The 57,671-nt window shown below is 39.9% G+C and carries 46 protein-coding genes (1 of these 46 running past the window's edge); 19 read left to right on the plus strand and 27 right to left on the minus strand.

All coding sequences use genetic code 11. The features are described 5' to 3' along the window. The first annotated feature begins 269 nt into the window (after positions 1-269). On the plus strand, positions 270-1,202 hold the full coding sequence (locus tag H5157_RS15075) for a ChaN family lipoprotein (RefSeq protein WP_182720231.1): 933 nt from the start codon (positions 270-272) through the stop codon (positions 1,200-1,202). Between the two features lie 66 nt (positions 1,203-1,268). Here the strand turns inward: H5157_RS15075 and H5157_RS15080 are convergent, their stop codons facing one another. Genes H5157_RS15080 through H5157_RS15095 form a run of 4 tightly spaced genes read right to left on the minus strand, consistent with a single transcriptional unit; the run spans position 1,269 to position 4,628 of the window. Beyond that, positions 1,269-1,988: a HugZ family protein gene (locus H5157_RS15080; RefSeq protein WP_182692940.1), complete on the minus strand. Its 720-nt coding sequence runs from the start codon at positions 1,986-1,988 to the stop codon at positions 1,269-1,271. After that, positions 1,985-2,773 carry a heme ABC transporter ATP-binding protein gene (locus tag H5157_RS15085; RefSeq protein ID WP_182720232.1) on the minus strand — a complete coding sequence of 263 codons (789 nt, stop codon included), beginning with the start codon at positions 2,771-2,773 and terminating at the stop codon, positions 1,985-1,987. The genes H5157_RS15080 and H5157_RS15085 overlap by 4 nt, the downstream gene beginning before the upstream one ends. Continuing rightward, the gene (locus H5157_RS15090; protein ID WP_182720233.1) at positions 2,770-3,822 is read right to left on the minus strand and encodes an iron ABC transporter permease; all 1,053 of its coding nucleotides are present in this window, start codon (positions 3,820-3,822) and stop codon (positions 2,770-2,772) included. The genes H5157_RS15085 and H5157_RS15090 overlap by 4 nt, the downstream gene beginning before the upstream one ends. Next, complete coding sequence (locus H5157_RS15095) at positions 3,819-4,628, minus strand: hemin ABC transporter substrate-binding protein (protein ID WP_182724994.1); 810 nt, start codon at positions 4,626-4,628, stop codon at positions 3,819-3,821. The genes H5157_RS15090 and H5157_RS15095 overlap by 4 nt, the downstream gene beginning before the upstream one ends. Before the next feature lie 139 nt (positions 4,629-4,767). Between H5157_RS15095 and H5157_RS15100 the strand changes: the two genes are divergently transcribed. Further along, positions 4,768-6,849 carry a TonB-dependent hemoglobin/transferrin/lactoferrin family receptor gene (locus tag H5157_RS15100; RefSeq protein WP_182724995.1) on the plus strand — a complete coding sequence of 694 codons (2,082 nt, stop codon included), beginning with the start codon at positions 4,768-4,770 and terminating at the stop codon, positions 6,847-6,849. A 261-nt stretch (positions 6,850-7,110) separates the two neighbouring features. Here the strand turns inward: H5157_RS15100 and H5157_RS15105 are convergent, their stop codons facing one another. Then, positions 7,111-7,782 (minus strand): hypothetical protein, encoded by a 672-nt coding sequence (locus H5157_RS15105; RefSeq protein ID WP_182724996.1) that lies wholly within the window; start codon positions 7,780-7,782, stop codon positions 7,111-7,113. A gap of 108 nt (positions 7,783-7,890) precedes the next feature. Between H5157_RS15105 and H5157_RS15110 the strand changes: the two genes are divergently transcribed. Next, positions 7,891-8,766, plus strand: coding sequence for a LysR family transcriptional regulator (locus H5157_RS15110; RefSeq protein ID WP_182724997.1), 876 nt, complete (start codon positions 7,891-7,893; stop codon positions 8,764-8,766). Positions 8,767-9,029: 263 nt separating this feature from the next. Here H5157_RS15110 and H5157_RS15120 read toward each other — a convergent pair whose 3' ends face one another. After that, on the minus strand, positions 9,030-13,052 hold the full coding sequence (locus H5157_RS15120) for a rhombosortase-dependent M36 family metallopeptidase (RefSeq protein WP_182724998.1): 4,023 nt from the start codon (positions 13,050-13,052) through the stop codon (positions 9,030-9,032). Between the two features lie 149 nt (positions 13,053-13,201). Here H5157_RS15120 and H5157_RS15125 point away from each other — a divergent pair, with 149 nt between their 5' ends. Then, complete coding sequence (locus H5157_RS15125; protein WP_182724999.1) at positions 13,202-13,726, plus strand: hypothetical protein; 525 nt, start codon at positions 13,202-13,204, stop codon at positions 13,724-13,726. Here H5157_RS15125 and H5157_RS15130 read toward each other — a convergent pair. Then, complete coding sequence (locus H5157_RS15130) at positions 13,723-15,240, minus strand: sensor domain-containing diguanylate cyclase (protein ID WP_220496871.1); 1,518 nt, start codon at positions 15,238-15,240, stop codon at positions 13,723-13,725. The two genes, H5157_RS15125 and H5157_RS15130, sit on opposite strands and share 4 nt — an antisense overlap. Positions 15,241-15,611: 371 nt before the next feature. Here H5157_RS15130 and H5157_RS15135 point away from each other — a divergent pair, with 371 nt between their 5' ends. The 3 genes from H5157_RS15135 to H5157_RS15145 all read left to right on the plus strand — a co-directional run bounded on the left by H5157_RS15135 (position 15,612) and on the right by H5157_RS15145 (position 20,332). Next, on the plus strand, positions 15,612-17,423 hold the full coding sequence (locus tag H5157_RS15135) for a glycoside hydrolase family 3 protein (RefSeq protein ID WP_182711974.1): 1,812 nt from the start codon (positions 15,612-15,614) through the stop codon (positions 17,421-17,423). Position 17,424: 1 nt separating this feature from the next. Next, positions 17,425-18,159 (plus strand): 5-oxoprolinase subunit PxpA, encoded by a 735-nt coding sequence (locus H5157_RS15140; RefSeq protein ID WP_182711973.1) that lies wholly within the window; start codon positions 17,425-17,427, stop codon positions 18,157-18,159. Between the two features lie 154 nt (positions 18,160-18,313). Further along, entirely contained in the window at positions 18,314-20,332 is a 2,019-nt protein-coding gene (locus H5157_RS15145; protein WP_182711972.1) for a S9 family peptidase, read from the plus strand. A gap of 819 nt (positions 20,333-21,151) precedes the next feature. On the opposite strand, the gene H5157_RS15150 is transcribed toward H5157_RS15145, so the two are convergent. After that, complete coding sequence (locus tag H5157_RS15150; RefSeq protein ID WP_182711971.1) at positions 21,152-22,753, minus strand: isocitrate lyase; 1,602 nt, start codon at positions 22,751-22,753, stop codon at positions 21,152-21,154. Between the two features lie 239 nt (positions 22,754-22,992). Between H5157_RS15150 and H5157_RS15155 the strand changes: the two genes are divergently transcribed. Beyond that, the gene (locus H5157_RS15155) at positions 22,993-25,182 is read left to right on the plus strand and encodes a malate synthase G (RefSeq protein ID WP_182711970.1); all 2,190 of its coding nucleotides are present in this window, start codon (positions 22,993-22,995) and stop codon (positions 25,180-25,182) included. Between the two features lie 210 nt (positions 25,183-25,392). On the opposite strand, the gene H5157_RS15160 is transcribed toward H5157_RS15155, so the two are convergent. The 4 genes from H5157_RS15160 to H5157_RS15175 all read right to left on the minus strand — a co-directional run bounded on the left by H5157_RS15160 (position 25,393) and on the right by H5157_RS15175 (position 30,144). Beyond that, positions 25,393-26,118 (minus strand): YebC/PmpR family DNA-binding transcriptional regulator, encoded by a 726-nt coding sequence (locus tag H5157_RS15160; RefSeq protein ID WP_002959197.1) that lies wholly within the window; start codon positions 26,116-26,118, stop codon positions 25,393-25,395. Between the two features lie 145 nt (positions 26,119-26,263). After that, positions 26,264-26,881: an HAD family hydrolase gene (locus H5157_RS15165; protein WP_165723788.1), complete on the minus strand. Its 618-nt coding sequence runs from the start codon at positions 26,879-26,881 to the stop codon at positions 26,264-26,266. Between the two features lie 321 nt (positions 26,882-27,202). Next, on the minus strand, positions 27,203-27,697 hold the full coding sequence (locus H5157_RS15170; protein WP_165723789.1) for a DUF6702 family protein: 495 nt from the start codon (positions 27,695-27,697) through the stop codon (positions 27,203-27,205). Further along, the gene (locus H5157_RS15175; RefSeq protein ID WP_182725001.1) at positions 27,697-30,144 is read right to left on the minus strand and encodes a M1 family metallopeptidase; all 2,448 of its coding nucleotides are present in this window, start codon (positions 30,142-30,144) and stop codon (positions 27,697-27,699) included. The genes H5157_RS15170 and H5157_RS15175 overlap by 1 nt, the downstream gene beginning before the upstream one ends. A 579-nt stretch (positions 30,145-30,723) precedes the next feature. Here H5157_RS15175 and H5157_RS15180 point away from each other — a divergent pair. From H5157_RS15180 to H5157_RS15195, 4 genes are all read left to right on the plus strand, one after another. Further along, positions 30,724-30,960, plus strand: a complete 237-nt coding sequence (locus tag H5157_RS15180; RefSeq protein ID WP_002959190.1) for a hypothetical protein — start codon at positions 30,724-30,726, stop codon at positions 30,958-30,960. 78 nt (positions 30,961-31,038) lie between these two features. Then, positions 31,039-32,286: an exonuclease SbcCD subunit D C-terminal domain-containing protein gene (locus H5157_RS15185; protein ID WP_182725002.1), complete on the plus strand. Its 1,248-nt coding sequence runs from the start codon at positions 31,039-31,041 to the stop codon at positions 32,284-32,286. Beyond that, entirely contained in the window at positions 32,283-35,933 is a 3,651-nt protein-coding gene (locus tag H5157_RS15190; protein ID WP_182725003.1) for an AAA family ATPase, read from the plus strand. The genes H5157_RS15185 and H5157_RS15190 overlap by 4 nt, the downstream gene beginning before the upstream one ends. 28 nt (positions 35,934-35,961) lie before the next feature. After that, complete coding sequence (locus tag H5157_RS15195; RefSeq protein WP_024596051.1) at positions 35,962-36,618, plus strand: class I SAM-dependent methyltransferase; 657 nt, start codon at positions 35,962-35,964, stop codon at positions 36,616-36,618. Between the two features lie 182 nt (positions 36,619-36,800). On the opposite strand, the gene H5157_RS15200 is transcribed toward H5157_RS15195, so the two are convergent. Genes H5157_RS15200 through H5157_RS15210 form a run of 3 tightly spaced genes read right to left on the minus strand, consistent with a single transcriptional unit; the run spans position 36,801 to position 38,233 of the window. Further along, entirely contained in the window at positions 36,801-37,193 is a 393-nt protein-coding gene (locus H5157_RS15200) for an ACT domain-containing protein (protein ID WP_024596052.1), read from the minus strand. Positions 37,194-37,212: 19 nt separating this feature from the next. Next, on the minus strand, positions 37,213-37,776 hold the full coding sequence (locus H5157_RS15205) for a DUF6942 family protein (protein WP_182715944.1): 564 nt from the start codon (positions 37,774-37,776) through the stop codon (positions 37,213-37,215). Position 37,777: 1 nt separating this feature from the next. Beyond that, positions 37,778-38,233 carry a YaiI/YqxD family protein gene (locus H5157_RS15210; protein ID WP_002959175.1) on the minus strand — a complete coding sequence of 152 codons (456 nt, stop codon included), beginning with the start codon at positions 38,231-38,233 and terminating at the stop codon, positions 37,778-37,780. 130 nt (positions 38,234-38,363) lie between these two features. Between H5157_RS15210 and H5157_RS15215 the strand changes: the two genes are divergently transcribed. Continuing rightward, a complete protein-coding gene (locus H5157_RS15215; RefSeq protein ID WP_182696560.1) occupies positions 38,364-38,894 on the plus strand; it encodes a lipocalin family protein in 531 nt (176 codons plus the stop codon). A 222-nt stretch (positions 38,895-39,116) separates the two neighbouring features. Here H5157_RS15215 and H5157_RS15220 read toward each other — a convergent pair whose 3' ends face one another. The 3 genes from H5157_RS15220 to H5157_RS15230 are packed head-to-tail and all read right to left on the minus strand — an operon-like array spanning position 39,117 to position 41,388. After that, on the minus strand, positions 39,117-39,452 hold the full coding sequence (locus H5157_RS15220) for a DUF3325 domain-containing protein (protein WP_182725004.1): 336 nt from the start codon (positions 39,450-39,452) through the stop codon (positions 39,117-39,119). Beyond that, complete coding sequence (locus H5157_RS15225; RefSeq protein ID WP_182725005.1) at positions 39,449-41,050, minus strand: PepSY domain-containing protein; 1,602 nt, start codon at positions 41,048-41,050, stop codon at positions 39,449-39,451. Before H5157_RS15225 ends, H5157_RS15220 begins: the two co-directional genes overlap by 4 nt. Then, positions 41,047-41,388 carry a hypothetical protein gene (locus H5157_RS15230; RefSeq protein ID WP_002959167.1) on the minus strand — a complete coding sequence of 114 codons (342 nt, stop codon included), beginning with the start codon at positions 41,386-41,388 and terminating at the stop codon, positions 41,047-41,049. Before H5157_RS15230 ends, H5157_RS15225 begins: the two co-directional genes overlap by 4 nt. Positions 41,389-41,615: 227 nt before the next feature. Between H5157_RS15230 and H5157_RS15235 the strand changes: the two genes are divergently transcribed. From H5157_RS15235 to H5157_RS15245, 3 genes are all read left to right on the plus strand, one after another. Next, positions 41,616-41,972, plus strand: coding sequence for a VOC family protein (locus H5157_RS15235; protein WP_024605214.1), 357 nt, complete (start codon positions 41,616-41,618; stop codon positions 41,970-41,972). Positions 41,973-42,122: 150 nt separating this feature from the next. Continuing rightward, a complete protein-coding gene (locus tag H5157_RS15240; RefSeq protein ID WP_024605213.1) occupies positions 42,123-42,704 on the plus strand; it encodes a uracil-DNA glycosylase family protein in 582 nt (193 codons plus the stop codon). A gap of 86 nt (positions 42,705-42,790) precedes the next feature. After that, positions 42,791-43,669 carry a bile acid:sodium symporter family protein gene (locus H5157_RS15245; RefSeq protein WP_182725006.1) on the plus strand — a complete coding sequence of 293 codons (879 nt, stop codon included), beginning with the start codon at positions 42,791-42,793 and terminating at the stop codon, positions 43,667-43,669. Between the two features lie 318 nt (positions 43,670-43,987). On the opposite strand, the gene H5157_RS15250 is transcribed toward H5157_RS15245, so the two are convergent. Both H5157_RS15250 and dgt read right to left on the minus strand, forming a co-directional pair. Continuing rightward, positions 43,988-45,637 carry a cell surface protein gene (locus tag H5157_RS15250; RefSeq protein WP_182725007.1) on the minus strand — a complete coding sequence of 550 codons (1,650 nt, stop codon included), beginning with the start codon at positions 45,635-45,637 and terminating at the stop codon, positions 43,988-43,990. Positions 45,638-45,709: 72 nt separating this feature from the next. Further along, positions 45,710-47,176: a dGTPase gene (dgt, locus tag H5157_RS15255; RefSeq protein ID WP_182725008.1), complete on the minus strand. Its 1,467-nt coding sequence runs from the start codon at positions 47,174-47,176 to the stop codon at positions 45,710-45,712. Positions 47,177-47,338: 162 nt separating this feature from the next. On the opposite strand from dgt, the gene H5157_RS15260 reads away from it, so the two are divergent. Next, positions 47,339-48,559: an alkaline phosphatase family protein gene (locus tag H5157_RS15260; protein WP_182725009.1), complete on the plus strand. Its 1,221-nt coding sequence runs from the start codon at positions 47,339-47,341 to the stop codon at positions 48,557-48,559. 90 nt (positions 48,560-48,649) lie between these two features. On the opposite strand, the gene H5157_RS15265 is transcribed toward H5157_RS15260, so the two are convergent. Continuing rightward, complete coding sequence (locus tag H5157_RS15265; protein ID WP_002959157.1) at positions 48,650-49,393, minus strand: zinc-dependent metalloprotease family protein; 744 nt, start codon at positions 49,391-49,393, stop codon at positions 48,650-48,652. Positions 49,394-49,513: 120 nt separating this feature from the next. After that, positions 49,514-50,218 carry a hypothetical protein gene (locus H5157_RS15270; RefSeq protein WP_024595853.1) on the minus strand — a complete coding sequence of 235 codons (705 nt, stop codon included), beginning with the start codon at positions 50,216-50,218 and terminating at the stop codon, positions 49,514-49,516. Positions 50,219-50,596: 378 nt separating this feature from the next. Between H5157_RS15270 and H5157_RS15275 the strand changes: the two genes are divergently transcribed. Beyond that, on the plus strand, positions 50,597-51,754 hold the full coding sequence (locus H5157_RS15275) for a benzoate/H(+) symporter BenE family transporter (RefSeq protein WP_165723811.1): 1,158 nt from the start codon (positions 50,597-50,599) through the stop codon (positions 51,752-51,754). A gap of 113 nt (positions 51,755-51,867) precedes the next feature. Here the strand turns inward: H5157_RS15275 and H5157_RS15280 are convergent, their stop codons facing one another. The 5 genes from H5157_RS15280 to H5157_RS15300 all read right to left on the minus strand — a co-directional run bounded on the left by H5157_RS15280 (position 51,868) and on the right by H5157_RS15300 (position 56,102). Continuing rightward, a complete protein-coding gene (locus tag H5157_RS15280) occupies positions 51,868-52,917 on the minus strand; it encodes a DUF2955 domain-containing protein (RefSeq protein ID WP_024595851.1) in 1,050 nt (349 codons plus the stop codon). A 10-nt stretch (positions 52,918-52,927) separates the two neighbouring features. After that, the gene (locus tag H5157_RS15285) at positions 52,928-53,992 is read right to left on the minus strand and encodes an HlyD family secretion protein (protein ID WP_165723799.1); all 1,065 of its coding nucleotides are present in this window, start codon (positions 53,990-53,992) and stop codon (positions 52,928-52,930) included. Between the two features lie 8 nt (positions 53,993-54,000). Then, positions 54,001-54,468 (minus strand): MarR family transcriptional regulator, encoded by a 468-nt coding sequence (locus tag H5157_RS15290; RefSeq protein ID WP_024595849.1) that lies wholly within the window; start codon positions 54,466-54,468, stop codon positions 54,001-54,003. A gap of 133 nt (positions 54,469-54,601) precedes the next feature. Continuing rightward, positions 54,602-55,486, minus strand: coding sequence for a spermidine synthase (locus tag H5157_RS15295; protein WP_182725010.1), 885 nt, complete (start codon positions 55,484-55,486; stop codon positions 54,602-54,604). Then, a complete protein-coding gene (locus tag H5157_RS15300; protein ID WP_182725011.1) occupies positions 55,479-56,102 on the minus strand; it encodes a fused MFS/spermidine synthase in 624 nt (207 codons plus the stop codon). The genes H5157_RS15295 and H5157_RS15300 overlap by 8 nt, the downstream gene beginning before the upstream one ends. A 168-nt stretch (positions 56,103-56,270) precedes the next feature. Between H5157_RS15300 and H5157_RS15305 the strand changes: the two genes are divergently transcribed. Next, positions 56,271-57,671 carry the 5' portion of a TonB-dependent siderophore receptor gene (locus H5157_RS15305; RefSeq protein ID WP_182725012.1) on the plus strand. 681 nt of this gene lie beyond the right edge of the window, so only the first 1,401 of its 2,082 coding nucleotides appear in the window; its start codon is at positions 56,271-56,273; its stop codon lies beyond the right edge, outside the window.

Consider the following 57,671-nt stretch of genomic DNA (forward strand, 5'->3'; position numbering starts at 1 on the left):
GAAAACTATTTGTAGCTATAAATATTATTCTTTCTGTGGCATATATAAACATGTAAAAAAGAGGAACGTTTCCTCTTATTCTGACTAAGTTAATGACGACTCACCTGACTGACCGCTTATCGCTCATAACTGCCTATCAATTGCACTCTACAATGTCTTATTTGATCTTCTTTGCTTATTTATTTTTTTACTGTTTTTGGCTGGCTTAATAGGTTTTATAAATATATGATATTGATAATTATTTGCATTAAAAGGTTTTGAAGGTGTGTGTGAAAAAGTCTATCTTAACTCTGGCGTTAGTTACGGGTTTGAGTGGTTGTAGCACAACAACTGTGCCGCCTGATAAAAGCTCATCATTATATTACTCAGCACTTTACAATGCACAAGCAAAGCCTGTTAGCTCTGTATTATTAGAGCCCACGCTATTAAATGTCGATGTGGTTTTAGTGGGTGAATGGCATACGCACCCGGGTGTGCATTTATTTCAGGCTGAGTTATTTGAGCAATTAAGCAAAAGTAATAAACGCACTGCCCTGTCGCTTGAACAATTTAGCCGCGCCGATCAGCTTACTTTAAACCAGTATGTTAAAGGTGAAATTGGTGAGCAATACTTAATTGACAACACCCAAGCGTGGCCTAACTACAAAAGTGATTACCGTGCGCTGGTAGAGCTGGCAAAAACGAACAATAGCGATGTAATCGCTGCAAATGCCCCTAAAAATATAGTCACCTGTATTGGCAGGCAAGGCATAAGTTACCTAAATAAGCTTGATGAAACTCAGCAAAGCTATATTGCGAGTACTATTGATACTTCACTAAGCGATTATAAACAACGCTTTATGGCATCAATGCACCATGGTACTTCAAGTCAAAACGAAAACTATTATGCAGCGCAAGTTACGTGGGATGAAACCATGGGGGAGTCTATCGTTAACTATTTAAATAATCATAAAGATGCGCAAGTAATGCATATAGCGGGCGATTTTCATGTAAAAAATGGCGAAGGTATAGCGCGCGTTATTAAGCGTTTAGCGCCAGAGCTAAATGTTGTGTGGATATCGCCGGTAACGAATGTGCAAGCTAATCAAAGTGGGTATCAGTTGCAGGTTAACCCTTTGCCAACCCGTTATGTACAAAAAGAACATCAGCAAGCCGCTTTTAAAGCGTTAGGCAAGCGAGGCGAGCAAACAGCTTGCTTATAAAATAACGACATAGTTAGTGAATCTCTTAACCAGGGCGCAGGTTAACTATGTCGTCATGTATTTAGTTTAGTTATTTCGGGCTTGGTTGGTTAGCTCAACCAGCGCTTTACGTACCTCTAACGGGCTGTTGCACTGGGTTTTAAAATTAATAAAGTAATTACGCTTTTGGCTTTGTATATAAAAACCAGTGGGTAATAGGCCGCTCATTATAGGGGTGTTATCGGCTACGCCGTAGTGCTGCATTAATATGAGCGACATAGCATCTTGGTGATCTTCATTCATATGGTTAATCATGCTTTGCTGTTGGCTTTCATCCCAGTTTTTTGCCTCGCCCTGCCACTCGATTTGTTCAAGCCAAAATATTTTGCCAAAGCCGCCAATGTAACGCACTCGCACTACGTCTAATTGCCATAATTGAAAGTCGTGCGCGTTGCGATAGCTAGCGGCTTCGGGGTATAGGGAAATATAGTTATCAAGTAAAGTGTGTGCTTGCTCACTTGGCACAATAGAGCCATCGCCTACAAGCGTTACGCGGCCGTGCTCGTTTTGATCGCCACTGTCGGTGGCATCAAACACAGTTAGGCTCATACGTGAGTCGTGCTTTAGATTTTTAGTGTGCTGGGCTATATCGCTAATAAAAAAGTAAACGCGGCCTTGTTCGTCGCACATATAGGGGGTTACTGAGCCAAACGGGTAACCGCGTAAATTATTAGAAATGGTCGACATAACACCGGCATTGGTTTTGTAAACCAATGTGCGTGCATCGTTTAACGCTTGCTCTCTCATAAAAACTCCTGACGTTGAGAAAAAACCATGGGTGCATCGTTATAAGGATGAGGGTTTACGTGCAGTTTCATGGCGTACATTTGTTGTAAGTTTTGTTCAGTTAATACGGTGTTTATAGGCCCACTTTGCAGCACTTTTTTGTTGTGCAGTAAAATAGCATCGGTTGCATAAAGGCTGGCCAAGTTTAGATCGTGTATTGCAATAATGGCGCTGTTACCCTGCTCTACAAATGCTTTAACGCAGCTGAGCAAAGCATGTTGATGGCGCATATCAAGTGCTGATGTAGGCTCGTCGAGCAGCATTAGTTTTGGCTCGGCCGATTGTGTAAAAGCGTTTAGCTGCGCTAAAGTACGCGCCATATGTACGCGTTGTTGCTCCCCGCCCGAAAGCGCACTTACGCGGCGAGTTAAATAATGGCTTAAATCCATAATAGCGGCGTATTTATTTACTTTTTCGCTTTGCATTTTTAATGACTCTACATACGGGTAGCGGCCCATTGCAATAAGCTCAAATACAGTAAAATCAAACCCTATGTGGTTTGCTTGCATCATCACTGCGCGCTGTGTGGCTAGGCGTTTTTTAGCATGAGCGGCCAGCGGCTTAGCATTAAAAAGTACACTGCCTGTAAAGGAGTGCATACCTGCTAAGGTATGCAGCAAGGTAGATTTACCTGCGCCATTTTCACCAAGTAGTGCTACAAGTTGCCCTTGTTTAGCGCTGCCATTAATAGCGTTTAAAACGCTGTGATTATCAAAGCCAACGCTTAGATTGTTAAACGTGATCATGACCAACCTCGCTTATTTTTCACTATTAAATAAATAAACAATGGCGCACCCAATAATGCAGTAATAATTCCAATGGGTAGCTCTGATGGCATTATGGCAATGCGTGCTAGCCAGTCAGAAAGTAGCAATACCACTACGCCAATTAGCATACAAAGCGGCAGCATATTACGTAAATGCGGCCCCACCATTAATCGGGCAATATGCGGGACTACTAAACCAACAAACCCTATTAAGCCGGTAAGTGCCACAACCGCCCCTACTCCTAGTGCAACAAGTATAATTACATATAGTTTGAGCTTGTTGGTGTCTACCCCTAGGTACTGAGCTTGTGACTCGCCAATAAGGAGTAAGTTCATGGGCTCTTTTAACCGCCACAGGCCAATTAGGCTGATAAACAGTAACGGCGCAGCTTGAATAATCGTGCTCCAGCTTGCTCCGCCTAATGAGCCCATGGTCCAGTAATTTATTAATCGTAGCGCGCTATCGTCGGCAAAAAAGCTCAGTAGCCCAATAACCGCAAATGCTAACGCGTTAATAGCCACCCCCACTAATATAAGTGTGGTGATATTAATTTGCCCTTGCTGCTTGGCAATAAAATATACCAGCGAGGTAACACCAAGCGCCCCTAAAAAAGAGGCATAAGGTAAATACAACTGCGCGTTAAAATTAAACTGCGCGCTAAGTGCTATAAACGCCACAGCAACCATAGCCGCACCCGCACTAATGCCAATAATAGATGGATCGGCCAATGGGTTGCGGCACAGCGCTTGCGTTGACGCACCTGTTTGGGCAAGCACCAACCCTACAAGCACTGCAAGCACAAAGCGTGGCAAACGTATTTGCATTACGACATTTATTTGCAGCGCATCAAACTGATTAAAGCGCTCGGGTGCAAGCCAAGCAATGGCTAAACGCCAATCCCACCCTGCTGGCCCATACCCTATGCTAAGTAGCGCCAAAGAAAAAATACACACAGAGGCTAATAGCATCCATTTATGGGTTTGGCTAAGTGTTACAGGGTTAAAACGGCTCAATGTTAGGGTGTTCATAAGTGGGCTTTGTACTCGTTAAGCTCATTAATTGCTGTGGCTATACGCGGCGACATGCCAAGCGAAAGTAGGCTATCCATTACAAGTAAGTTACAGGTTTGCGCCGCTTTTAATAAGTGTAGTGTAGGTTGCTCACAAAAAGCCTGCTTACCGCCAAGGCTTTGTACAACATGGGCTGGGGCTACTAAAAAGTCGGGCTGATTTACAGCCAGTACTTCACTATTTATTGCTTTAAAGCCTGAATGCGTAGCGCCTATATTGGTAATGCCTGCATAGCTAAATAATAAATTAGGGACGGTTTCTTGCCCGGCGGCAACAAGCCCGCGCTCATTAGCTGAGAGTAAAAATAGCGCGCTGTGTGTTTGCGCTTTTGCTTTTTCAGGTAACGATTTTGTAATGTGTGTAATAAGTGTTTGTGCTTTTTGCTTGGCGTTTAAATCGTCACCTAAGCGTTTTATTAGCTCAAGTAGCTCGTTAACTGAGGTCGGCTTTTTATAATGAATGAGCTTAACCCCTGTTGCCTCAATTTGCTTAAGTGCTTGGCTTCGCCCTGCGCCTTCAAGCGCTAACAAGGTGGTTGGACGCATTGAAAGTACGCCTTCTGCCGCTAATTCACGGTAATAACCCACCTGTGGTAATTGCGTAGCTTGCTGTGGGTACATACTAGATTGATCAACAGCTACAAGGGTATTTTGTTTGCCTAGCGCATAAATTATTTCAGTAAGGGTGCCGCCAGCGCTAATAACGCGCTCTTGTGCAAGTGCAGATTGGGCCATTAAAGCAAACAATATAAATAGGTATTTCATTACACACTCCGGTTTTATTTTTTGGCTATTATAACCAGTTAAATCTAAATGAAAATGATTATCATAATTAATTGATCTTAATTTGACTTAGTTGTAACATCTCCGCCATAAATAATAACTATTATCATTTGGAGTTAAAATGAATCCCTCTGCGTTTAGATTTACTGCTATTGCAACCTTACTACTCGGCTCGGGCACTGCCATTGCCGAAAACATAATTGACGATCATATTGTTGTAAGTGGCTCGCGCTTTGAGCAAAAGCTTAAAGATGTTACAGGCTCAGTTACTGTTATTACCGAGCAAGACATAGAGCGTCAGCTAGCTGTAGATTTACAAACCATGTTTAAGTACGACCCAAGCATTGCAACGACAGGCAGTGGCGCAGGCGCGCAAACACTTACAGTACGTGGTGTTGGTGGTAACCGGGTTGTATTTATAAAAGATGGCCGACGCACCAACGATGGTTATGCAGGTGGAGGGGGCTATTTAGTTGGCCGTAATTATTTTGACGTAGCAGGTGTAAAACAAGTAGAAGTAGCCAAAGGTGCTGCATCGTCATTATATGGCTCTGATGCACTTGGTGGCATTGTGGTTATAACCACTAAAGATCCTAGTGATTATTTAAAAAATAACAGCAGCTTTGTAAAAATGGCGCTTGGGTATCAAGGTCAAAGTAATCAAGTAGCCGCCGATATTACTGCTGCAAAAGACTTAGGCGACTTTGCAGTAAGCGCCGTGTATAGCCACCGCGACAGCGAAGAAGTACAAAACTATGACGAAAACTTACCCGGTTATGATGCTAAGTCGGATGCTTTATTAGTTAAATTTGAGCAACAGCTTGATGAAAAACGCACACTTAAATACACCCTTGATTACTTTAATCAAACAATTGAGCAAGAAATAACTCCCGCCATTCAAGAAACCGAAGAAGACGACACGAGTTGGTCACTGGCGCTAGATTACCATTCTGAGGTAGCAACAGCCGCGTTCGATAAGTGGTATGGGCAAGTGTCTTATAGTAGTTACGAGCAGCAAAGCGATCAAATTAGTGGCGCAAGCACCTACACCGATTATAACGACTATCGCTTTGAGCAAAATATTTTAGGTTTAAAAGCGATATTTAATAAAGAGCTTAAAGGAGAAACCACCGATCACGAAGTGGTATACGGAGTTGATATCGACTTATACGACACCACTCGCCCACGTTTAAAAACACGTGTTTTAGCTGATGGCACGGTTGATTTTACAGACCAAAAACAAAAAGCATTCCCGGGGGCTGACACCTCTTTAATTGGCGCTTATGTACAAGACAGTATTTCGTTTAAAAACAGTGCCTGGTCGGTTATTGCAGGCGTGCGATATGATTACTACATCCTAGAAGCTAAAAGTGATGAGCTTTACGCTGATGCGCAGCTTGATGATATTACCGAATCTGCTTTCTCGCCTAAGCTAGGTGTTATATACCAAGTGGATGATAACTTATCGTGGTACGGGCAATACGTACGAGGCTTTAAAATACCACCACACGACCAAGCCTATCAAAGCCACGGCGTTGAGCCGTTTTATCAAATATTACCAAACGCCGATTTAGACCCAGAAAGCAGTGACTCGTTTGAGCTTGGACTAAGATACGCCAGCAGCGATATTAGTGTAAATTTAAGTGCTTTTTATGCAGCATACGATGACTTTATAGAAACCGCCGTAGTGGGTGTTGAGCCAACGTACATTCCTGGCGTAAACAAAACGCTGTATCAGTACCAAAATATTAGCGAAACACAAATAAGCGGTGTGGAAGCCGGAATTGCCATGTATGTAGCTGAAAATATACTACTAGAGGCAAACGTGGCTTACGTTGATGGTGAAAATAAAGAAACCGATCAGCCACTTACCAGCATTAGCCCGTTAAATGGCTCAGTATTGTTAAGTACAGAACAGGGTAATATTAACTGGACCGCCGCGTTGCGTTTGGCTAAATCGCAATCGGATGTAGTACTTGATACAAACGGTAATAAAACTACGCAAGGACATGGCTACGGCGTTGTTGATTTATACGCAAACTACGAATGGCAAGCGTGGCAGCTAAATGTAGGTGTACTTAACTTGCTCGATAAAGAATATGTACCTTTTGAGTTGATTGCAGGTCAATCACAAGGTGCTGATTTTAGCCAATACACCCAACCTGGGCGTAACTTTTCAGCCAAAATAAGCTATGAGTTTTAATTAGCTCCTAGAAAATTAAATAGCAACAAACGCTGCATGAAGCTGCAGCGTTTGTTGAGTTTATTTTTATGATGACACCCAACCTAATTTTTTATTTATTGATTCCTAGATTCTAATTGGAAGTGCACCACCTAATTCATTATGGCTAAAGTACAAAATTAACGGTGGGTGTCATCTCAAAATTTAATCTTAAAATTTACTAAAAACAAAGTAACACTTTATAAGCCAGCGATTTAAAGCCAAAATCACTGGTTTTATAAATTAATTAACTGCAAAGTCTTTTGTTTCTAAATAGCTTGGTACGGTTTTAAAACATGCCTCTAGTTTGCTTTTAAGCGCAGTGCTTATCGAAGCATCACACTTCAATTTCCCGTTATATTTACTCATAGTAAGCGGTACTAAGCTTAACGAGTCATAGCTTGGCTTGCTTTGTATTTTATGAATTACTAAACCTTGCTGCTCTGTTAGCTTTATTAATGCAAACACATTTTTTTGTGCTTGATTAGTCGTTATTTTTTCAACATATAGCGGGTTTTTAAAGGTTAGCTTTGTAGTAAAAAGTGCGTTGCCACCGCGTTCACAATGGCCGTTAAATACAGTTACATTTAAGGTGGGTGTCTTTTTATTTATTAATAAATTTAGGTCAAATTTGGTTGGTAAAATAGTGATCTTTTCTTGCTCGTCTGCTGCTTTATTTAAAATATTTTTGATTGTTTTTAAGTGGGTGTCACTTGTAGTTACTTCATACACTATTTGGTAGTTGTGTGGAGGGGCGTATAAAGGCATGTGGCTGGCAAGTACTTTATCGCCGGCTAAAATAAGCGCCATACCATGGAAGCCATTATAGCTTTGGGTTATGTGTGAATTGTGTTGAGGTGTATTTGCGTGCGCTGCACTCGATAATAAAATAAAAAATAGCAGTATGTGTTTCATGTTAGTGCTCAAAAAATATATATAGCGCCACTATAAGCTGATTTTTATATACAAATAATCGATAATAAGTGATTAGTTGTTTCCTTTTAGTTAATACGGTTTGGCGCTATGCATTTAGATGACATTGAAAAAGTAATTCATATGGCGGGTTCGCAAAATCTGCATACAACCGCTAAGCACTTTAATATTACCCCAGGTGCGCTGTCTAAAACGCTAAAAAAGGTTGAGGCAAATTTAGCCACGGAGCTGTTTAACCGTGTAGGTAAAACCTTAGTACTCAATGATAAAGGCAAAGAGTTTGTTAAGCACAGTAGCGATTTAGTTCATAATTACCAGCAGCTTACTAGCCGTTTTAAAAGCGATAATCATAAATTTAATGCGGTTATTGCAGGCCCTGCCATTTTACTCAAAAGTGGCGTTAAAAAGCTGCTTACACCCCTTAGTAACCTGCCTTGCTCGGTGCGTATTAATAATGTATTTGAAGGTGAAGCCATAAGCCAAGTTGCATCAGGTTCGGCGCATATTGCGCTAGTTACTCGCGAGGCATTAAACAACAGCTCACATACTAATTTAGTGGCGGTTGACGTATTTAATACTGAGTTTAGTGTAGCTGCGTCTCCTTCACATCAGCTAGTACAAAAAGGCTTTTTAACACTCAATAAAAACCAATTACTACAGTTGTCTTTTGCATGCCCGTTGTTTTCACCACTGTGCGGCCTTGAACAAGGTATTGGCTCCGACGGTTGGCAAGATGAAATAGCCCCGCGCAATATTGTATTTAGATGTAGCGATTACAGTGCATTAATAGAGGTGATACAAAGTGGCTTGGCGTTGGCATATTTACCAAATTTCGTGATTGATGATTTAGGGCTTAAAAAATTAACTGTAAAGGGGGTTAACAGTCGCTACAACGAAGACATAGTAATGATTTACAAACCATCAAAAGCTGATGGCTGGCTTAATAAACTCATGCACTCTTTGTAGAGAATTTATCAATTTAAGTTCAATGTAAAGTATTACTTAGCTAAGCAGTGGTTAGCTAATATCAGCAACAATGCACTGATTACGGCCATGTTCTTTTGCATGGTAAAGTGCTTTGTCAGCACATTTGTAAACTTGGTCTATGTCGTTACTGTGCTCAGGACTAAAAAAATCAAACTAAGTGCATAAAAAAGGCCAGATGCAAACGCTACTGGCCTTTCATTAAAACCGTCATGTATTTAGAGATGACGGGATGTTATTTAAACTTATTTACTTACGTTTTTACGGCGTCTATTAAACCATACTAATGGAGTAAGTAATAAAGCTATAAAGCCAAAACTACCACCACCGCTAGATTTTGATTCAGTTACAGGCACTGTTGCTACCGCTTCATTTTTTACCATTACAGTACTTTGTTGAGTCACAGTTGTTACACCATCACTTACGGCAACTTCAAAAACAAGCTCTTCATCTGCAGTAATAGCTGCAGGTGTAAAGCTTAAAGTTTCAGTGTCAGTACCAGTGAGCGTAGCAGCACTACCGCTAACCTGAGTCCAAGCATAAGTTAGTGTTTGACCATTGCGATCTGTAGCTGTTGCTGTAATTGTTCCTGTAGCAGATTCAGTAATTTCCGCCGATGCACTTTCGACTAAAACAAGTGGGGCTGCGTTATCACATGCTAGTGAATCACCCGCTACAAGCTCTGAAAATACAGGAGATAAAACGTTAGACATAGTTAGGTTATCAATCCACCAACCTAAATCATCAACTGCGCCATCTGATGAGATTCTAAAGCGCACTTTTACTAAGTTGCCGTTTAGAGCATCACCAAAGTTGATAGTTTCATAATTACCATACGCGCCACTATCTTGTACGTTATTACCTGTAAAAGTTTCACGTTCTTGAAGTTCTTGCGAATCATTTTCGATTAGAACAGCGTCATAGCCAACATCAAATGTGCCGCCAATTTCAGTAGCATCAACCCAGTCACCGCCATTAACACTAACTTCTACAACACCACCATCCCAGTTTTGCTCAATACTATAGAAATGCCAAAATGAGATTTCAAAGTCGCCTGAGTAACCAACTTCGAATGGCTTACTCTCTATTGCTACATCTGATTGGAAGCCATTATTTACAAGGCGCATTGCCTGTGTGCCTAGCTCAAACCCACCTTGTTCAAAGAAGGCAATATTACCACTATTATCCATAACCTGAGTGCCAACAGCTAAGTCACCGCCAAACATTACGTTTTCTTTTAAATCTAATAGTGATGAACTTGCTACTTCCATATCATCTGAAACTACAGCTCCAACAGGCATTTCTGACTTAAAGCCCATATTTACTTCAAACGTAAGTGTTTGATCAAGTGCTTCAACGATATCATCGTCCGTTTCAATTTCAGGGAATGTGACTTCAATTTCTAGTGTTTCAGCTGTACCCGCTTCGTTCAAAGTAACTTTAATATCGTTACTAGTTATTGCTTCGTACGGTTGAACTTCACCAAAAGTAAGTAAACCATCATTTTCAAATGTTACATCATGATCGCTTATAACAGTCAGTTGTGCTGTTGTACCACTAAGTACTTCACTACCACGGTTAGTAATTGTTACGCTAACCGTACTCGTTTCGCCTTTATCTAAAATATTGTCGTTAGTACAAAAACCAAGCTCTGTACCATTGTACATGTTGTTTAAGTCAGCACTTGCAAATGCATAGCTAGAAAGCTGTGTTTTATCTGATTCAACCACACCAGTAAGGTCATTACTGAAACGATCTGGCGATACTGCGCCAAGACCCATACCACGTTTAGCAAATGCACCTACCATTAATTTGTAATCAGCAGGGTCTACTGCATAGGCAGCAGCTAAAATAGCATCACGTGCTTCAGTGTAGGTTGGTGCTATAGGTGTTAACTTGTAACCTGCAACTAAGTAATCAGCCATTCGAGTTTGTGCTTCATTAAAGCCATGCTCGTTAATAAGCGCTACGTAGTTTTCCCATAATACAGTTGCCCAAATTTCGCCGGCAGCATGAGGAGAGGCTACGCTTGTTGGTGAAATACCAATATCAGCGCCAGCATTTTCAGTAATATGGCGGAACGACAATGCATTTACATCTGTATCAGTTGAATAAGGAAGACGACGAATACCGAAGTAGAAGTCTTCTACAAATGTGCCGCTACCATATGCTTTTTGGAACTTATCGTTACCTGTAATATTTATATCGCTTTCTTTAGCGATAAACATTAATGAGTGGAAATCGCCCCAGCCTTCGCCCATTGCGCGGCCTTGGAAGTTAATAAGGCCTGATGAATTACCGACTAAGCGGTTACTAATATAGTGACCCCATTCATGAGCAATAATACCATTATCAAACGTACCATCTTTTAATGTTGCTTTTGTAAACATGTTTACAGTAACAACTTCACGAACATCAATTAGGTCATACATTGCATGACCATCAGCGTAATTTAAACCCATATTTGGAATGGTTACAGTATCGTCTTCACCGCCCATTGGTGACGGTTCTGCCGTATCTGGGTCATTATTAACAACGATAGTTGCTATTGCGCCTGCATCTTGTGCATTTTTTACTTTAACTGTAAAAGCACATGAACCACGGTCTACAATTGCAATTTTTCCTGCTAGTTCAGCTGCATTTATAGCAGGCTCACAACCATCATTTACACTTGTTGAATCTACTGTATTTCCATCATCTAAACGAACAACTTCTGCAGCCACGTCACTGAATTGGTATTTACCAAAGCCCGATTCTTTTGTTGAAGCTAAAAGACCTAAAGAATCATGTGAAGTTACTGTAATACCAAAATCTACACCAACAGTGGCATCTTTACTGTTGTACAAGTACATTTGCATACGTGGACTAGCACCATCAGCTGGCGTAGACATATTTGCGTTATTACGACCTGAGTTATCTTGAGCCTGTGCTTCAATCGGGTCACCTTCTACGCCGCCACGACCAAAGTTAGATACCTGCGCTACATTTGACGTTTCATCAAAGCCATGGTCATAGAAAAAATCATGTAAAAAGTTATTCATGTAAAACAAGTTAACAATAGCCGCTTTACGGTTTGCGTAGCTATTTGCGACTTCATCTACTTGATAAGGGTAGTCAAATGTGAAGTCTGCTGTTGTTTCAGCAGTAAAGTCACCTTCACTAAAGTCTTGAGGTGCAACCACATCGGCGTATGCGAATACGTTATTACCCGAAGTTGTCGTTGCATCATCAGCTAACCATGGGTCCATTGTGCTTAGTTTGCTGTAGTAAGATAGAGATACCATTGGCGCGTCTAAAATCTCAGTCTCGTCTACTTGTCCTGGGCCATCTGCAGGAATTACGTCACCGTGCGGACTTTCCATTGGGTAGCCATCTTGGTTTGCGTAAACACGGTAATTAAAGTCAGCTGCATGAGATTTCAAATCTTTCGCAAAATATACTTTGCTGTTATTTGAATCTACTACGTAGCTAAAGTAGTCACTTTCTAAAGAGCTAACTTCTGATACTTCTACTTCAATGTAGTAAGCTGATTTAAGCTCGCCTGCAACTTCAAAAAACACTTCTTTTGCACGTGGTGTACCTAAAACAATCTTAGAATCATCTAATGATTTAGCCTCATATTTTGCATATCCACCTTCGTTACCAATTTTACGAAGTGAGACATCAATATTTGCTAATTCACTAAATGCTTTTCTTATGCTTTGCTCAGAGCTTACAAAACCAGTTAACGCAGCAAGTTTATTTTTAGATGACGACGTATCAGCAAAATAACCCGAGCTTGCTACTAAGTTGTACTCTTTATCCATTAACAAGTTGTATTCGCGGTTAAAAACTTCAACACCGTTTACTTGTTGTTTGTATTTTGCACTAATAGAACCGCGTTTTTGCTCTGATAAATCAACCATAACAGCAGAAGATGCTGTTGCTTTACGATTACTAATACCTGTTAAAGTTTCAATATAAAAGTCAGCAGCATATTGATTACGGTTATCAGCTGCGATTAAAGCCATGTCAGGCTTACGCTGACCTATTGCTTGCCATAAAAATGTTGCTTTACCCATTTGTGCATCGTAAATAGATTTTTGACCCGACACAGTGGCGCGTTCGGCTAAGGTTTTCTGCTGAACGGCAGCTAAAGAAGCGCCCTGAGTAACTGAATTTGTTGCACTTACATCATAAAATCGAGTTTGTTCAGCGGCCGTTAGTTCACCTGCTGCTAATGTAGATGTTACAACCATGGCAATAGTTGTTAATTTGAATTGAGACATGTATCCACCTGTTTGTATTTATTATGTTTAAATACTTAATGTTTTTAAATTGATTGTTTTATGTAAACATCTAGTTAAGTTGTTAATATACAGACTTGAATAAGGCTGAATAGCTTTAAATTTAAAGAAAAGTAAACAAAGGTAAACGAATGCAAAAAATAATTTTTACAAGTGCAGTGCCAATAATCGCAGCTTTATTACTATCTGCATGTAATAACAGTGAAAAAACAGAGGTTAACAACTCTCAGGTACAACCTAAAACAGCAGAGATCATTATAAAAGAACCATCTAAGAACCAGAAAAGTGACACTATTTTCCCTAAAAAAGAAAGTAGTCAAGGTGTTGTTAAAAATGCATCTAAAAGCATAAATTCATCTGGTGATAAACTTATCTTTAACTCTGAGCAGTTATTTAAAGGCGACGTTATTTATAATCAGAACTTAAAACAAAAAGGTGTAGTAACAGGTACTCTTACCATTACACTAAATACCGATTCTGTGCCTGATGAGTTAAAAAATAATTATGAATTAGTCAAGTCAACAGCTCACAATTACACATTACTTGTTGAAAAGGATGTTGATATTGCAGGATTGTCTAGTGCTCTAAACAGCTATAGATCAGTGAGCAATGTAGAAATTGCAATTAACTATTCACCTATCGAAACACACTTTTAATCAGCAACAATGCACTGATTACGGCCATGTTCTTTTGCATGGTAAAGTGCTTTGTCAGCACACTTGTAAACTTGGTCTATGTCGTTACTGTGCTCAGGCCAAGTTGCAATCCCAATAGAAATTGTTATAAAGCCGATAGTTTCCATATTTGTAGACTCAACAGTTTTACGTAGTCGCTCTGCTATTTTGAGCGCACTTTGGCTGTTTTCATTAGGCAAGACAAGTACAAATTCTTCACCACCTATACGTGCTACGATATCGTCTTTTCGAGATAATTTTTTGATAATATCAGTAAGCGATTTAAGAGCTTCATCTCCTTTATCATGGCCAAAGGTATCGTTAACTCGCTTAAAGAAATCGATGTCTATCTCTAAAATAGCAAATGGAGTTTGCTTAAACATCAATTGGTTTAATAAACCGTTTAAACTCCTACGGTTATGAGTATCAGTGAGGGGATCTGTTTGCGTATCATGACGAAGCTGACCTATCTGCATTTGCAAAGTATTAACTCCATTGAGCATTGCAATTTTTAGTCTTTGGCTTTCAAAGTACCAAGATTTAACACTTTTTAGCTCTTCAATACTTGTTGGATCGTCAAGTGTATTTGCTTTGTCTGCTAGTTGTTTTAAAGGTCTAGAAATTAAGTGAGCAAAAAAACCTATTAAAAGAAACGTAATAACAGCCATCGGTAATGTACGTTTTATTACTTCAGTTATGAGTAAATCAAGTGACGAAAGCGTTGCTCTTACAGGGCGCTGAGCGACAATTACCCATTTTGCTTTAGGCACGGAGGAAAAGCCTGCTAGCATTTCTATCTCTTGGCTATTTTTAACAATAGAAGTACCGCTTTGGCCTGTAATCATATTATTAGTGATGGAATTATTTGTGACGACTGTCCCTATTAGTGCCTGATCTGGGTGATAGAGAATTCGCCTACTGGCGTCGACCACATAAATATATGTTCCACCCTCATAATAATGCTGCTCTAATAAGCTATTTAAAATATTACGCTCCTTTAGATAAAGAGAGCCACCAATATAACCAAGGTAATCTCCACTTTTATCAAACAAAGGATGAGAAATAAAAACAATAAAGTTCCCAGCAGCCGACATATAAGGCGTGCTGATTAATGGTCTTTTTTCTTGTAGCGCTTGTACAGCGCCAGGTGAGTGGATTGATTCACCAATAAGTTGCGGAAATTTAGGAGAGGTTGCGACAACAACACTATGCTTATTAATTACAACCGAGTTAAAGCTATTCGTTTGTAAGTGTAAGCGGGTCGCTTCTTGGTTTAATAAATCTTCATCATCAACTCTTTGCTCTATTTTTTTAGCTGAATAGGCCAGTTGTTGCATTGCGGATTCTAAAAAATTATCTGTTGCGGATGCCAGTTTATTGGCATAAGCATAGTTACTTTTTAGCGTGTAAGCTGTTAACTGCTCTTTTTGTACTTGGTAGGTAGAATAAAAGCTACTTACTAAAGTACTAATAGAAGCCGTAATCGCTAAAAGCAAAATAAGAAATCGAAGATTTAAGGCCGTTAATAATTTTTTTTCGCAAACGTATGCCATCCTAAGTACAGGTATTCAGTACCCGAACCTATAATTGTATATAAAGCCCGCAATTATACCCTCTTGAAAATTTATTATCTAATATTAACAAAGCCACAAAAAATATAACTAAATATAACTTTTCGCTAGTTGCAAGATTATGAATTTTCTTTAACTTTTACAATACGTTATTGGTTCCTCTGCAAAAAATCCTTCTTTTGCAGTTACCTCAAAAAGTAGTTAAGCTGCTTACACTTATCTACTTTTTAGCTTTGGAGTGTGTTTTGCTAAATAAGTGTATTGTATCGTCTATCGTTTTTTTATCTGGGTGCTTAATGCCATTACAATCCTCGCTTGCTAAACCCGTGCTTTCTCTTGAACAACAACTTGGGCAAAAGCTAATACTCGACTTTCGTTACTTCTGCCAGCAAGGAGTAAGTAATAAATGCCGAACTCCAATGACCGAGTTACCTAATGAACTCGCTACCGCTATTGCAAAATACGATATTGGTGGGGTAATTTTATTTTCTGAAAACACTCAATCGATAGAGCAAACAATTGCGCTTAATAGCCAATTGCAAACAGCTGCAAGTAAATCCAGTAGTAAGCTGCCGCTATTTATATCAATAGATCAAGAAGGCGGACGTGTAGCGCGTTTACCACGCGATGTTGCCACCTCATTTACCGGTAATATGTCGATTGGCGCAACCTACAAAAAACACGGTACAAGCTTTGCGACAAAAACAGCAACAGTAATAGCTAAAGAGCTAAATTCGCTGGGTATAAATGTAAACTACGCGCCCACGGTTGATGTAAACATGAACCCCGATAACCCTGTTATTAACGTACGCTCGTTTGGTGAAAAGCCAGCATTAGTGAGTAAATTGGGCGCCGCACAGGTTGCAGGATTTGAAAGCAATGGCGTGATTACCTCGTTAAAGCACTTTCCGGGTCACGGCGATACAAACGTAGATAGCCATACAGGCTTGCCTAAAGTAAACCATGCAAAAGAAGTTATTTACGAGCAAGACCTAGCACCGTTTAAACACATTATCGCCAAGCAAAACCCAGGTATGATAATGACGGCGCATATTCAATACCCAGCGCTTGATAGCACAACGTTTATAAGTGTTAATGGCAAAACTATGATAAAACCGGCAACAATGTCGCGCGCAATCATTACTGATATTTTACGTGGCGAGCTTAATTACCAAGGAGTTGTAGTAACTGATGCGCTTGATATGGCTGGTATTAGTAACTTCTTCACACCAACTCAAGCGGTAATAAATACATTTGCCGCTGGAGCTGACATTGCCCTAATGCCTATTGAAATTAGAACACCAGATGATTTAAATAAACTCGATGATCTTATTAAAGATCTTGTTGCAGCGGTTAAATCAAACCAACTTGATGAGCAAGAAATAGCACAATCGGCACAGCGTATTATTACACTTAAAAATAAATTTAGATTAAGCACTAATTTTGACCCTATTACCGCGCTCATAAATGCAAAGCAAACAATTGGCAGTGCAGCACATCGCGAAATAGAAGCGCAGCTTGCTGTAGAGGCAATAACGCAGGTTAAAAATAATAACAGTACTTTGCCGCTTAATTTAAAAGCAGGAAGTAATGTTCATATTATTATGCCAGACACGCGTAAATGTATGGCAATGCAGCAAGCAATTGAAGCTATCAGCCAGCAAAAACTTAACTATAGTTGTAGTAGTTTACAAGGGTTTAATCCGGCACTCGCAAAAGCACAAATACACGCTGCTGATGTAGTTATCGCCGGTAATGCAACACCTAATCAAAGTGCGGTCGAAATTGGCGGTATGGATGATTTAAAAGATGATTCAAATTTTGCACTTAATAATGCAGAGCAGCCAAAAGCACTTGAGTCATTATTAAATATGGCAAAGCAGAGTAATAAAAGCACTGTTTTTATAAGCCTGAGAGCCCCTTATGACATTGCTAAATTTGGCGATTATGCAAATGCCGTACTTGCATCGTATGCATATAATATTGATGTAGATAAAAACGATATTGTATCTGGTCCTGCTTTTACCGCACTTGCAAAAGTGTTACTAGGAGAAGCACCGGCTAACGGCGTATTACCTGTCACAATAAAACCGCAAAAGGCGCACTAATATGAAACTCAATTGTGATTTAGGCGAAAGCTTTGGCGCGTGGAAAATGGGGCTAGACGATGACGTTATGCCACATATTGATATGGCTAACATTGCGTGTGGGTTTCATGCAGGTGACGCCGATGTAATGGCATACACTATTGTACTTGCCAAGCAACATAACGTACAAATTGGTGCTCACCCAAGCTACCCAGACAAGCAGGGCTTTGGTAGGCGCTCAATGGTACTTAGCGAAAAAGAGCTTACAAATTGCCTGCACTATCAAATAGCCGCTATTGAGGGGATGGCAAAAGTACAAGGTTTAACACTTAGCTATGTAAAACCCCACGGCGCACTTTATAACGACATGATGGCAAATGATCAAATATTACAAACCGTTATAAATGTAATTGCCAGCTACCCAACAGATTTAAAGCTAATGATTTTAGCGACTAAAAATGCCAATAAGCACATTCAAATAGCCAAAAGCTCAGGAGTTGATCTAATACTCGAGGCATTCGCCGATAGGCAGTACACCGACGACGGGCATTTAGTGTCACGAACACTTGAGGGCAGCGTTCACAACAAAGCTGCATTACTAAAACAAGTAACTCAGCTTTTATCCGATGGTAGTGTAACAACACGAACAGGAAAAAAACTAACGCTCAACGCCCATAGCTTATGTGTACATGGCGACAACGCTGATGGCATATCACTTATAAAAGATATAAAAGCCCTGTGTAACTCAGCCAATTAGGCTTTCCACACAACCTTAAATTATAAGCTGTAAAGCCCCTTTACAGCTTTAACTCATAGAGTTAAATAAGAGCTTCATCGCATCCTACTGTTAATTTAATAATCCCTAACATATAACTACTTAGAAAATTAAAAAAGTAACAACAGGGATAAAAATGAAAAAGTTTTTAAAACTTAGCCTCGTTTTAGGCTGTAGCAATTTAGCCTACGCTGAAAAAAATACACTACAACTGCAAGATGTATTTAATTTAGAATATGCCAATCAAATAGATATAACCGAAGACGGTAAAACGGTTTATTTTGTGCGTAATCGCATGGATATAAAAACAGATCGTAAAGTGGGGAATATTTGGTCTGTTGATTACAAAACCAAACAAATGCAGCCATTAACCTCTGGCGTGCACATGGATTACTCGCCAGTACTCTCTCCTGATGGCCAACGCCTTGCGTTTATATCAACCCGCGATGGCAGCAGCCAAATATATATTAAATGGCTTAAAACAGGTGCTATGGCAAAAATAAGTAACTTAACAAGTAGTCCTCGTGCGATTACATGGAGCCCTGATTCCAACCAATTAATATTTAGCATGTTTGTTCCAAGCGCTAATTCAGCACCAGTGAGCTTACCAGGTAAACCAAAAGGTGCAACGTGGGCAGAGCCTGCTAAATTTATTGATGATGTTTACTACCGTTCAGATGGTGGCGGTTACACACAAAAGGGCTTTAGCCAATTATTTTCCATAGATGCTAACGGTGGTAATGCCAAACAACTCACTCATGATGAGTTTGATAACGCGGGCGATGTAAGTTTTAGCAACGATGGTAAGTCGCTTTATTTTTCTGCAAACAGGCACACAAACAACCAACTAAAACCCACAAACAGTGAAATTTATAAACTCGATTTAGCTTCGCAAAATATAACAGAAATTACCGATAGAAATGGTCCTGACGAGCAGCCTAAAATCTCTCCCGATGGTCGTTACTTAGCGTACACAGGTTACGATGATAAACGCACTAACTACGAAAACGCTCAGCTTTATATTCGTGATTTAAAATCTGGAGAGACAGTTAGCTTAACGCCGAATTTTGACCGCAGCGTAGGTCAAATAAAGTGGAGTGCAAACTCCAAAGGCATATACTTTAGCTATGCAGATAAAGGCCAAACTGCCCTTGCGTATCAACCACGCAGTGGCAAGCGTAAAATAATAACAACCCAAATTGGCAGCGTTGCATTTGGTCGCCCTTATTCTGGTGGCGACTTTGATGTAAGCGAAGATGGCGAAATAGCCTTTACCCTTGCAGATACTCAGCGCCCTGCTGATATAGCAACAATTAAACGCGGTAAAGCGCAGCGTTTAACTACCCTTAATGCTGATGCTCTAGGTGATAAAGCTTTGGCTAAAGTGGAAGAAGTTTGGATTAAATCAAGCTACGATGAACTCCCTGTTCAAGGATGGATTGCCTATCCGCCAGGTTTTGACAGCAGCAAAAAGTATCCGTTAATACTAGAAATACACGGCGGCCCTGTCGCTAATTATGGGCCGCATTTTAGCGCCGAAATTCAACTGTTTGCAGCAAAGGGGAATATCGTTCTATACATGAATCCACGCGGAAGTGATTCATACGGTAACGAGTTTGCACAAACCATTCATCATAATTACCCAAGTAACGACTTTGATGACTTAATGACAGGTGTTGATGCGCTAATAGCGAAAGGCTTTATTGACGAGTCTAAATTGTTTGTAACCGGTGGCTCTGGTGGCGGTGTATTAACAGCTTGGATTGTGGGTCATACAGATCGTTTTGCTGCAGCTGTAGTTGCTAAGCCTGTTATCAATTGGATCAGTTTTGTACTAACAGCAGATTTTTATCCGTTTTTTGCTGATTACTGGTTTCCAGGAAAACCATGGGATCACATTGAGCATTACATGAAACGCTCGCCTATCAGCTATGTTGGAAACGTTAAAACTCCTACTATGTTGCTCACTGGGGAATCTGACTACCGTACACCAATTTCAGAAACTGAACAGTTTTATCAGGCATTAAAGTTACAAGGTGTTGATACTGCAATGGTGCGAATTCCTGATGCATCGCATGGTATTACAGCTCGCCCATCAAACTTAATGACCAAAGTTGCTTATATTCAATGGTGGTTTGATAAACACACTAAATAACCTAAAATTTGTATAACATTTATAGCTCAAATAAAAGCCACTTTAAATAAGTGGCTTTTGTATTTATCGCCGTAGTATTCAAACTGTAAACCCCCTTTACACTTCTGTGACAGTTAAATATCGGACTTAGCTAAAACTTCAGTTAGTAAAATTTCGGTTTATAGCATTTTTTGTAACTTGAGTTGGTAAAAAATCGGTTTGAGTCACTGTTTATAGCCTCTCAGTTAGTAAAATTTTGTTTTATCGCACGGAGAAGTTAGTAAAAAATCGGTTTATAAATTCACTAAGTTTGTCTATTAAAGCAAAAATCAGTCACTTACCAGCCTTTTAAAGTTGTTGTAAACGCTTTTTACAGCAAAATCACCCCAAATATGCCGTTTTATGAAAGGTTAGTTAAACTCTGATCTGTAAATTCACTCAGGTAGTAAAATAGTGATCCAACATGATTTGGCAAGGGCGTGTTGAACTTTGGTGGGTTAATTTGCAGCAGTATGTTTGGTTTTTAGGCAAGGCGGAGCTTATGTAGTGTGGTTATTACCCATGAATAGGCGATAACGTAGCATAAATACCAAACATGCGCTGCCCTTTGGATTCTTTCTAGGGACGATAAACTCTTTGTTGCTCGGTTTTTACTTAGCCCACTAGGTTACAAACCTCGCGCCGCGATTTAATCGCCCCTAGTTTGAACAAATTTCAATCCACAAAGATCAACACGCCCTAGTTAAAGTCTGATCTGTAATTATGCTTCAATGTTCTAACTTTACTTAAAGCAATAAAAAAGGGCCTATTGGCCCTTGAGTAACACTATCTAGTTAGGAATTAAAATTGGTTCATGGTGTTGTCTTCACCACCGGCTTTTAGCGCGTTATCACCAGAGAAGTATTCTTTGTGCGTATCGCCCATGTTAGACCCTGCTAGGTCTTGGTGCTTAACAGAAGCTTGCTCACGACGAATTTCTTGGCGTTGTACATCACGTACATAAGCCAGCATACCCATATCGCCAAAGTAACCTTCTGATAAAATATCAGTGCTCAGTGCAGCTGTATGGTACGTAGGCAGAGTAATTAAGTGATGGAAAATACCGGCTTCACGTGCGCCATCGCGCTGGAAGTTTTGCACTAGTAAATCGGCTGCTTGTGCAAGCTCTGTTGCATCCATTTCTGGTGCCATAAGGCCTTTATTATCGCCAAGGCTTGGGTAAGCACTAAGGTCACGGCCTGCTTCTTCCCACTCTTGATACACTTGCTCACGAAACTTAAGCGTCCAGTTAAACGAAGGCGAGTTGTTGTATACCAGTTTTGCATTTGGCACGTGTTCTTTTACACGATTCACCAGTTCTGCAATTTGTTTAACATGTGGTTTTTCTGTTTCAATCCACAGTAAATCAGCGCCCGACTGCAAGCTAGTAATACAATCTAATACTACGCGGTCTTTTTCAGTGCCTTCGCGGAACTGGTATAAACCGTTATCTAGGCGAGTTGGTTTACATAACTGGCCATTAATTTTCATTGCCGTATCGCCTTCATTTAAATCATCAACACCGTTAATTGGCGTAGTTTCTAAAAATGCATTGTATTGGCTTGCTAAGTCACCAGGTGTTTGCGACACAGGTACTTTTTGAGTAAGGCTGGCGCCTAATGAATCTGTACGTGCCACAATAATGCCGTTATCAATACCTAGCTCTAAAAAGGCGTAACGTACTGCGTTAATTTTTGCTAAAAAGTCTTCGTGTGGAACGGTCACTTTACCCGCTTGGTGACCACATTGTTTGGCGTCAGATACTTGGTTTTCTATTTGAATGGCACATGCACCGGCTTCAATCATTTTTTTAGCCAGTAAGTAAGTTGCTTCTTCGTTACCAAAACCGGCATCAATATCAGCAATAATTGGCACAACATGGGTTTCAAAGTTGTCTATTTTATCAATAACAGCTTGAACATCGCCGCCGTTCGCTTTTGCTTCATCTAGGTCGTTAAACAAGTGATCTAGTTCACGTGCATCAGCTTGCTTTAAAAACGTGTAAATTTCTTCAATTAGCGCAGGTACCGATGTTTTTTCATGCATGCTTTGATCTGGCAGCGGACCAAATGCAGAGCGAAGCGCTGCAACCATCCAGCCACTTAAGTATACATAGCTGCGTTTAGTTGTTTTTTGATGGCGCTTAATAGCCATCATCATTTGTTGGGCAGTAAAGCCATGCCAACAGCCTAAAGATTGCGTGTACTGGCTTGTGTCGGCGTCATATGAAGCCATATCTTCACGCATTACGTCTGCTGTGTATTGCGCAATTTCAATCCCTGTACGAAAACGGTTTTGTAAACGCATACGGCTTGCGTATTCAGGGTTAATAGCTTTCCATGCGCTGCCTTGTGTTTGGCAAAGAGTAGAGAGTGTGTCTGTTTCGCGTTGATATGTTGTCATAATAAAATCCTTCGAACGAGTGTGTAAATTATTTTAATGTTGTGAGAGTGGCTAGGAGTGTGTTCCGTAGCGCTTAATTCAACATTAGGCTCCTTTTCTAGATTTAGTAAATTTATAGTTGTTATTGTGGCTATACATTTTGTGAATAGCTAAAAAGCACTCAACTTTGCCTTTTTGAGTTATTGTTGCCTTACGCACAAGCACACAACAACATCGCGACCGTTTAAAGGAAGGCAACTATGTCCCACACTCTCACACATTCAGGACTCAGCGTAGATACACAACTCGCTGATTTCGTTAAAAATCAATTACTACCAGGCACTCACTTAAGTGAGCATCAATTTTGGCAAAGCTTTGCACATATCGTTCAAACACTTACCCCTACAAATAAGGCACTGCTTGAAAAGCGAGAATTGCTTCAACAGCAAATAGATGACTACCATCTTGCTAATAAAACGTGGGATAGCGTTAAGTACCATGCCTTTTTACAAGATATTGGGTACTTGGTTAAAGAGCCTGCCCACTTTGAAATTGAAACCCTAAATGTAGAACCCGAAGTAGCCCTTACAGCAGGCCCTCAGTTGGTTGTGCCTGTAAGTAATGCACGCTTTGCACTTAATGCCGCTAACGCTCGCTGGGGCTCGTTATACGACGCTTTATACGGTACTGATGTGTTAAGCGAAGATGACGGGGCTGAAAAAGGTAATACCTACAACCCTGTTCGTGGTTTTAAGGTAATGGCCTACGCTCGCCAGTTTTTAGATAAAGCATTGCCGCTGACCAATGGCTCGCATATAGAAAGCACGAATTACTCAGTAGTAGATGGCGCACTTTTAATTACCTTGCGTGACAGCTCTCAAACCACATTAGCTAACCCATCTCAGCTTATTGGCTATCAAGGTGAAGCACAAAACCCAACCGTAGTGTTATTAAAAAACAATGACTTACATATAGAGCTACATATCGATCACCACCACATTATTGGCCAAGCAGATAAAGCAGGCTTAAAAGATGTAGTGTTAGAGGCCGCGCTTACCACCATTATGGATTGTGAAGATTCAGTAGCTGCGGTAGATGCAGAAGACAAAGTACAAGTTTATAAAAATTGGCTTGGGTTGATGCAAGGTAACTTAGTTGAATCGTTTAAAAAAGGCGATAAAACCGTTGAGCGTACCCTGCAAAGTGATAAAACATACACCGCACTTGATGGCGGCACCGTTACTTTAAAAGGCCGTAGCATGATGTTTGTAAGAAACGTTGGCCATTTAATGACGAACCCTGCTATTACCGATGTGTTTAATCAACCGGTGTTTGAAGGCATTATGGATGCGATGTTTACAGCCACTGCTGCCCTGCACGACCTAAATAAAAAAACAGGTATCAAAAATTCAAGCGCGCAAAGTATTAATATAGTAAAACCCAAAATGCATGGCCCAGAAGAGGTGGCATTTACTAACACTTTATTTAGCTTAGTAGAGGAAGCGCTAAGCTTACCTAAAAACACGCTTAAAATGGGTATTATGGATGAAGAACGCCGTACTTCTGTAAATCTTAAAGCGTGTATTTATGCAGCTAAAGAGCGTGTTGTATTTATAAATACTGGATTTTTAGACCGTACTGGCGATGAAATTCATACCTCTATGCAAGCGGGCGTTGTGCTTCCAAAAGCACAGATTAAACAGCAACCATGGATACAAGCTTATGAGGATCGCAACGTCGATATTGGCCTTGCTTGTGGCTTAAGTCATAAAGCACAAATAGGTAAAGGCATGTGGCCAATGCCAGATAAAATGGTATTAATGATGGAGCAAAAACAAGCTCACCCTAAATCAGGCGCTAATACAGCATGGGTGCCCTCCCCTACAGCCGCTACCCTGCATGCAATGCATTATCACGATATAAACGTATTTACCGAGCAGCAAAGTATAGCTAAACGTACTATTGCGAGTCTTAATGACCTGCTTACACCGCCGCTAATGGCAGACCCTAAAACGCTTTCAAAAGAAGATATTCAAAGTGAGCTAGAAAATAACGCACAAGGTATTTTAGGTTACGTTGTACGTTGGATTGATCAAGGCGTAGGTTGCTCAAAAGTACCTGACATTAACCATATTGGGCTAATGGAAGACAGAGCCACACTGCGTATTTCAAGCCAGCATATGGCTAATTGGTTGCTAAATGGCGTGTGCTCACAAGCGCAAATAAAATCAACAATGGCTAAAATGGCAAAAGTGGTTGATAGACAAAACGAGCATGACACTGCGTATACACCCATGGCAACAAGCGAAGAAACCCTTAATAACAGCATTGCCTATCAAGCCGCTACGGCATTAGTTTTAGAGGGCGTAACGCAACCTAGTGGGTACACTGAACCACTACTACATAGCTACCGTATAAAATATAAAGCACAAAAATCGAATACGCTTTAACTGCTTAATCAAAGTTAAAATTAAGTACTAAACCAGCTTTAAAGCTGGTTTTTTATCGCCTAAAATTAGAATAACAGCACTTTTAAGGCATTTTAAAAATATATATTCAAATAAGCATAATACACATGAATATCTAACATTTATTTAAACGTAAAAAAGCGTGTTTTGCATACACAAAACACGCTTTTTAAAGCTTTTAACCGTTTGCGTTTAATTTTTTACAATGGCATTGTGATAAATATTTTGTACATCGTCACAATCTTCAAGCATATTTATAAACTTATCAAAGTTAGCAATAACTTCTTCGTCTTCAATTTCAATATTAACTTGAGGGATAAACGTAATTTCGTCTACTTCAAAGTTAATGCCTTCAAATGCGTCTTCAAGGGCAGTTTTAGCTTTAAAGTATTCTGTTGGCGGTGCAAATACTGATATTTTACCATCCTCGGCTTCAACATCGCTTACATCAACATCAGCCATCATTAATGCCTCTAATACGACTTCATCGTCATCGCCTGCAAAGCCAAGTACCGCATAATGATCAAACATATGCGCTACACAGCCAGGAGTACCAATTTTTGAGTCTGTTTTAGTAAATGGTAAACGTACATCTTTGATAGTACGGTTCGGATTGTCAGTTAAACAGTCAACAATAACCATGCAGTTACCAGGGCCATAGCCTTCATAACGGGCAACAGAGTAATCTTCTCCTGCGCCACCGGCTGCTTTTTCAATTGCTTTTTCGATAACGTGTGCGGGTACTTGGTCTTTTTTAGCTTTTTCGATTAGACGGCGAAGTGTTTGGTTTACTTCGGGATCGGGATCACCACTTTTTGCTGCAACGTAAATCTCTTTGCCGTACTTTGAGTTTACTTTTGTTTTTGCATTGGCTGTTTTGATCATAGAACTTTGACGAACTACAAATGCTCTGCCCATTTTGTGCCCCTAATGAATACGTTACGTTTTGCGGTATTTTACCAATTCAAAACGTATTGGGCTAGCTCCGCAATGGGCAAAACTTGATTAATAAAAACTTTTATAACTACATACTCATTTCAGAATAAATCAAATGGCATGCTATTTAACATAACTCTATTTTTTCAGAATAACTCTCAACTAATGTCACTAAGTCAGCAAAGTCATGTAAAACGTAATCGGCCTGATCGGCGTAAGCTGGCGTTAACTCTGGAGCGTATAAACATGCACGCATATTTGCATTGTGCGCAGCTTGAATGTCGTAAAGGTAATCGCCTACATAAAGTAAATTTCTGGCGTTAATGTTCCAAAGTGTAGCAATGGCATTTAAAGCGCTGGGATCTGGCTTTGCTGGGGCATCGCTTCGCGTTAAAACTGTGCTGATAGGGAGTGGATTATTTTGTAATTTCATTGCCGCTGCTTTATCAAAATTGCGAGTAACAATTGCCATCGGTATATTTTTAGACTTTAAAGCATTAATAGCTTCACTCACCCCAGGTAAAATACTGGCATGTTGTGCGTCTATTAATTCGTGTTGGTGAACTATATTCATTGCCTCTTCACGCATATACGGTGAGGGCAACTGAGCAATGTAATCAAGTAAGTCTTGCTCGCAAGGGCAACCTATTTGGGCTTTAATTAATGTAAAATCTAGTTCGGATGAAACTAATGTTCCATCTAAATCAAAAATTACTCCAAAAATAGCCTCAACCTGAGTAGTCATATCATTCCCTGAATTTAGTTATTACTAAATAAAATTTAAACATAAAATTCTCTACTGCTTATGCCCAAGCCAGTTATAGCTAAAGGGATAAATGAAACTAACTATATTTAAATTATTTATTTGCACTGCTATCAATCTATTGATAATACAGTAAATATAATTGGTAGTTGTAGCATGCGCAAAAAATGGTAAATATACAAATTGAACTACCAATTTTTACGTAAATTTACATATACCAGATCAAAAATGAACGCAGTTTAAACGTATAAAGAAAACGCGCACATTAACTGCAGTGCGCGTTGGTTGGGGAAGTTTTAACTGTTAATTTTGCTCAAAGCGGGCTTCGAGCCAAGTATCATCTTGTGCAAAGTTTAAAGTTTTAATCTTACCTTTGCCCTCAACGTTTACCATATTTACCTGAGATGGCCATAAATCACGAAGCGCGCCATTGCTCATTTTAATTCCTTCAATGTTTTCAGGAATTGGTGCTTCTTGGTAAACCCAAAAAAACTTACCATCAACTTGTGCTCCCACAAAGTTAAGTGGTAAAGGTTCACCACTTAACGTTTGTAGAGCAACATGCGATTCAACATACTTAGCAAAACGTTGCTGATCGGCTTTATTACTAATAATATCGATTTTGCCTTCAAATAATGTTCCTACGGCGTGTTCGGTATCATGTAAATAAAAGCGATGCATTAACTCAACATTATGCGTTCGTTTATTAAAAAGCACGGTTGTAACTGACGATTTTAGTTGATGCGCCATACTCGGCGCAGCAACTAAAAGGCAAACAATAATAAGCAAAAAGCGCATTATTGCGGCTCCTCACCGTTATCTTTTTCGTCTTTCTTCTCATCAGTTTTAAGCTCAGTTTTAATATCTTGCATGATATCGCGACTTACTTTAGCTTTACTCTTTTCCTTTTTAAACACTTCAATACGTGAAGGAATAATGCGACGAGGGTAGTTATTATTTTCAATATCTACATCCGCAGTTTCCCAATTAGGATCTACAGTAACTGATACAAGCGGTTTGTTTTTATCGGTAACAATTAGCTTTTGAACATTTTTATAATTACGACGCCAAATTTCAGCAGGAATATAACGCTCTTCGGTTGTGCCATCTTCATATGTTAGCTCAAGTAATATAGGCATTACCAAACCACCAAGGTTTGAAAATTCCATAACGTAGTAGTTTTTATCTTCTTCTAAAGCACGTTCAAGCGTTTTACGCTCCCACGGCTCTAAGCCTTTTAAAAACTTGTTGTACGAGTTACGTTCTTTATTGGTTACAGTAAAGCGGTCATTTTCGTCATAAAAATCGGTAACATCAGGGTTTTGCTCAACCCATGTTTTTTTACCTTCGGCGCGGTTACGCTCAACAAATAATGACGTAGGCTTGTCTGCTTCAATATCACGTAAACGGCTGTAATCAATATCAGGGTTTTTAGTGTCTAAACGTAGTTGATATACTTTATCTAAAGAGATATCAACATGGTCTGTGGTGTAAAACCAGCCACGCCAAAACCAATCTAAATCAACACCAGAGGCTTCTTCCATTGTACGGAAAAAATCAGCTGGGGTAGGGCGCTTGTATTTCCAGCGCTGAGCATACTCTTTAAATGCAAAGTCGAATAAGTCACGGCCTAAAATTACTTCACGTAAAATATTAAGGGCTGCGGCAGGTTTAGTATAAGCATTAGGGCCTAAACGTAATACACTGTCTGACTGAGTCATAACAGGTACTTGGTTTTCAGACTTCATGTAGCTCACTATATCGCGAGGCTCAACACCCCAAGGAATTGTAGGATCCCATTCACGACCAGCAACACCATCTAAAAAGCTGTTTAAGCCTTCATCCATCCACGTCCATTGGCGCTCATCTGAATTCACAATCATCGGAAAGTAAATATGACCAACTTCATGAATAACTACGCCAAGTAAAAAGCGCTTTTCAGCCTGAGAATAAGTACGAGTACCGTCATCTTGTAACTTAGTACGCGGACCGTTAAAGGTGATCATTGGGTATTCCATACCACCAACGGGGCCATTAACCGACTGTGCAGTTGGGTACGGGTAATCAAAAGAATACTTAGAGTACACTTCCATTGTGTGTACTACCGCTTCAGTTGAGTACTTTTTCCATAAGTCACCACCTTCTTTAGGGAAGAACGACATTGCCATAACTAAAGGTTGAACGTCACCACCTTGTTGATAACCTTTTGCATCCCACATAAACTTACGAGACGACGCCCAAGCAAAGTCACGAACATTCTGCGCTTTAAAGTGCCACGTTTTAGTTTTGTCGGTGCCTTCTTTTTCGTTTTCTAGCGCTTCTTCTGCGTTAACAATAAACACAGGACGCTTAGATGTTTCAGCTTGTTTTAAACGTTTGCGCTGAGTACTTGTAAGTACTTTACTCGCGTTATCAAGCTTACCTGTTGCCGATACAATGTGATCCGCAGGAACGGTAATCTCAACATCGTAATCACCAAACTCAAGCGTAAACTCACCAGAGCCTAAAAATGGCTTGTTTGTCCATGCTTCGTAATCGGTATAAGCCGCTAAGCGAGGGAACCACTGAGCAATTAAGAATATGTCGTTGCCATCTTCTTCAAAGTGCTCGTAACCAGAACGTGCACCTACAGCATCTTCTTCAACAATGTTGAATGCAAAGTTCATGCTAAATTCTACTTCTTTACCTGGTTTTAATGGCTCGTTTAAATCAATGCGCATTAAAGTATCAACTACAGTTACGCGTAGCTCTTTACCATCGTCATCCTTTACGCCACTGATTGTATAACCCAGTTCGTTGTCGCTCATAAATTGCTGACGGCGTAAGTCACCTAAACTTAATTTAGCAGGCTTTTGAGCTGGTAGGCTTTCTAAAGTGCTTTTAAACGTTTTAGTTGTTTCGGCAATAGAATCACTTTTAAAAATATTTTGATCTAACTGTAACCATAAATATTTAAGTGTATGCGGAGAGTTATTTTTATATTCAATGCTTTGGCTACCGGTAATACGGTGCTTTTTTTCGTCTAGCTTTACATCAATATCGTAGTTTACACGTTGCTGCCAGTATCTTTCACCTGGTTCGCCAGCGGCACTACGATAAACGTTGGGTGTAGGAAGCGCTTCGTCTAATTGACGAAATTTATCAACAAAAGAACCTTTTGTTTGCTCAACCGAAGACGCCATAACCGCACTAGATATTGCCAAAGGCAATACAAAAGCACTTAGCGTAAGACCTATTTTTTTCATTGTTAGTCCTAATATAATTTTGTGAGCATACTTTGACAAATATACCAGTTAGCTTCAATAAATTAGCGACCAAGTACCGTATTTTTAGGGTGATGTTCACTTAGTTTATTAGATTGAAAAGTACAATTATTTTGTAACAAAATACGAATAAATAAAAACTGTAAAGGGGCTTTACAAAAGTGGGTTTTAATAATGGTTTTGAGCTGTTAAATACAAGTTTTAGAGCTTGGTAAAAGCACATTAATTTTACCTACGTTGCTAAAAAAGTATTGCTTTAACATTATCAGGTAAACCAATAATCCTATGTATAAGTGTCTCAAATTTCCAACAAGTAAAATGAGCTAATAGCCCACTCTACTGAACAAAAACACAGTGAAAACAGCTGAATTATTGGCTCAAATATTGCCGAACTTCCTTAATGTTCGCTATTTTTACGATAAATGATAAATAGTGCAATTTTAGGTTGATCTTTAGTGCAGTTTATATTTAAAATCGCCAACCTTTTTATTTGAGGCAAATAAATTCGTCACATTTATCCTCAAATTAATATCGATTACTAGCAAGAAATGCGGTGGGCTTATGGATTTTTACATCCTAAAAAAACAACAAGAACTAATTGCGATTCCAGCAAGTGAGAATAACTGTAAGCAGTATCTCGATTCGGGTTATTTTTATATCGATAAAGTAGCAGCGTGCAACGAAACTAATGCATTAAAGGCGCTACACGCAAAACAAACTAAAACGTTAAAAATTCCATTATTAATGGCACTTTTAGCATTACCGGTTGTTTTTTCAGCTTGGTACAGTTTAACCTAAGGTAATACACGGCTTAGGCTTGCATCTTTAACTGCCTTGGGTATATTGGCGCTCTTACGGTTTAATTAAGAGCGCGACATGAAAGTCCTCCACACCTCAGATTGGCACCTTGGCCAACAATTCTACGAACACGACCGCCGTGTTGAGCATCAAGCCTTTTTTACATGGTTATTAGCCACTCTTGTTGAACAACAAATAGACTTACTTTTAGTTGCTGGCGATATTTATCATACCGCGACTCCAAGCGCTAGCGCCGAAAATCAGCTTTACCAATTTATTAAAGACGCCAAAAAGGCATGCCCACAATTACACGTAGTAATTATTGCGGGTAACCACGACTCTGCAAATCGTATTTTGGCAGCTCAGCCATTACTAGCGCAATTTGATACGCACGTAGTAGGGCGCTTTGATGTCGCAACACCCGATGAAACTGTTATTACCATAAATACCAATGGTAAACGCGCTGTAATCGTCGCTATGCCATTTTTACGTGCAAGCGATGTAAGTTTACTTAGTCAAACCGAAAGCGGCCCTAGTTATGCTCAAGGCGTTGCAAAAGCTTATGAACTTGCATTAGAGCAAGCTACTAATATAAACGAGCAAAACTCACCATTAATAGTTATGGGGCATTTACACGCAAAAGGCGGGGATATCTCAAGTGATTCTGAGCGTAACTTAGTAATAGGTGGTGAGGAGTCTATTTCAGCCAATGTATTTGGTAAACAAGCCAACTATGTTGCCCTTGGGCACTTACACAAAGCGCAACAAGTCGCTAAAAGCGATATTATTCGCTACAGCGGCACACCTATCCCTATGTCGTTTTCAGAGCGTAACTACACGCACCAAGTAAATGTTGTTGAGTTTATTATTGATGAAAAACAACATATTAGTACAACTGTAAACCCCCTTTACATTCCGCGCTCTGCCGATGTAATTATTTTACCAAAAGGGGAGTGTGTGCCATTAAGCGAACTATGCGAGCAAATTAAAGCGCTCGACACCGCACAAAATACAATAGCGCCTTATTTACGGGTAAAGCTTAAATCAAGCGATACCGACACCACCTTTAGAGAACAAATAGAACAAGCACTTGAAGGTAAGCATATTAAATTTTGTGGTATTGAACGTGTACGTGAGCAATCGACTCAAAATGACGACAACACCGTATTTGAAGATTTAAGCGAAGTTGAAATGCTCAACCCACTAAACCTATTAGAACAAGCATTTGCAAACGATAAAGACATGGCAGGGCAAAGTGTACCCGATGAGCTAAAAGCACTTTTAAGTGACGTGATAAACGAGCTAACGGAGCAAGAGCAACTATGAAAATAACCGCAGTTCGTATTCATAATTTAGCTTCAATAGTTGATGCTGAAATAGACTTTACTCAAGCCCCATTAAAAGATGCAGGCTTATTTGCGATAACAGGCGATACCGGCGCTGGTAAAAGTACTTTTTTAGATGCGATATGTTTAGCCCTTTATACAAAAACAGCGAGGCTACGCGGCGATAAAGGTAACTTAATTGAGTTTAATGGCGACAGCATTAAGCTTAATGATGCGCGAAACCTACTACGCCGAGGTACATGGGAAGGCTACGCCGAGGTTGACTTTTTAGGGCAAGATAAACAGCTTTACCGCGCGCGTTATACAGTTTCACGCACTCATAAAAAGGTAACTGGCAAACTTAAAGTAGCAGAGCACACCTTAGTAACCCTGCCAGACGAAACCTTAATAGCTGACAAAAGCCACACAATAAAAGAAGTTGAGAGTAAAATAGGGCTTAACTTTGAGCAGTTCTCCCGTGCCGTACTTTTAGCGCAACATGAGTTTGCTGCATTTTTAAAAGCCACTGGCGATGAGCGAGCGCAACTTTTGGAGTGCTTAACAGGCACCGATAAATTTAGCCGTATTGGTGTGCGTATTTTTGAGCGCCATAAAGAGCAAGTGGCAAAGCTTGAAGCGCTCAAAGCAGGCCTTCAAAGCTATACCTTATTAACGACCGATGAACTTGAGTTACAACAAACCAAGTTAACCGATTTAAAAGCGCAAACCGAACACACTAAAAAAGAGCTAACCAAAACCGAAAAAGCACTTAACTGGTATCAGCAAGCTACAGTGCTTGAGCAAAGCTTACTGCAGGCACAGCAAACCCAGCAACAAGCAAGCTCAGCGCTTGAAAGTATCGTTGCTCAAAGCGAGCAAGCAAAACAAGCCAAGCAGGCGCTTGAAATAAAAGATAACCGCAGCCGTTTTACTCAATTAATCAATCAAAATACGGCGTTAGATCAGCAAATAACATCACTTAAAAGTGTTGATCATTTAGCGGTAATTAACGAGCGTAACACCGCGCTTGCTAAGCATACTGAGCTACTTAATAACGCCAATGAGCAAAAACAAAATGCAGCGCCCGTTATAGCAAAAGCGAGAGAGCTCGACAGCAGCATTGCTTTGCAAACTCAAGCTGTAAAAGGCACAGAGTCGCAAATAACCAAAGAGCAAACTCAACTTGATGAGCTCACACAGCAGCTTAAACAAAGCAATAACGAGCTAGAGCTCGCTAATACCGACTCAACTAAAAGCCAGCAATGGCTTAATGAGCATGCACAGCTGCACGTTTTAGCAAAAGACTGGAGCTACTATCAGCAAAGCTTTAATACTTACTTAAATGCACAGCAGCAATTAACTGCAAACCTTGCACAAAGCCAAACTCTTAATACCGAGCTTGCAGGTCAGAGCGAGCGATTAAATACACAAAATAATAAAGTGCAGCAGTGCGAGGCGTTACTTACGAGCGAGCAGTCAGCTTTGCAGGTTTTAAATACTCAGCTTAATGAATTTAATGCAGAGCACTGCGACGCGCAGCTAAAAAGTATTGATTACTTAAAAGAGCAGCGAGAGCGCTATAAGCAATTTAACGCAGAGCTAAAACAAAGCACTCAACGCCAGCAAGTGCTCAATCAGCAGCTAAATGAAAGCCAGCAAGCCCATGCTTTACTTAATCAGCATTTAATAACCAGCGAGCAAGCACTTAAAGGCAGCGAGTACGCACTTAACCAAGCGCGCTTAAGAGCCAGCGAAAACGTAGAGCATTTACGCACTGAGCTTCGCCCTAATGAGCCTTGTTTAGTGTGCGGCGCAACGGAGCATCCGTATGCGGTAAATCAAAATCAGCAATTAAATAACTTAATTACTGATTTTGAAAATGCTTTTAATACCGCTAAAAAGCAATTTGACCATGCACAAAGCGAGCTGCATAAACATCAAACTCAACATGCTGTATTAACTGCTGAACACGGACAACTTGAGCAAATAATACAAACAGCAAAAGCCAAACAGCTCGACATTAAAAATACCATGCAAGGTGCACGTAGTGAGCTTAACGACTTAACGCCTGATCAGCTTGAAGTAACTTATAAGCAATTAACGCAGCAAAAAGCGCAATACTTTGAGCAACAAAAACGTCAACGTACATTGCAAACCAAAGTAAACGAGCTACAAGCAGCACTTAAAGCAGAGCAGCAAGTACAGCAGCAACTGAGTAATAAACACCTTGAGCTTACACACCAGCAAAACCAGTTAACGAGTAAGCTTAGCGAGCTTAGTGCACAAATTAACGAGCTGGGTACAACACTCAATAATCAATTTGAAAACAGTGATTTTTGGCAGCAACTACAAGCCAATACGCTTGAACTTAGCGATCTGAGCGAGCAGGTTACGCAGTATCAGCAAACTCAAACGCAACTTGAGCAAAGCCAAAAGCGCCAAGACACAGCTAATGAGCAAATAAAGCAGCTTACCCCGCTTGTTAGTAAAAGCGAGCAATCGTTAAAAGCACTTAATGAAGAGTTTGTAAAAGCAAAAGAGCTATTAGACGCTGTACAAAGTGAGCGCTCAGCTTTATTTAATAACGAGCAAATAAGCGCAGACGACTACCAAGCAAAACTCACAAGTGAGCAAGAGCAAAAACAATCGCAGGTTCAAGCGAGCCAAAAAGCCTATGACGACGCGATAAAACAACGAGATGAGCACGCTATAACGCTTAAAAATGTGGAGCAACGCTTGCTTGAAAACAGCCAAGAACTAGCAACACTTGAGGCACGTTATAACCAGTGGTTTACTGACTTTAAAGCGCAATACAGCGATGTAACGCACGAACAGGTCAAAATTTTACTAACGCTCAGTAGCGATACTATTAAAGCACATTTAAATCAACACGAGCAGTTAACTCAAGCGTTAACAGATGCAAATGCCGCATTAAAACAGCAGCAACTTACGCTTGAAAAACACAACAGTAGCGATAAGCCAACACAAAGTGCAGAGGCTTTAAGTACGCAATTAAGCAGCTTAAATGAGCAACAAACGCAGCTGCAAAATTCATTACTAGCAACTAATACCGCTATTGAGCAACACAACCAAAACGCAAAGGCGCTTGAAGGCAAACAAGCTGAGTTAACTACGCTTAAAACACAGGTAGAGCAGTGGCACTTGCTTAATAAAGTATTGGGCGATGCAACGGGTAAAACCATGCGTAACTTAGCACAAACACAAACGTTAAAAATATTACTGCACTATGCCAACAGCCATTTAAAAACACTCAACAAACGCTACGAATTAACCGCCATAGCGCAAACGCTCGACATTGCAATTATCGACCGCGACATGGCCGACGAGCAACGCTCTGTTAATACGCTCTCGGGCGGTGAGTCATTTTTAGTATCGCTAGCGCTTGCACTTGGTTTAGCATCGCTTTCGTCTAACAAAGTACAAATCAATTCTTTGTTTATTGACGAAGGGTTTGGTACGTTAGACAGCGAAACCCTAAGCATTGCAATGGACGCTTTGGATTCTTTGCAAGCACAAGGCAGAAAAGTAGGCGTTATATCGCACGTAACACAAATGAGCGAGCGTGTAGCCACTCAAGTGCATGTAGCCAAAAAGCCAGGTGGATATTCCACACTTGAAGTTTTATAAGCAACATTACTGAAAACAAGGAGATACAATGCCAACGTTTACAGGCGAGCAAGCAACACAATACGATAGCCGCATAACCCGTTTAGTGCCTGGTTATGAATTATTACATCAGCTCACTAATGCGCAACTACAAGCAACGCTAAGCGACAATGCGCATATTTTGGTAGTAGGGGCAGGCACAGGCAAAGAAGTACTTGCACTGGCTGCACTAAACCCTACATGGCAATTTACTGCGCAAGATACATCAGCCGATATGCTTGCTATCGCACAGCAGCAATTTGATGAACAAGGCATAACAAGCCGCGTAGATGTACATAATGGCCCAGTTGATAAGTTATCGGTTAAAGCCGATGCCGTTTTATGTTTATTAGTAATGCATTTTTTAGAAGATAACGGCGATAAAAAAGAGTTATTAAAAGCAATTAAAGGAAGTCTTAAAAAAGACGCAAACCTTTTTATTGCAGATTTAATGCGCCCCGAAACTTCATTTGAGCGCGAAGCCCAGCTCACAACGTGCGCGCAATTGGGTTTAACCGAAACAGGTAAAACACAAACAGGGCACGACTTAGAAAATGAGTTTTACCCGCTTGATAGAATGCGCTTTAGCGAATTGCTAAATGAGTGCAAATTTGGCATTCCGAAGCTGTATTTTAAAGCCCTAGGTTTTAGCGGATATGTAGTTTAAGTTTCACAAGCTAAACAAGCACCCGCTATTTAGCACCAATAAAAACACCGAGTGAACAAACTCGGTGTTTTTATATAACCCTCTCTACACCCCGAAGTTTCTCTAAGCGTAGGTCGGATAAGTTAAGCGCCACCCGACGCTCTAATATCCACATCACTCAGATCATTACTGTGCCAGCAATCCTAACCAATCTCTCCAAGTGCTTTCATTGCAGCTTGTGCTTTGTCTGTTTGTACAAAAATATGGTCGTGATAAAACGCAGCTACCACATTAGCGCTAATGCCATGCTCAGTTAGCTTTGCAGATACCGCAGCTGTTAGCCCAACGGCCTCTAAGCTTGAATGTACATTAAGAGTAATTAAATTATATTTACCCTCGTAAGTAATACCTGCTTTATCGGCGGTTTCAGCTTTTAAAATAAGGGTTAGGCCTTCCTCTTCAACGTAAGTGGCAAGTGGCTCTAAGTGAACATAATCAGCCAATTTCCCTGCCAAACAGCAAAATATGTATTCACCTTGTTTAAGCACAGGCTGCATTGATTTTAATAATTCGTTTAACTCTAAAATTCCGGCCATGGTCGTTCCTTACAATGTGTTATTTAGTGCCTTTTAGCTGCGCGACTAGCTCGCTTAATCTCGCAATTTTTATATTACTTAATTGCCTGTAATCAAAATACGGGCACACAATAATGTTGTTACTGGTGTCTATTGCAAACTCGTCGTCGAGCCAATCAAATTGTGCATGCAACTTACCTTGTTGTAATAAGTTTTTAGCGTGCGTACGCCCAGCAATTATGTGTAGCTGATTTTGATTGCTAGTAGCTTTATCTGCGCAAGTAATAGTAGTGTCAGGCGCGCTAAATAGCAGGGCGGTTTTACTATTTTTTTGCAGTAAATACTCATCGCGATATTGTTGCCAAGTAGGGGCTTGTTTAGCAAATGAATAATGCTCACTTGGCAGGGAAAATAGCACTTTGGCGTAAACGTTAAACACTTTGCGCCAACCATTACCACAGTACTGGTTTATGGTATTTATTTGCTCATTTATAACCGGTTCTAGGCATTCAAGTGTTTCAAAAAACGGCATGGGCGGCGCTTTTGCTACGTATACCGCAACGCTAAATTGCGTATCACCTAAGCCAACTAATTGGGTGTTCAAGTTAGTTAGCCTTGTTTTGCGCTAAAATACGGTCGAGGTTATTTGCAAAGTTTTGGCGATCGGTTTGGCTAAGTGGCGGCGGCCCACCACTCATTTCTACGCCGCTTGAGCGCATGGTATCCATAAAGTCGCGCACGTTAAGTATTGAGCGGATATTCTCGGTGGTATAAAGCTCGCCACGTGGGTTGAGTGCTTGCCCGCCGTTATCAATTACTTCACTTGCTAGCGGAATATCGCCCGTAATAACTAAATCGCCTTTTTCAACACGTTTTACTATTTCGTCGTCGGCTACATCAAACCCCGACGATACTTGAACGCGGCTTATGTATTTTGACGGCGGAATACGCATTGCGTGATTAGCCACTAAAATAGTCTCGATTTTCATACGCTCTGCAGCTCTAAAAAGTATTTCTTTTATAACAACAGGACACGCGTCTGCATCTACCCAAATTTTCATGCTATGGTCATTTTTATTGCTTTAGAATTAATACGATCCTATAGCAAATTTTTTTAATCGGCTAGCAAACTTTATATCCATCTATATTTAGATAATACGTACGATTTATGTAATTAAAAAAGGAGCTTACATGAAGGCTATTAAATACGGTTTACTTATTACAGGGTTATTTTTTCTTAGTGCCTGCACCAGCCCTCCTGAGGGAATAACACCCGTTAAAAACTTTGATATACAAAAATATAAAGGCAAATGGTTTGAAATAGCGCGTCTTAATCACTCATTCGAAGAAGGGATGGAGCAAGTTACCGCGACTTATTCAATTAACGACGACGGCACAGTAAAGGTCCTTAACAAAGGGTATTTAACGGATGATAAAAAATGGGATGACGCCGAAGGCTTAGCCAAGTTTGTTAAGGGCACCGACACAGGGCATTTTAAAGTCTCGTTTTTTGGTCCATTTTATGGCGCTTACGTGATTTTTGAACTTGACCAACCCGATTATCAATATGCATTTATAACCAGTTACAACAAAGATTACTTGTGGTTTTTGTCGCGTACACCAACGGTTAGCAAAGAGCTTAAAGAACACTTTTTAACTAAAGCTAAAGAGTTGGGCTTTGCTACCGATGAAATAATTTGGGTAAACCAAGAGACTATGTAAAGGGGGTTTACAGTTAGTTATATACGTTTTTAAAGTAGTAATAAAAGAGTCACCTAACCGTAAAGTAACTTAAATATATTATGGTTATATTGTGTGTACTTGCCGTGAGACAGCAAGTATTGGAAACACTGAATATCCCCTATTGTTGGCAAGCTATATAGCTTGCCATTTTTTTTGCCTAATATATGGGAAAATAACGGATCACGTTTTTACTAACTAAGGCTAGTTTAATGCTAAAAACAACCCACTTAGTACAACTAACACGCTATTTAAAACACTAAACCACTTCACGTAGCCTACTAAAAAATTATAAAAAACCATTATAATTAAGACACTTAGGCTCATAAATCCGCAAAATAGTAATGCACCATATCCATCTTGAGTAACTATACAAAGCACCAAGCTTAGTAAAATACTGATCCAAGCAGCTAATAGCAGCTTTTTACGTTGGGGTTCTGTAGGGCGTTTTTTAAATACATCTTTAAAATGATTATACTTAGCCAGCGCAAAACAGTTAAAACTGAGCAGGCATAGGCTAAACCCAAGTAAATCAATCATGGTTTTTGCCTTTTAAGGTTATTAGATTGACTAGGGCTGATTATTTTTGAGTTGTTTTTAGCAGTACGTAATTTTTCGGTTTGTATAAAAAACAATATACTAAATAACAAAAACAGTGCATCAAAAGTAAATAAAGCCCACTGTTTGTGCATCAAATAGCTAACTAGATTACCGTTAGTTGTAAGGGCATTAATAACCGGTACGCTTAAACATGCAACAGCATTTATAGCTGCCATAACTCGCCATTGCAGTGTGTCGCGCTTTATAAGTGCTAAAAGAGCAACCGCTAGCCATGTTAAAAAGAACGCGAGTATTTCTTTATCGGCGCGCTCTGCGGTAGTTGAGCTAAGTAGTCTGTTAGCAATAAAAAATGCACACGTTGCCAGTGGAAGTCCCATAATAGTGGCTAGGTTTAACCCTTCAACTAATTTTAAACCAAACGAAGGTTTAACGTTATTTTTAGTTCGCTCGCGAATTCGCTTAGCCCACATAATACAGCCAGAGCCAATCATTACACAGCCTGCAATACCGCCTAATACGTATAACCAGCGCAACAACCACGTAGCTAAACGCCCTGTATGCATAGAATTAAGCGATTCGTAAAGCGCTTTGCTGCTAGTTAGCTCGTCATCAGTTTTAGCGACCATTTGCCCTGTAGCACCACTAAATATTAAGCGTGGTGCTTGGTCACGTAGTGTTTTACCTGCGCTTACCAATACGGTAATTGTTGAAGCTGCCATATTTGGTTGGTTAACTTGTACGCGAGTAATATCTGCATGAGGCCACTTAGTATAAACCTGATCTAAAATGCGTTGTATTGGCACCATTGGCAATTCGCCTTGGGCTTTATCGGTCATGGTATTGCGAGGTGTTACATCGTTAAAAAAGCCACGCATGCCGTCATCATAAGACGTTTGCGCAGGGTAGGGAAACAACATAAATATAAGTGTAATTATACCCGTGTAAGTAATCATTAAATGAAAAGGAAGGGCAAGCACAGAGCTTAAGTTATGGGCATCTAACCATGTACGGCTACCTTTGTTACGCCTAAAGCTAAACATATCTTTAAAAATACGCTTATGAATAACCACCCCCGATATAATGGCAATCAGCATAAAAAAGCTAGCAAAGCACACAATCCAGCGTGCGGTTATTGCATCCATGTAATGTAAATCATAGTGCAGCCGATAAAAAAAGTTACCGCCTTTAGTATCTACAAAGGGCTCAAGCTCTTGCATGGTATTAGGGTTTAGCTGTGTGTTTTCAAACCGGCTGCGGCGCTGACCTGGCTCTTTTGGTTTTGCATAACCATAAATTAAATAAGGAATGCGTGGCTCGGGTAATGTAATACGCCAGCTTGATGAGTGAGCTCCATGGTTAGCTAAGTAATCAAATCCGGTAATTATTTGTTGTTTTTGCGCTTCTATACGCTGTGTTTGGGCTTGCACATTATGTATGGCTGGTTGATTCCACAACGTTATTTCGTCTCTAAAAAAGCTAAGAGTCCCTGCAAAAAATATTAAATATAATAACCAACAAACGAGTAACCCTACCCAAGTGTGCAACCAAGTCATCGATCTGAAAAAGCTGTCTTTCATACCCAACCCTTCAGTAATGCAAGCAATCCAATGAACGCTCCCGTACTTAGTAAAATACTGATCCACACTGTTTTTAATGATTTAACACTAAAGGCATAAATAAATACAACGGCATAAATTAAAATGCTGATTGAAACACTAAACAGCACAGCGTCTTGTTTAGCTATTGGCAACACAAAGCTTAATAACGCAGTGCTTGCAGAGGTAAAAGCATAGCCACCAATTATGGCAATAAAAAAACGTAAAAATACCAAAACTCGATAACTGCTTACACTTTTTACTATAAGCGCAATCACGTTAACCTTATCGAATGGCGCACTGTGCAAAGGTGCCTGCATAGTTAATTAATCCCTTTATTTAAAGCTGAGGATAAAACAAAGGCGCTATTATATATGTTACAAATACAAAAGATAGTTATTCTCATTTGTGATATTTAATTTTTAAGTAAGTTATACGTACTTGGTTACTTAGTAAAATACTGATCTGATATTATTTAATGATATTGCACTGGCTCTATGTAAAGCTTAAGGTTAATAAACTGAGTAAAAATAAAGAGTGAATAACGATGAGCGATCACGAAAAACTAAACTACGTTGAGTTTCCTGCATGCGACTTATCCGCAACTAAGGCCTTTTTTAGTCGTGTATTTAATTGGCAGTTTACTGACTACGGCCCAGAATACATGGCGTTTAGTGGCCAAGGGCTCGATGGTGGCTTTTTTAATGCGCCGCTTAAATCGCTAACTCAAAATGGTGCTGCGTTATTGGTTTTTTATAGTAACGACATTCACGCTACGTATAAAAAAGTACAACTCCATGGTGGCACAATATTAAAACCTATTTTTGAATTTCCGGGTGGTTGCCGGTTTCATTTTGCAGAGCCGAGCGGCAATGAATTTGCTGTATGGGCAGAGCAACACTAGGTTTTACAAGGCTTGTAGCGCGAATGAGCTTAAAGATCACGATTTTACTAACTAACGCTCGTTTTAATTAAAATAAACCGATTTTTTACCAACTCATTTATCCTAAATGGCCATTTAGGATAAATATTAAGCATTTAAGGCCAAATAAGCATGAATAGTCACCAATTAATAGAGCAAGTTAGTAAATGCGTGATCTGTGAACCTCATTTACCTTTAGGGGCTCGCCCTGTTATACAATTTAACCAAAACGCACGTATTTTAATTGCAGGGCAAGCACCTGGAATCAAAGTTCACGAAACAGGTGTGCCGTTTAACGATGCAAGCGGAAACCGCCTGCGAGAATGGCTTGGGCTAACACGTGATGAATTTTACGACGCTAATAATATAGCCATTTTACCTATGGGCTTTTGCTACCCGGGTAGGGGGAAGTCGGGTGATTTACCACCGAGAAAAGAATGTGCGCCTGCATGGCGCGAGCAATTATTGGCTGCACTACCAAATATTGAGCTGACAATAGTGCTTGGTAAATACGCGCAGGCGTATCATTTACCAGAGGCTAAAAAAATGCCACTTACGGAGTTAGTAAAATCGTGGCGTGAGTATTGGCCAAATTATTTAGTGCTTCCACATCCGAGTCCGCGTAATAATATATGGCTTAAAAAGAACCCATGGTTTGAACAAGATGTACTTCCAGAACTAGATAAGCACGTGGCTGCTATTTTAAATAAGTAATACTTCTAGTTATTGTAAAGGGGCGTTACAGTTAACTTAAAAATTAACACTCTAATTAAAAACAATAACAAACGAGGCTGTCTAATTTGAATGCATCTATATTAACTGAGGTAATACTTCCGCTCGCTCTTGCACTTATTATGTTTGGTATGGGTCTTGGGCTCACAACAACCGATTTTACTCGTTTATTTAAAAGCCCGCTTGGCATTGTCATTGGTTTAATAGGCCAACTTGTAGCAATGCCTTTATTAGCATTAGGGCTGTGTTATTTACTAAACCTACCAACGCCTATCGCTATTGGTTTAATGATATTAGCTGCTTGCCCCGGCGGTACTATGTCAAATGTAGTAAGCCAGCTTGCTAAAGCTAATTTAGCGCTTTCGGTAAGTTTAACAGCTGCCTCTACCGCAATTAGTATAATAACCACACCGTTTATTATTGGCTTTGCTATGAGTCAGTTTGCCCCAGCAGACGATGCTACTTTCTCTATTTTAACTACTTCATTAGGGCTATTTTTTATTACCTTAGTGCCAGTTGCTATAGGCATTTGGTTACGTCACTTTAAAAGTGATTTTGCCATTAAAGCAGAGCCGTTTTTTAGACGCTTCTCGTTGTTTTTTATGCTTATGATGATTGCCGCACTAGTAATAAAAGAGCGCGATTTATTAGTTAGCTCATTTAACAACGTATTTTGGGCGTGCATAGCGCTTAATATTGGTTCAATGGTTGTTGGTTGGTTAATTGCTAAGTGTTCAAAATTAAATTTAACTGATTCGCTGACGCTTTCAATTGAGGTTGGAATTCAAAATGCATCGTTAGCTATTTTAATCGCTATTAGCTTTTTAAATAAACCAGAATACGCAGTTACCGGTGGCGTGTATGGCCTTGCCATGTTTATAGGACCACTGCTATTAATTGGCGGGTTAAAGCTTAAAAATAAACGTACCGCTAGGGCTGTTAACTAGGACTTTTAATTAGGGCATGTTGACCAAGTTACTTTAATTTATGGCTGCGGATAACGTAGCCTTAAACTCAAGTCTAAAAATACCACCAGTTAAATGTATGCTCTGCACTCATCGCGCCAACAAGTTGTAAGCTTATAAAACACTCTCAAGCTTGAATATTGCCCCAGGCGCTGAACTTGCTCGCGCAAGGAGCGAAGCTCCTAATTACTAAAGCGCATTTTAGGATGGGATAAGAGTGTAAGTAATACGGTAAAAAAGCAGTTAATTATTTAGTTACTAAAACAGCGCCTCAAATATGAGGCGCTATTTTAAAACTTACTATTTGGTTTGCATGTTTTTAGCGCGTTCTTCTGCATCTATTAATGCTTGCGATTTAGGCGCGCGTTTTTTCTCTTCTATTTTGGGTTTTTCAGTTGAGTCAGGATCCCAGCTTGAGTCTAACGATAAGTTAGCAAATGGATTGTTACTGTCTGCTTTTTTAGGCTCACTTTGTGGCTCATCAACTGGCGGTGTTGTTTGTGCTTGCTCAGGTGTTGCGCTTTGTTTTTTAGGCATCGGCTTTTCACCAGGTAATGGTGCATCTGGGTTAAATGTACGTACCTCTGGTTCTTTAAAGTCTTGCTCTGTTGTATATGTAGTCGATTGAGCGTCAGCTATTTGCTCTGGTGCGTGTAAATCTACAACCGGCTCACTCGCTGTTACTGGCTCAGGAGTACTAATAACCGGCTCTACAGTGTTGTGTTCGGCTTCTATTGGCGCAGGCTCCGTTACTTGCGCTGTATGGTGCTTACGTTGTTTTTTTACAGGCTTTGCATCTGGATCAAAGTCGCGTACTTCTGGCTCATTAAAGCTGCTGGCATTTTTAATACGCTCTAAGGTTGTTTTTGCTGCTGCTTCAAACTCGGCTGTATTAGGCTCAGGTTTTTGCTTTACTTCGTTAAACGTAGCGGTACTTGTTTGCTCTAAAGTATCAATTGAGTTAAGCGGTGTAGGCTCAATTTCGCTTGTTTGCACTTGTGTAGCTACGTTGTTTTGCTCATCTGAAATTTGCGGTGGTGTATGTTCAATATCAGCATTTTGTGTAGTGTTCGTAGGCTCTACAGGCTCTTCATTTGTCGCTACGCTGCTCTCAACCGATTTATTATTTTGAGTTACTTCGTTGATAACAACAGGCTCAATCTCTGGCTCTTTTGTAGTTTCAGGTTTAGCTGGCGTAGCAATTTTTTCTGATTTAACTTCAGGTGGAGCCGCCATAGTAGGTTCTGCCATTGTTTTACTTTGTTTTGCACGGCGCAGGCGCACGACGACCATAGCGCCAATAAGTATCACTATAACAAGTATTAAAGTGGGTAAAAGTAACGAGCTTGGGCTCTGCGCTACAGGTTGCGGCGCAATTACTGGCGCTGGTTTAGTTAACACAGGTGCTGGTTTTACAGGTGCAGGCTTTTCAGGCGTAGGTTGAACGTTTTGCTCTGGCGTCGCCGGTTTTACTTGCTCTATCACAGCTTCGTTTTTTTGCTCTGTAACTACTTGCTCAGGTACTGCTGTTGTTGGCTGTGCACCAATTACTATTTCGTTACTATTGCTATTGCTATTTAGCTGATCGTTAATTTGTTGTTTTTGATCATCAGTTAAATTAAGTGTTTGCTCGTTGATGCTATCTTTAATAGCTTCTTCAGTGGGTTCAATTACAGGGGCAGGTTCAACAATTTTAGGTTGTGGCTGAGTAATAATGGCTGGCTCTGGCTCTATTATTTGGGGCTTAGGTTGTGCTTGAATTTCTTTTGGCTTATTACAGTTGTTTTTGTAATCACGCGCAGCTTTACGGTATTTTTGACTCGCTTTATTATTACTATTTTGCTGCATTTCTTGTTTAATTAAAATGCACATAGCTTCGTTGTATGCAGCACTTTGCGCACTATAAAATAAGGCAAAGCAAAGGGTAAATCTAATTAGTTTTGATATCATAAAGTTATGCGCGCTTAAATATTAATAGTTTGATTTTAAGCGCAAAATTGAAAATTATCCAGAGTAATACGACTAATCAATAACCATAAGGCTGCGGTATTCATCGTAAGCAAATTGGTCGGTCATACCGCTTATATAATCTTGAATTAATCTACAGCGATAATAAAATTCATACGCTGCAAAGTGATCAGGCTCTTCTTGCATCGCATCTATTGCGTGTTGGTAACTATTTAAGTGCTTTTTAGAGAGCTTTTTAACAAGTCGCGACTCTATTAATAAACGTGAATCGCCATTTAGTGCACGCTTAAAGTCATCCTTGTTTAGTAGCAGTAATGGTTTATAGCAATCGAGCAAACCATTAATTATTCTATAACCTTGCAGCTCTAATTTTTCGACTTCTTTATTTGAAAAAACATGCTCAAGTGCAACTTGCTTTAGCATTTTGGTTACAGCGTGTAGATGACTTCTATCTTCTAAAAGTGCTTGGTTAAAATCGCCATGATAAATAGGTTCTATGTTCTCAATAAAGCGTTTTGCAGCATGTCCAACTAGCGGATGTAAAAGTGCTACGCGCAGGTATATAAAAAATTCGCTGTTAAAATTATACGGTTGTGCTTTGGCGCGTTCATGTGCGTAGTCAACTGCTTTATCTACAAAAGTTTGGTGCTCTGTGTCGTCTATTGTTAGGTTTATGAGTGCCTTTTTATAATGACTTTTAAGCTGTGTACATAAGAATTCGGTGCTTATGATCCCTTTTTCAACAGCATCCTCTATATCGGCTAGGCAATACGAAATGTCGTCGGCGGCTTCCATTATGTAACTTGCAGGATGGCGGCAGTAAGGCTCAATAGTGAGCTCTTTTTGTAGCGCTTCAACAAAGTTTTTTTCGCTGTAGTAGTAACCCACTTTTTTCATTAAGTAGTTTTTATTTTGGGGTATGTCTTTTACATCAAGCCCAGCAGGGCGAGTGTATTTTAAAATACCAGCACTTTGGCTGTAAGTTAAATTAAGCGTTTGCAACGAATGAATTATACGTATGCCTTGAGCGTTGCCTTCAAAGTTACAAATATCAAGCGCAAGGTGTTTAAAAACAACACCTATACCGGTATTGGGCCCTTTGCAGCGCTCGGGTGTTACACTTGCTAGGTTGTTATTAAACCAGTGGTTTATTGCAGCTTCGCCAAAATGTCCAAACGGTGGGTTGCCTATATCGTGCATTAGGCAGGCCATTTCTACTAAGCTTTCTAGGGGGCGTTCTAGGTCGGTTAAGCCGTAATCTTTTTGTTGTTGGTAGCTTAAATTTGCAAAAATACGTTGCACTATAAAACGACCAACCTGTTGTACCTCAAGCGAGTGAGTTAAGCGCGAACGAACAGCTGCGTTGCGCTCAAGCGGAAACACTTGTGTTTTTTGCTGCAGCCTGCGAATAGCGGCACTGTTAATAATACGGCCACGGTCGCTTTCTAGCGCCATTTGTAAGTTAGAGGTTGTGCGATACATTCGTGCTGGCGTTATTTTTTTACTAAAATCTATGGTCATCTTTATACTTATCCTTTTTACAATTGATGACTGGCATAGTTTTTAGCACATAGTCATTTGTCTTTAATATACAGGGTTTAATCTATCAGTTTGTATCATAAAGTAACAACTTGCTTTAAAATAATTTTTTGAGTAATTGTTGTGCATTTATAGGTGTTTATAATGAAACGGTGGATTTTAAAGGCAGTATCAATTTGCCTAATGTTAGGAATGAACAGCGCATTTGCTGCAAAAGAGCAAACTGTGGTGCTTGTATCAATTGATGGCCTGCGTTGGGATTATATTGAAAAACACGGCGCGCCAAATTTAAAAGCAATGGCCGAGCGCGGTGTTCGCGCACAAAAACTAATACCTGTTTATCCAACTAAAACGTTTCCTAACCATATTTCTATTATTACGGGCTTACTGCCGGTAAACCATGGCATTGTTGATAATAGCTTTTGTGATAAAGCGCGTAAAAACGACTGTTACAGCATGGGCAAAGCATTGGGCGATAGCACTTGGGTGAAGGGGATTCCGCTTTGGAATTTAGCAAAAATGCAGGGACTTAAATCGGCTACTTATTTTTGGCCTGAGTCAGATGCATTATTTAACGGCATGACACCAGATTACTTTTATCACTATTCTAAATACAGCGATTACCAAAGCCGTGTTGATCAAATTATTCAGTGGTTAAGTTTACCAAAAGCACAGCGCCCGCGTTTTATTGCGAGTTACTTTTCGCTAGTTGATAGCATGGGCCATGAGTTTGGACCAGACGCACCACAAACGCGAGATGCAGTTAAACAGCTTGATGAATTAATGGGGCAATTACAAACTCGCTTAAGTAAATTAGAGCAAGAGGTAAACTTAGTTATTGTCTCGGATCATGGTATGGCGAGTATAGATCCAGATAAAAGCATTGATGTAACCACACTGCCTCAAGATGAAAACTTTTTAGTTAAAAACACCGGTCCACGTTTACTCATATACACTCAACCCGATGCAATAAATGCTGATATAGCCGGCTATAAAGCTCGTTTACAAAAAGCAGCAAACGGTCGTTATACAGTATTAACTGACGAGCAGTTAGCAGCGTACCATTACAATAAAGGCACCCGTGTAGGCGATATTGTGGTGCAAACTACAGCGCCAGCGGTATTTTCCAATGGTAAAAAACCAACCTATTTAGGGACTCACGGTTATGCATATACCGAGGATATGGCTGCATCATTTATTGCTGTAGGCCCTGCATTTAAACAAGGTATAAGCCTTAAAGAAGTGAGTAACCTTGATATTTACCCAGTACTTGCAAAAGTGATGGGGCTTAAATTGTTAAACAAAGTAGATGGCAATGGTAAAACATTAATGCCGGCAATTAAGCAAAAAGTGGTTGTGCATTAGCTTAATCTATAAGAGCGCGTAAGCGCTCTGCAGGGAAGAACATGTTAAAACTTTAAAGTGGGCTATTTAGCCCACTTTTTAATGCGCTACTTATTTAAAGTTAGCAATACTTGTTTTTGTAGCAGTAACCGTGCGAATTGCATACGCTTGGTTTGTAATACCAAAAGCAATACCATTTACGCTCCAGTTAGGGTTAGAGAAGTAATCGTACTGAGTTGCGCTACCGTAAACGTGCGGGTAAGCCATAATACTTGCAAACTCATTTTGTACGCCATGACCCATGCCATCTACATATACACCGCCAGATGTGTCACCTTGTTTGCGTGAATGCGCTAAACCTTGGTTATGACCAAGTTCGTGTACAAATGTAGTTGCACCACAATCAATTGCAGTGATTGAGTACATACGGCTGCTCATTGAGCTATATAGATTGCCATTAGTGCCTTGGCCAACCCACGCTAAACCACATGAAATAAGCCCATTGCCAGCACTTTGGCCAGTACCTAATACGGCGATCATGTCGGCTTTCCAATCGCTGCGTAAACCATCTACGTAGCTGCTATTTGTAACCGAATCTAACCAATCCTCAGACGGCGTTACTGCGTAGTCACCTAAGTTTTGTTTGCCAGCTAAGCGTAGTGTTATATCAACGCCATTTTGGCTATATACCTGATTACTAAAAGCAATTAGTTGATTTATTTTAGTGTCAATATTGCTAGTTGCAGCAGCTGATTGGTCGGTATATAAAATACCGATATCGATTGTTTCTGCTTGCGCAACACTTGCTGCACATAATGCCGCAGCCAGTGCGGTTGTTGTGATTACTTTTTTCATTATTGTATTTCCTTACTCTTGTTGTGGTTGGAACTGTTTTTAACTTGGTTGAGATCATAAAAAGCAGACACACTAAAGCTGCCTTATAGTGCGGCTTTAATTGCTTTTTATACTTTTTGGTTAGCCATCAATTTTTGGTGCAAATATATCGATGCTTTTATCTGATTTGGGCTTTGGTGCGGTTACTTCATGCTCTATGTGGCTTTTATATAAATCGCGTTTTGCTGCAATCCATCCGTACTTACCTTTACTTTCGAATACATAGTTGCCAGAAGGTGCAGTAAATTGGCCATATACGGCATCTTTACCTACCGTTAAAACGGTATTATGCATGCGGCCGTCAACACCCACTATTTTACCAAATATGCTCTTATCGCCATTTTCAGACTCAACCACATTAGTCACTTCTGCGGTGAATGTTTCGGCTGTTTGCGGAATAGCTAAATCAAAGTTTTCGCCAGTTTCTAACGCCTGTAAAGAATTTAAATCAAACTCAATATAGGCCTCGTTATGTAAGTCAGTCGGTAAAACTTTTGCATTTATAAGCACTTGCTTTGCTTTGTCTGATAGGCGATTTACGGCATCAAATTCTTCAAACGGTAAGTTGTTGTCAGGGGCAGCAATGGGTTTAACAGTAATTGGATCTTTACTCATATCAATAGGTGCAGGGGGATGCGTATTGCGCGTTTTTTGTAAATCAATAGGAACAAAATCAATAGCAACAGGCGCGATAGGTTCGCCCGTTTCATCTGCATTAAAAAATAGCCCATAAACTGCAAATGCCGATAATGGTATAGCAATTAGTAAGACGACAGAACTCTTCATTTGTTTCTCTTTTAGTATTTTTGGTTAACTATTTGTTACGTTTTATATTATTAAATGGATTAGATCAAGATAATAAATGTAACCGAAAAGAATTATTTCTTAATTTTATAATTCCTTATAAAATATAAGGATATTTATTTTTGGTGTGTTTTTTGCTCTTTTTAGTATTGGTTTTTAGTAGTGTTCACGCGGGCTTTGGCGCAGTTACAGGTACTTGTTTGTTTAGTTAAATACAATGGTTAAAAGTGACTTTTTGACGTTAATTACAATGAAAAATAAAAAGTGAATTTATTTCACCTTTTGTAAACCAATCGCTAATTGCAATGTAATTATTGGGCACGTATGTTGTGAGCTGCATAAATGCATTACGAGGAATTTATGAAGGTGTCTGATCAGTTGCTTAACCGAATTACAGCAGGACTTGTGGCTGTAATTATTGGTTTTTCGAGTTCTATTGCATTAATTTATCAGGTAGTGATAACCCTTGGTGGTACGCCCGATTTAGTAGCTAGTTGGATTTTAATGCTCGGTTTAGTGATGGGCACAACGTCAATTGGTTTATCGTACTATTACAAAGTACCTGTTTTAATTGCGTGGTCTACCACGGGAGCTGCATTACTTATTTCAAGTGCCCAAGGGTATAACTTAAATGAGGCTATTGGCGCGTTTATGCTCAGTGCATTGCTCGTGTTTTTGTCGGGGGTTACGGGCTGGTTTGAAAAAATAATGAACCGTATTCCAAGTGAGCTTGCATGCGCCATGTTGGCCGGCGTGCTTGTTACCTTTGGTATCGATGTGTTTAATTTTATGAACGACATGCCTTTAGTAATTGGTTTAATGGTCGTTATGTACTTTATTGGTAAACGCTTTTTTGCCCGCTTTGCTATGTTAAGCGTGCTTATTATAGGCGTATTACTCGCTTGGCAAATGGGCCATATTGATACCAGCGCGCTGCACTGGAAAATGAGCGAATTTGCTTATATTGAACCCGTTTTTAACTTACAAGCATGCATTAGCATAGGTTTACCACTTTACATAGTTACCATGACTTCGCAAAATTTACCGGGTATTGCGGTTTTAAAAGCACATAAATATAAAGCGCCTATATCTGCATCTCTTAATGTTACTGGCTTTGTAAATATGCTTAGCGCTCCTTTTGGAGCCTACTCTATTAATTTAGCCGCGATTACCGCAGCTATTTGTATGAGTGATGAAGCGGATAAAAATCATGATAAACGTTATTGGGCGAGTATAGCGTCTGGCGTATTTTATATTTTAATGGCGTTGTGCGCAGCTACATTAGTTGGCTTGGTAGCAAGTTTACCCCAGGCACTTATTTTAGCTTTGGCGGGCATTGCGCTATTTGGCACCATTGCTAATAGTTTGCAGCAAGCCCTTAGTAGTACTGAATATACTGAGGCCGCAATAGTCACTTTTTTAGTAACTGCATCTAACTTAACATTACTTTCAGTGGGGTCTGCTTTTTGGGGGATTATAGCGGGTGTGCTAACGCTTATTATCACCAGGAAAGACTAAAAACTGTGAATATGTAAAGCGAAATTATTGCTCATATAGATGATTAAAATAGTTTAACCAAGCTTATTAAAAAGGCTGCAATTGCAGCCTTTAGTTTTACAAACAGGGTTTACCTAATCATAAGTATGATGGCGAGTTACGCTAAACCGATTAAGTATATGGTGCATAACATACACAACACATAAGCTTAAGATTATAGCCACAGATACCGAACTAAACCGGTACATTGCACTATAAACAAGATCTTGGCCTGGCCCGAGTGAATTTCCAAACAAAATACCAAATGTAGTCAATACACCAAAACCAATGCCAGGTATGCCTCCGCCTAAAATATGAAAGCGCGCAAAAACAAACGAAAGTATCCATAAAATAGCCATCGGAAAAAGTAAAAAATCAGAGTGACTATACAAAAATAGTTGCGATAGTAACGCTGCATTACAGCCTATAAGCGTTCCAATTGCTCGCTGCCAACCGGCCATACCTGCGGCTTTCCAGCACAACGAAAATAAAATAAGCACAGAAGCTGCCTGCGCAGATATTGAGTCTTGTAAATCAAGAACCTGAAAAACAACAAAAGAGAGCGTAGCCACGGTTGAGCATAACAATACCTCATGGCGAATACTTTCTTTTGCTTTAGCTGGCATTACTCGCCCGGGCCTTGCGGTTACATCAGGAAATAGGCCATGCATTAATGCTCCAATAATAACGGTTAAAAATATAGCCAAACCATTAGTTAAAATTAATGGATAAATACTGCTTCCTTGATCAACATAGCTGGAAAAATGCAGCTGAATAGAAAGACTGATCACGCCTAAAGCGCCAAATAAAAAGGCACTACCGCTACTCATTTTATGAAATAAAAAGCAGAAAACACCAAACACTAACAATGTCATAACGACTGGTAAGTGAGAAAATAATCCCTGCATTATCAGCACTATAAGTGCGCTAAATGCAGCAGATGCTATAAATTGATTTATAAGCCCACGACTTAACGTAGGTACCATGCCCAATATCAACATAGGATAAACGGTAAAAAATATACCATTGGGCCAGTTCATTAATTCACTAATAGTAAAGCCAAGGGTACACCCACCTGCAATGCGCAGTGCTTGGCGAAGGCCATTGGAGTCTAATTGTGGGCCTTGGCTAACAATTTGAGTCATAAAGCCTCCATTAATAAATGTAGTGTAACCAGCTAATAAACCTGATTTGTGCAGAGCCAAACCATTGCCCAATTGTTGATTCTGGTAATAATTGTACTGTTGCACGTGAGCCACTAGGCATGTTTGCTATTAAGTCTTGATGATTAATGAGCTTTAAGTGAATGCGTTGACGCTGTGCATCACGCACCCAACGATTACTGGTTTCTGTTGTACTTAGTAAACCATTAGCACTAAGTTGACCACTGCTAACGCCTGCTTCAAATGTTTCAAGTATTGCGTCGTAAACTTCACCTGGACGGCTATCAAATACTACGCGCGCTTGGGTGCCTTGCTTCATATTTGTGAGTGACTTTTCTCTAAAGTCGGCAACTAAATCTGCCTTTTTAGCAACAATAGCTAATAACGGGCTGCCTGCAACTGCGTATGCGCCGTTTAATAATTGTAAGTTAGCAACTACGCCGTCACTTAATGCGCGCACTTTTGTGTAGGATAAATTTAGCTCAGCTTGCGCTAACTGGTTAGCAGCGTGGCGCATGGCTAAGTTTTTGTTCCCTGAGTCACCTCTAGCTAAAACCGCTTCAGCTAACTGCGCTTCAAGGGCTGCAACATTTGCTTTACTCGCTTCAAAATTAGCACGAATGCTTTCAAGTTCTTGCTCCGATATAGACTTTTGCTTATAGAGCTTTTCGCCTCTGCTTTTTAATAGTTTTTGCTCATGCTGTTTAGCGTTTGCAGCACTTATTTGTGCCTCAAGCGCTTTAACATTGGTATCAAGGCGTTTATTTTGTAATTTGGCATCATCAAGGGCGAGTTGAGCTTGTTCTTTAGCTAAATTATATGGGCCTTCATCAATACTAAATAATATATCGCCTGCTTTAACTGATTGGTTATTACTAACTTGCACACTAGTGACTCGGCCACTAATTTGCGGTGATATTTGCACAACAGGGTGATAAACACGTGCTTGTGGTGTCACAGGCAAAACCATATCGGCCACTAAATAGTAAATAAATACTAAGATAAACCCTATGAGAGAAAACCTTACATAGCGTGCAAACTTTTGATCCGGTGTCATTTTTAGCCTTACTTATTAACTTGAATACATTTAAGGGCGTTTTGCTCTATTTTGATCAAACCAAATGCAATCGCATCTAGTTGCTCAACAGATAAACCGCTGTATAACTGATTTTTTATATCGGAAATAGTCTCTTGCAATGAATGTAAAATGGCATCACTTTGCTCAGTAAAATAGAGTCTTTTACTGCGCTTATCATGTTTGTCTACACGGCGAACAATTAACGATTGCTCCTCTAATTGCTTAAGCGTACGAGTCAATGAAGGCATTTCTATCCCTAAGCTATTAGCAAGCTCAAGTTGTGTTAGTCCCTCACCACGCATACTAATATGCATTAGTGCAGTCCAGCGCGATTGAGTAAGCCCTAAAGGCTCAACTGCAATGGTTACCGCTTCGCGGCATAAGCGATGAACTCGGCCCATATTACCGATAACAGTTAAATCGAGTGTTTCGTGAAAAGGTTTGTGTGTAGGCATAGCCATCCCAACATAGTTAGCAAGCTAACTATTTTATCATTACTTAGCTTGCTAAGTAAATATGTGTAAGTGCGGGAAATGGTAAAATATCTGCTAAACCTCACTTGTAGAAATGGTGAGGTTTAGCAGGAGTTTAAAAGTTAAGTAAATTAGCTGGGGAGTATTGATCGGTAAGTACTTTTGTATCTGCGGGCCAATCTTGGTCGTTTTTAGTAAATTGCATAAATTGGCTAATTGCTTTTATGTCTATACCGTATTTTACTAATTTAGGGGCGAGAGCATTTACACGTGTGTCAATTTTCGCTTCGCTCGGCATTGATTTAAGTCCCGCTAAAATAATACGATTACTACGATTTTCGCGACTTACATTTATAAAGTCGCCAAATACAGCGTGGTAAGTTGCCGACTCATGTTCATAAAGTTTACTACTTGAAAACGTATTTGCAGCTATAACGCCGCCTTCGGCTAATACGCTTTGTACTTCTTCAAAAAACTCTTTAGTAAGCAAATGCTCCGGAATATAGTCGCCGTTAAATGCATCCAAAATAATCCAATCGTACTTTTGTTTTTTAATTGCGGCACGTTTTATAAAAATACGGCCATCTTGCACGCTTGATGTCACTAAATCGTTTTCTATAAAGTTAAAGTAATCGCGTGCAACTTTAGTTACTGCGGGGTCTATTTCAACATTATGAATTTTTGCAGTGGGGTATAGCTCATGAATAACGTTAGAAAGCGTACCGCCTCCTAATCCTATAATAAGTACATTTTTAGGATTATCGGCTACTAAAAGGCTCGCAAAAGTAAGTTTAGTGTAATTAAAAACAAGTTTGTCGGGATTGTTTTTATACATACAGCTTTGGCTTGTTTGGCTACTTTTAGTATTAAATTTAAGGCAACGTAAGTCGCTCGTTTCTTCAACAATAATATTGCGATAAAGCGAGCGCTCTTCGTGGATAACTTTACTGCACGCAAAACCCGAAAATGCAATTAACGGCAGTAGTAAATATTTAAGCATGAGCAAGCTCCTTATTATTAGCCAAGGTATTAATTACAATCGCGACTAAACCCAGTGACCCAAGCGTTAGAGCAAAGGCGCTAATAATAGTATTTACGTCAAACGCGAGTACAAAGTAAAACGAGGTAATTATAGTACCCAGTGCACTACCAAGCGTACTTACAAAGTATAAACGCCCAGCCACTTGGCCGCTTTTATCTCTATCGGTTACTAGTAAGCGCACAGAGTAGGGCGAGATCATGCCTAAAATAACGGTAGGTATAAAAAATAAAGCGGTTGACGCTAAGAGTGAGCCGTAGCGGCTATCTTCAATATGGGTAAATATAAATTCCATTATTGGCTGCGAAAATAATGTAATAGGCACCACCATAATACTGGCTATTAAAAATATTAAACCATATTTGGTAAGTGATGCATTTTTAGTGCTGAGTTTACCGCCAAGTAAATACCCAAAAGATAAACTAAGCATAAATACTGTAATTATACTGCCCCAAATATGTACGCTACTACCAAAAAAAGGGGCGAGAATTCTCCCTCCTAAAAGTTCAATCCCCATAATGCAAAAACCGCTGCAAAAAGCTAAAAAGTAAATTAACGCGTTTGTTTTTATGCTCATGTAATTATCGTTATGTAACTTAAGTAGAACACTATACTAACGTGATGACACGGCAGTCGCTAGTGCATTAATTAATCGCTCAGTGATTTTTTAAAAAGAAGTTTTGTTATAAAGTAACACATGCTACAATTTTGTTATACTATAACACTTGCTTAGTTAATCAATCACATGAAGTACTCTTTAATTTATTTAGCCTGCCTAGGAATTAGTGCGCCCAGTATTGCCCAAGATCAAAAAGAAGAAATCGAAAAAATATCTGTCACTTATAAACAAGCTTATCGCGGTGATATTCCTCAAAAGCAAATGCCACAATCTATAGTTAGTATTAATAGTGCTGAGCTTAATAAAAAAGGAATTACTCAACTACAAGATGCGCTTGATTTTTCAGCTAGTATTTCACGTAAAAACAATAGCGGTGCATTGTGGGATAGCTTTTCTATTCGTGGCCTTTCGGGTAACGAAAACATGCCATCGGGCTATTTAGTTAATGGCTTTAGCGGTGGGCGTGGTTTTAGCGGCCCGCGTGATGTATCTAACATTGATTACATTGAAGTACTAAAAGGCCCAGGTTCAGCACTTTATGGGCGATCAGAGCCAGGCGGGACTGTAAATATTGTAACTAAAAAGCCACAGTTTGATTCACAAGGTGAGCTAAAACTAAGCTTAGGCAGCGACAGTTTTAATCGCGTTGAAGGCGATTACACCAGCGGCATTAACGATACTACCGCGTTTAGAATAAATGGCGCATGGCAAGATAGTGACAGCTACCGCGATGAGGTATACACCAATAAAAAGGTGATTACGCCGTCTATATATCATCAAATAAACGCATCGACCAGTGTAACTTATGAGTTTGAATACGTAGATTTAGCTCAGCTATTCGACCGTGGTGTTGTCGTACTCGATAACGATTTTGACACCGTACCAAGCTCGCGCTATTTAGGTAACCCAAACGATGGAGACACGCAGGTTTACTCTCGAGGCCACCAAATTACGCTTAACCACGATATTAACGACGAATGGTCACTCGTTGTAGGTGCAAATTATCGAGACTCTAGCTTAACGGGTTTTTCGTCAGATGCAGAACTTGCACCGTCACGCCAATCGTTATTTGACGATGGCCGCACACTTACCCGCCAGCAGCGCTATCGCGACTACGAAGTAGAAGATTTAAGTGTAAAGTTTGAAGTTAGTGGAAGTTTAGATACAGCCGGCATTTCGCATCATTTATTAATAGGTATTGATGCATATAAATACGATTTGCACACGGCGCTTTCTCGTTATCGTGGCGGTAATGGCACTTATACTATTGATATTTTTGAGCCTGATTATTCTGGTGAACGTCCTGCTGTTTCGCTACTTTATGAAAATGATGAAGAGCAAAACGCTTACGGTATTTACATTCAAGATCAAATGGATATCACTGATAAGTTTAAACTTTTACTTGGCCTTAGATTTGATAGCGTAGACCAAGATATTTTAGAAACCAACAGCGGTGTATTTTCAACCAGTTCTGAGAGCCAAATAAGCCCACGCGTTGGCGTAGTGTACGAACTAAATAATACAATA

Source organism: Pseudoalteromonas sp. SG43-3, from assembly GCF_014164385.1.
In the GTDB taxonomy this organism is placed as follows: domain Bacteria; phylum Pseudomonadota; class Gammaproteobacteria; order Enterobacterales; family Alteromonadaceae; genus Pseudoalteromonas; species Pseudoalteromonas distincta.

What these genes read in the sequence shown, in the direction of transcription:
- H5157_RS15100 (WP_182724995.1), top strand. Translation starts at nt 4,768, where the DNA reads ATGAATCCCTCTGCGTTTAGATTTACTGCTATTGCAACCTTACTACTC.
- H5157_RS15295 (WP_182725010.1), bottom strand. Translation starts at nt 55,486, where the DNA reads ATGCTTAAATATTTACTACTGCCGTTAATTGCATTTTCGGGTTTTGCG.
- H5157_RS15195 (WP_024596051.1), top strand. Translation starts at nt 35,962, where the DNA reads ATGCCAACGTTTACAGGCGAGCAAGCAACACAATACGATAGCCGCATA.
- H5157_RS15285 (WP_165723799.1), bottom strand. Translation starts at nt 53,992, where the DNA reads ATGACACCGGATCAAAAGTTTGCACGCTATGTAAGGTTTTCTCTCATA.
- H5157_RS15265 (WP_002959157.1), bottom strand. Translation starts at nt 49,393, where the DNA reads ATGAAAAAAGTAATCACAACAACCGCACTGGCTGCGGCATTATGTGCA.
- H5157_RS15215 (WP_182696560.1), top strand. Translation starts at nt 38,364, where the DNA reads ATGAAGGCTATTAAATACGGTTTACTTATTACAGGGTTATTTTTTCTT.
- H5157_RS15085 (WP_182720232.1), bottom strand. Translation starts at nt 2,773, where the DNA reads ATGATCACGTTTAACAATCTAAGCGTTGGCTTTGATAATCACAGCGTT.
- H5157_RS15095 (WP_182724994.1), bottom strand. Translation starts at nt 4,628, where the DNA reads ATGAAATACCTATTTATATTGTTTGCTTTAATGGCCCAATCTGCACTT.
- H5157_RS15220 (WP_182725004.1), bottom strand. Translation starts at nt 39,452, where the DNA reads ATGATTGATTTACTTGGGTTTAGCCTATGCCTGCTCAGTTTTAACTGT.
- H5157_RS15165 (WP_165723788.1), bottom strand. Translation starts at nt 26,881, where the DNA reads ATGACTACTCAGGTTGAGGCTATTTTTGGAGTAATTTTTGATTTAGAT.
- H5157_RS15120 (WP_182724998.1), bottom strand. Translation starts at nt 13,052, where the DNA reads ATGTCTCAATTCAAATTAACAACTATTGCCATGGTTGTAACATCTACA.
- H5157_RS15200 (WP_024596052.1), bottom strand. Translation starts at nt 37,193, where the DNA reads ATGGCCGGAATTTTAGAGTTAAACGAATTATTAAAATCAATGCAGCCT.
- H5157_RS15185 (WP_182725002.1), top strand. Translation starts at nt 31,039, where the DNA reads ATGAAAGTCCTCCACACCTCAGATTGGCACCTTGGCCAACAATTCTAC.
- H5157_RS15125 (WP_182724999.1), top strand. Translation starts at nt 13,202, where the DNA reads ATGCAAAAAATAATTTTTACAAGTGCAGTGCCAATAATCGCAGCTTTA.
- H5157_RS15230 (WP_002959167.1), bottom strand. Translation starts at nt 41,388, where the DNA reads ATGCAGGCACCTTTGCACAGTGCGCCATTCGATAAGGTTAACGTGATT.
- H5157_RS15240 (WP_024605213.1), top strand. Translation starts at nt 42,123, where the DNA reads ATGAATAGTCACCAATTAATAGAGCAAGTTAGTAAATGCGTGATCTGT.
- H5157_RS15280 (WP_024595851.1), bottom strand. Translation starts at nt 52,917, where the DNA reads ATGACTCAAATTGTTAGCCAAGGCCCACAATTAGACTCCAATGGCCTT.
- H5157_RS15105 (WP_182724996.1), bottom strand. Translation starts at nt 7,782, where the DNA reads ATGAAACACATACTGCTATTTTTTATTTTATTATCGAGTGCAGCGCAC.
- H5157_RS15225 (WP_182725005.1), bottom strand. Translation starts at nt 41,050, where the DNA reads ATGAAAGACAGCTTTTTCAGATCGATGACTTGGTTGCACACTTGGGTA.
- H5157_RS15160 (WP_002959197.1), bottom strand. Translation starts at nt 26,118, where the DNA reads ATGGGCAGAGCATTTGTAGTTCGTCAAAGTTCTATGATCAAAACAGCC.
- H5157_RS15270 (WP_024595853.1), bottom strand. Translation starts at nt 50,218, where the DNA reads ATGAAGAGTTCTGTCGTCTTACTAATTGCTATACCATTATCGGCATTT.
- H5157_RS15180 (WP_002959190.1), top strand. Translation starts at nt 30,724, where the DNA reads ATGGATTTTTACATCCTAAAAAAACAACAAGAACTAATTGCGATTCCA.
- H5157_RS15300 (WP_182725011.1), bottom strand. Translation starts at nt 56,102, where the DNA reads ATGAGCATAAAAACAAACGCGTTAATTTACTTTTTAGCTTTTTGCAGC.
- H5157_RS15275 (WP_165723811.1), top strand. Translation starts at nt 50,597, where the DNA reads ATGAAGGTGTCTGATCAGTTGCTTAACCGAATTACAGCAGGACTTGTG.
- H5157_RS15110 (WP_182724997.1), top strand. Translation starts at nt 7,891, where the DNA reads ATGCATTTAGATGACATTGAAAAAGTAATTCATATGGCGGGTTCGCAA.
- H5157_RS15235 (WP_024605214.1), top strand. Translation starts at nt 41,616, where the DNA reads ATGAGCGATCACGAAAAACTAAACTACGTTGAGTTTCCTGCATGCGAC.
- H5157_RS15290 (WP_024595849.1), bottom strand. Translation starts at nt 54,468, where the DNA reads ATGCCTACACACAAACCTTTTCACGAAACACTCGATTTAACTGTTATC.
- H5157_RS15175 (WP_182725001.1), bottom strand. Translation starts at nt 30,144, where the DNA reads ATGAAAAAAATAGGTCTTACGCTAAGTGCTTTTGTATTGCCTTTGGCA.
- H5157_RS15190 (WP_182725003.1), top strand. Translation starts at nt 32,283, where the DNA reads ATGAAAATAACCGCAGTTCGTATTCATAATTTAGCTTCAATAGTTGAT.
- H5157_RS15150 (WP_182711971.1), bottom strand. Translation starts at nt 22,753, where the DNA reads ATGACAACATATCAACGCGAAACAGACACACTCTCTACTCTTTGCCAA.
- H5157_RS15140 (WP_182711973.1), top strand. Translation starts at nt 17,425, where the DNA reads ATGAAACTCAATTGTGATTTAGGCGAAAGCTTTGGCGCGTGGAAAATG.
- H5157_RS15210 (WP_002959175.1), bottom strand. Translation starts at nt 38,233, where the DNA reads ATGAAAATTTGGGTAGATGCAGACGCGTGTCCTGTTGTTATAAAAGAA.
- H5157_RS15250 (WP_182725007.1), bottom strand. Translation starts at nt 45,637, where the DNA reads ATGATATCAAAACTAATTAGATTTACCCTTTGCTTTGCCTTATTTTAT.
- H5157_RS15145 (WP_182711972.1), top strand. Translation starts at nt 18,314, where the DNA reads ATGAAAAAGTTTTTAAAACTTAGCCTCGTTTTAGGCTGTAGCAATTTA.
- H5157_RS15090 (WP_182720233.1), bottom strand. Translation starts at nt 3,822, where the DNA reads ATGAACACCCTAACATTGAGCCGTTTTAACCCTGTAACACTTAGCCAA.
- dgt (WP_182725008.1), bottom strand. Translation starts at nt 47,176, where the DNA reads ATGACCATAGATTTTAGTAAAAAAATAACGCCAGCACGAATGTATCGC.
- H5157_RS15170 (WP_165723789.1), bottom strand. Translation starts at nt 27,697, where the DNA reads ATGCGCTTTTTGCTTATTATTGTTTGCCTTTTAGTTGCTGCGCCGAGT.
- H5157_RS15155 (WP_182711970.1), top strand. Translation starts at nt 22,993, where the DNA reads ATGTCCCACACTCTCACACATTCAGGACTCAGCGTAGATACACAACTC.
- H5157_RS15080 (WP_182692940.1), bottom strand. Translation starts at nt 1,988, where the DNA reads ATGAGAGAGCAAGCGTTAAACGATGCACGCACATTGGTTTACAAAACC.
- H5157_RS15260 (WP_182725009.1), top strand. Translation starts at nt 47,339, where the DNA reads ATGAAACGGTGGATTTTAAAGGCAGTATCAATTTGCCTAATGTTAGGA.
- H5157_RS15135 (WP_182711974.1), top strand. Translation starts at nt 15,612, where the DNA reads ATGCCATTACAATCCTCGCTTGCTAAACCCGTGCTTTCTCTTGAACAA.